At 59.0% G+C, this 57,127-nt stretch carries 51 protein-coding genes and 1 pseudogene; 33 read left to right on the top strand and 19 right to left on the bottom strand.

Annotated elements, in window-relative coordinates; translation table 11 throughout:
- Nucleotides 1-207 precede the first annotated feature (207 nt).
- The 3 genes from P0D71_RS14135 to P0D71_RS14125 form a co-directional block, all read right to left on the bottom strand.
- On the bottom strand, nt 208-732 hold the full coding sequence (locus tag P0D71_RS14135; protein WP_408480593.1) for a universal stress protein: 525 nt from the start codon (nt 730-732) through the stop codon (nt 208-210).
- A 255-nt stretch (nt 733-987) separates the two neighbouring features.
- On the bottom strand, nt 988-1,203 hold the full coding sequence (locus P0D71_RS14130) for a hypothetical protein (RefSeq protein ID WP_408480591.1): 216 nt from the start codon (nt 1,201-1,203) through the stop codon (nt 988-990).
- Between the two features lie 88 nt (nt 1,204-1,291).
- Nucleotides 1,292-1,525, bottom strand: coding sequence for a hypothetical protein (locus P0D71_RS14125; protein ID WP_408480589.1), 234 nt, complete (start codon nt 1,523-1,525; stop codon nt 1,292-1,294).
- Between the two features lie 670 nt (nt 1,526-2,195).
- Between P0D71_RS14125 and P0D71_RS14120 the strand changes: the two genes are divergently transcribed.
- The 4 genes from P0D71_RS14120 to P0D71_RS14105 all read left to right on the top strand — a co-directional run bounded on the left by P0D71_RS14120 (nt 2,196) and on the right by P0D71_RS14105 (nt 6,634).
- A complete protein-coding gene (locus P0D71_RS14120) occupies nt 2,196-3,047 on the top strand; it encodes a sensor histidine kinase (RefSeq protein ID WP_408480588.1) in 852 nt (283 codons plus the stop codon).
- Between the two features lie 289 nt (nt 3,048-3,336).
- Nucleotides 3,337-4,056, top strand: coding sequence for a Crp/Fnr family transcriptional regulator (locus P0D71_RS14115; RefSeq protein WP_408480586.1), 720 nt, complete (start codon nt 3,337-3,339; stop codon nt 4,054-4,056).
- A 661-nt stretch (nt 4,057-4,717) separates the two neighbouring features.
- A complete protein-coding gene (locus tag P0D71_RS14110; RefSeq protein ID WP_408480584.1) occupies nt 4,718-4,858 on the top strand; it encodes a hypothetical protein in 141 nt (46 codons plus the stop codon).
- Between the two features lie 117 nt (nt 4,859-4,975).
- The gene (locus P0D71_RS14105; protein WP_408480583.1) at nt 4,976-6,634 is read left to right on the top strand and encodes an NRAMP family divalent metal transporter; all 1,659 of its coding nucleotides are present in this window, start codon (nt 4,976-4,978) and stop codon (nt 6,632-6,634) included.
- A 112-nt stretch (nt 6,635-6,746) separates the two neighbouring features.
- Here the strand turns inward: P0D71_RS14105 and P0D71_RS14100 are convergent, their stop codons facing one another.
- Nucleotides 6,747-7,055, bottom strand: coding sequence for a DUF4148 domain-containing protein (locus tag P0D71_RS14100; RefSeq protein WP_408480581.1), 309 nt, complete (start codon nt 7,053-7,055; stop codon nt 6,747-6,749).
- 439 nt (nt 7,056-7,494) lie between these two features.
- Here P0D71_RS14100 and groES point away from each other — a divergent pair, with 439 nt between their 5' ends.
- Nucleotides 7,495-7,785 carry a co-chaperone GroES gene (gene groES / locus P0D71_RS14095; protein WP_007178996.1) on the top strand — a complete coding sequence of 97 codons (291 nt, stop codon included), beginning with the start codon at nt 7,495-7,497 and terminating at the stop codon, nt 7,783-7,785.
- Nucleotides 7,786-7,839: 54 nt separating this feature from the next.
- Nucleotides 7,840-9,480 (top strand): chaperonin GroEL, encoded by a 1,641-nt coding sequence (gene groL, locus P0D71_RS14090; protein ID WP_091796573.1) that lies wholly within the window; start codon nt 7,840-7,842, stop codon nt 9,478-9,480.
- A gap of 131 nt (nt 9,481-9,611) precedes the next feature.
- Here groL and cysC (P0D71_RS14085) read toward each other — a convergent pair whose 3' ends face one another.
- Together cysC (P0D71_RS14085) and P0D71_RS14080 are read right to left on the bottom strand one after the other, a co-directional pair.
- Nucleotides 9,612-10,238, bottom strand: a complete 627-nt coding sequence (gene cysC / locus P0D71_RS14085; RefSeq protein ID WP_408480579.1) for an adenylyl-sulfate kinase — start codon at nt 10,236-10,238, stop codon at nt 9,612-9,614.
- A gap of 380 nt (nt 10,239-10,618) precedes the next feature.
- Nucleotides 10,619-11,479, bottom strand: a complete 861-nt coding sequence (locus P0D71_RS14080) for a hydroxymethylpyrimidine/phosphomethylpyrimidine kinase (RefSeq protein WP_408344531.1) — start codon at nt 11,477-11,479, stop codon at nt 10,619-10,621.
- 651 nt (nt 11,480-12,130) lie between these two features.
- Here P0D71_RS14080 and P0D71_RS14075 point away from each other — a divergent pair.
- The 7 genes from P0D71_RS14075 to P0D71_RS14045 all read left to right on the top strand — a co-directional run bounded on the left by P0D71_RS14075 (nt 12,131) and on the right by P0D71_RS14045 (nt 18,346).
- The gene (locus tag P0D71_RS14075) at nt 12,131-13,348 is read left to right on the top strand and encodes an RNA-guided endonuclease InsQ/TnpB family protein (RefSeq protein WP_408480578.1); all 1,218 of its coding nucleotides are present in this window, start codon (nt 12,131-12,133) and stop codon (nt 13,346-13,348) included.
- Between the two features lie 116 nt (nt 13,349-13,464).
- Nucleotides 13,465-13,635, top strand: a complete 171-nt coding sequence (locus tag P0D71_RS14070; RefSeq protein ID WP_006047743.1) for a rubredoxin — start codon at nt 13,465-13,467, stop codon at nt 13,633-13,635.
- 269 nt (nt 13,636-13,904) lie between these two features.
- Nucleotides 13,905-15,317 carry a FimL-related protein gene (locus P0D71_RS14065; protein ID WP_408480576.1) on the top strand — a complete coding sequence of 471 codons (1,413 nt, stop codon included), beginning with the start codon at nt 13,905-13,907 and terminating at the stop codon, nt 15,315-15,317.
- Nucleotides 15,318-15,568: 251 nt separating this feature from the next.
- A complete protein-coding gene (locus P0D71_RS14060) occupies nt 15,569-16,147 on the top strand; it encodes a YqgE/AlgH family protein (RefSeq protein WP_007178990.1) in 579 nt (192 codons plus the stop codon).
- Nucleotides 16,144-16,584 carry a Holliday junction resolvase RuvX gene (gene ruvX, locus P0D71_RS14055; RefSeq protein ID WP_408185910.1) on the top strand — a complete coding sequence of 147 codons (441 nt, stop codon included), beginning with the start codon at nt 16,144-16,146 and terminating at the stop codon, nt 16,582-16,584. Before P0D71_RS14060 ends, ruvX begins: the two co-directional genes overlap by 4 nt.
- Nucleotides 16,571-17,125, top strand: coding sequence for a bifunctional pyr operon transcriptional regulator/uracil phosphoribosyltransferase PyrR (gene pyrR / locus P0D71_RS14050; RefSeq protein ID WP_091796544.1), 555 nt, complete (start codon nt 16,571-16,573; stop codon nt 17,123-17,125). Before ruvX ends, pyrR begins: the two co-directional genes overlap by 14 nt.
- A 195-nt stretch (nt 17,126-17,320) precedes the next feature.
- Nucleotides 17,321-18,346 (top strand): aspartate carbamoyltransferase catalytic subunit, encoded by a 1,026-nt coding sequence (locus P0D71_RS14045; protein ID WP_012431924.1) that lies wholly within the window; start codon nt 17,321-17,323, stop codon nt 18,344-18,346.
- A gap of 142 nt (nt 18,347-18,488) precedes the next feature.
- Here P0D71_RS14045 and P0D71_RS14040 read toward each other — a convergent pair whose 3' ends face one another.
- Nucleotides 18,489-19,622, bottom strand: a complete 1,134-nt coding sequence (locus P0D71_RS14040; protein ID WP_408480575.1) for an RNA-guided endonuclease InsQ/TnpB family protein — start codon at nt 19,620-19,622, stop codon at nt 18,489-18,491.
- 114 nt (nt 19,623-19,736) lie between these two features.
- Between P0D71_RS14040 and P0D71_RS14035 the strand changes: the two genes are divergently transcribed.
- On the top strand, nt 19,737-21,017 hold the full coding sequence (locus P0D71_RS14035; RefSeq protein ID WP_408480573.1) for a dihydroorotase: 1,281 nt from the start codon (nt 19,737-19,739) through the stop codon (nt 21,015-21,017).
- Between the two features lie 61 nt (nt 21,018-21,078).
- Nucleotides 21,079-21,939, top strand: coding sequence for a lysophospholipid acyltransferase family protein (locus P0D71_RS14030; protein ID WP_408480572.1), 861 nt, complete (start codon nt 21,079-21,081; stop codon nt 21,937-21,939).
- 128 nt (nt 21,940-22,067) lie between these two features.
- Here P0D71_RS14030 and P0D71_RS14025 read toward each other — a convergent pair whose 3' ends face one another.
- Entirely contained in the window at nt 22,068-22,946 is an 879-nt protein-coding gene (locus P0D71_RS14025; protein WP_408480570.1) for a symmetrical bis(5'-nucleosyl)-tetraphosphatase, read from the bottom strand.
- A gap of 204 nt (nt 22,947-23,150) precedes the next feature.
- Here P0D71_RS14025 and P0D71_RS14020 point away from each other — a divergent pair, with 204 nt between their 5' ends.
- The 10 genes from P0D71_RS14020 (at nt 23,151) to P0D71_RS13975 (ending at nt 36,097) form a co-directional block, all read left to right on the top strand.
- Nucleotides 23,151-24,062 carry a GDP-mannose 4,6-dehydratase gene (locus tag P0D71_RS14020; RefSeq protein ID WP_408480568.1) on the top strand — a complete coding sequence of 304 codons (912 nt, stop codon included), beginning with the start codon at nt 23,151-23,153 and terminating at the stop codon, nt 24,060-24,062.
- 461 nt (nt 24,063-24,523) lie between these two features.
- Entirely contained in the window at nt 24,524-25,585 is a 1,062-nt protein-coding gene (gene rfbB, locus P0D71_RS14015) for a dTDP-glucose 4,6-dehydratase (RefSeq protein WP_408480566.1), read from the top strand.
- Between the two features lie 10 nt (nt 25,586-25,595).
- Nucleotides 25,596-26,489: a glucose-1-phosphate thymidylyltransferase RfbA gene (gene rfbA, locus P0D71_RS14010; protein ID WP_408480564.1), complete on the top strand. Its 894-nt coding sequence runs from the start codon at nt 25,596-25,598 to the stop codon at nt 26,487-26,489.
- The gene (gene rfbC / locus P0D71_RS14005; protein ID WP_408480562.1) at nt 26,474-27,025 is read left to right on the top strand and encodes a dTDP-4-dehydrorhamnose 3,5-epimerase; all 552 of its coding nucleotides are present in this window, start codon (nt 26,474-26,476) and stop codon (nt 27,023-27,025) included. The genes rfbA and rfbC overlap by 16 nt, the downstream gene beginning before the upstream one ends.
- 7 nt (nt 27,026-27,032) lie before the next feature.
- Nucleotides 27,033-27,917: a dTDP-4-dehydrorhamnose reductase gene (rfbD, locus tag P0D71_RS14000; RefSeq protein WP_408480560.1), complete on the top strand. Its 885-nt coding sequence runs from the start codon at nt 27,033-27,035 to the stop codon at nt 27,915-27,917.
- A gap of 9 nt (nt 27,918-27,926) precedes the next feature.
- Nucleotides 27,927-28,814 carry a glycosyltransferase family 2 protein gene (locus P0D71_RS13995; RefSeq protein WP_408480558.1) on the top strand — a complete coding sequence of 296 codons (888 nt, stop codon included), beginning with the start codon at nt 27,927-27,929 and terminating at the stop codon, nt 28,812-28,814.
- A 70-nt stretch (nt 28,815-28,884) separates the two neighbouring features.
- Nucleotides 28,885-29,667, top strand: coding sequence for an ABC transporter permease (locus P0D71_RS13990; RefSeq protein ID WP_408480556.1), 783 nt, complete (start codon nt 28,885-28,887; stop codon nt 29,665-29,667).
- A gap of 11 nt (nt 29,668-29,678) precedes the next feature.
- Complete coding sequence (locus P0D71_RS13985; RefSeq protein WP_408480742.1) at nt 29,679-30,431, top strand: ABC transporter ATP-binding protein; 753 nt, start codon at nt 29,679-29,681, stop codon at nt 30,429-30,431.
- 156 nt (nt 30,432-30,587) lie between these two features.
- Complete coding sequence (locus P0D71_RS13980) at nt 30,588-34,100, top strand: class I SAM-dependent methyltransferase (RefSeq protein ID WP_408480554.1); 3,513 nt, start codon at nt 30,588-30,590, stop codon at nt 34,098-34,100.
- Between the two features lie 113 nt (nt 34,101-34,213).
- Nucleotides 34,214-36,097, top strand: coding sequence for a glycosyltransferase family 2 protein (locus P0D71_RS13975; protein WP_408480552.1), 1,884 nt, complete (start codon nt 34,214-34,216; stop codon nt 36,095-36,097).
- A gap of 69 nt (nt 36,098-36,166) precedes the next feature.
- Here P0D71_RS13975 and P0D71_RS13970 read toward each other — a convergent pair whose 3' ends face one another.
- Together P0D71_RS13970 and P0D71_RS13965 are read right to left on the bottom strand one after the other, a co-directional pair.
- Nucleotides 36,167-36,580 (bottom strand): GtrA family protein, encoded by a 414-nt coding sequence (locus P0D71_RS13970; protein WP_408480550.1) that lies wholly within the window; start codon nt 36,578-36,580, stop codon nt 36,167-36,169.
- Nucleotides 36,570-37,523, bottom strand: a complete 954-nt coding sequence (locus tag P0D71_RS13965) for a glycosyltransferase family 2 protein (protein ID WP_408480548.1) — start codon at nt 37,521-37,523, stop codon at nt 36,570-36,572. Before P0D71_RS13965 ends, P0D71_RS13970 begins: the two co-directional genes overlap by 11 nt.
- A 382-nt stretch (nt 37,524-37,905) precedes the next feature.
- Between P0D71_RS13965 and P0D71_RS13960 the strand changes: the two genes are divergently transcribed.
- A complete protein-coding gene (locus P0D71_RS13960; protein ID WP_408480546.1) occupies nt 37,906-39,327 on the top strand; it encodes a DUF2142 domain-containing protein in 1,422 nt (473 codons plus the stop codon).
- Nucleotides 39,328-39,441: 114 nt separating this feature from the next.
- Here P0D71_RS13960 and P0D71_RS13955 read toward each other — a convergent pair whose 3' ends face one another.
- From P0D71_RS13955 to P0D71_RS13920, 8 genes and pseudogenes are all read right to left on the bottom strand, one after another.
- Nucleotides 39,442-40,494: a methyltransferase domain-containing protein gene (locus P0D71_RS13955; RefSeq protein ID WP_408480544.1), complete on the bottom strand. Its 1,053-nt coding sequence runs from the start codon at nt 40,492-40,494 to the stop codon at nt 39,442-39,444.
- Nucleotides 40,495-40,586: 92 nt separating this feature from the next.
- Nucleotides 40,587-41,804: a glycosyltransferase gene (locus P0D71_RS13950; protein ID WP_408480542.1), complete on the bottom strand. Its 1,218-nt coding sequence runs from the start codon at nt 41,802-41,804 to the stop codon at nt 40,587-40,589.
- A complete protein-coding gene (locus P0D71_RS13945) occupies nt 41,797-44,640 on the bottom strand; it encodes a rhamnosyltransferase WsaF family glycosyltransferase (RefSeq protein ID WP_408480540.1) in 2,844 nt (947 codons plus the stop codon). The genes P0D71_RS13950 and P0D71_RS13945 overlap by 8 nt, the downstream gene beginning before the upstream one ends.
- A gap of 423 nt (nt 44,641-45,063) precedes the next feature.
- On the bottom strand, nt 45,064-46,038 hold the full coding sequence (locus tag P0D71_RS13940) for a sulfotransferase family protein (protein WP_408480538.1): 975 nt from the start codon (nt 46,036-46,038) through the stop codon (nt 45,064-45,066).
- Between the two features lie 189 nt (nt 46,039-46,227).
- A complete protein-coding gene (locus tag P0D71_RS13935; RefSeq protein WP_408480536.1) occupies nt 46,228-46,449 on the bottom strand; it encodes a sulfotransferase family protein in 222 nt (73 codons plus the stop codon).
- A gap of 105 nt (nt 46,450-46,554) precedes the next feature.
- Nucleotides 46,555-47,001: an adenylyl-sulfate kinase gene (gene cysC, locus P0D71_RS13930; RefSeq protein ID WP_408480534.1), complete on the bottom strand. Its 447-nt coding sequence runs from the start codon at nt 46,999-47,001 to the stop codon at nt 46,555-46,557.
- A gap of 174 nt (nt 47,002-47,175) precedes the next feature.
- Nucleotides 47,176-47,564, bottom strand: a pseudogene (locus P0D71_RS13925) (transposase); the annotation flags it as partial.
- A gap of 447 nt (nt 47,565-48,011) precedes the next feature.
- The gene (locus P0D71_RS13920) at nt 48,012-49,097 is read right to left on the bottom strand and encodes an acyltransferase family protein (RefSeq protein WP_408480532.1); all 1,086 of its coding nucleotides are present in this window, start codon (nt 49,095-49,097) and stop codon (nt 48,012-48,014) included.
- Nucleotides 49,098-49,556: 459 nt separating this feature from the next.
- On the opposite strand from P0D71_RS13920, the gene P0D71_RS13915 reads away from it, so the two are divergent.
- From P0D71_RS13915 to tnpC, 7 genes are read left to right on the top strand one after another with little or no spacing between them, the layout of a single operon-like run.
- Complete coding sequence (locus tag P0D71_RS13915; RefSeq protein ID WP_408480741.1) at nt 49,557-50,399, top strand: glycosyltransferase; 843 nt, start codon at nt 49,557-49,559, stop codon at nt 50,397-50,399.
- A complete protein-coding gene (locus P0D71_RS13910; RefSeq protein ID WP_408480530.1) occupies nt 50,396-51,352 on the top strand; it encodes a UDP-glucose 4-epimerase family protein in 957 nt (318 codons plus the stop codon). Before P0D71_RS13915 ends, P0D71_RS13910 begins: the two co-directional genes overlap by 4 nt.
- A 7-nt stretch (nt 51,353-51,359) precedes the next feature.
- On the top strand, nt 51,360-52,391 hold the full coding sequence (locus P0D71_RS13905) for an MraY family glycosyltransferase (RefSeq protein WP_408303677.1): 1,032 nt from the start codon (nt 51,360-51,362) through the stop codon (nt 52,389-52,391).
- Between the two features lie 5 nt (nt 52,392-52,396).
- Entirely contained in the window at nt 52,397-54,274 is a 1,878-nt protein-coding gene (locus tag P0D71_RS13900) for a polysaccharide biosynthesis protein (protein ID WP_408480528.1), read from the top strand.
- 56 nt (nt 54,275-54,330) lie between these two features.
- A complete protein-coding gene (gene tnpA, locus P0D71_RS13895; RefSeq protein ID WP_408480526.1) occupies nt 54,331-54,765 on the top strand; it encodes an IS66-like element accessory protein TnpA in 435 nt (144 codons plus the stop codon).
- Complete coding sequence (gene tnpB, locus P0D71_RS13890) at nt 54,762-55,106, top strand: IS66 family insertion sequence element accessory protein TnpB (protein WP_408320361.1); 345 nt, start codon at nt 54,762-54,764, stop codon at nt 55,104-55,106. The genes tnpA and tnpB overlap by 4 nt, the downstream gene beginning before the upstream one ends.
- Before the next feature lie 30 nt (nt 55,107-55,136).
- Nucleotides 55,137-56,705, top strand: a complete 1,569-nt coding sequence (tnpC, locus tag P0D71_RS13885) for an IS66 family transposase (RefSeq protein WP_408480524.1) — start codon at nt 55,137-55,139, stop codon at nt 56,703-56,705.
- A gap of 202 nt (nt 56,706-56,907) precedes the next feature.
- Here the strand turns inward: tnpC and P0D71_RS13880 are convergent.
- Nucleotides 56,908-57,127, bottom strand: a 220-nt coding sequence (locus P0D71_RS13880; protein WP_408480522.1) for a hypothetical protein, incomplete at its 5' end; no start/stop codon positions are given.

Raw genomic sequence — 57,127 nt, 5'->3', positions numbered from 1 at the left:
GTTGCAGCCGCAACGGTCAGACCCCGCTCCGACTGCCGCAAAACGCAGACGCTTTTGCCGTTTATGACGATTCGTAGCCCGAAGTGAGCCTTCGCATAGGATTGCCGGCGAGGCGTCCGCACCCGTTGTCGGGGTGCGGAGTACTCACGGGTCGAGACGCAATAGAGGGCCGTGCGGTCCTGGCCTGTCGCGGTGACTGCGCCGCGGCTAGCGGCGCAATTCGTACATCGCCGCGGCGACGTCGGCGTGTCCGCGTTTGGCGGTCGGCGCGACGGCTGTTTGCGCTTGCCGGCTCGGCACCAGCAACACTGGCAGGTGCGCACCGCGCACGACGCGTTCGGCCACGCTGCCGAGAACCATGCGCTTGAATCCCCGCCGCCCGTGCGTGCCTAGCACCAGCAGGTCCGCATTGAATTCGTTGGCCGAGATGCGGATCCGTTCCGCGATGTCTTCGCCGATCGGTGCGACATCGACGATCCTCGGCTCGCCGGCCACGTTCTCATGCTTCATCCGCGCCAGTGCATCCGCGAGCAACCGCTGGCCTTCCTGCATGCAGGCGTCGCGCAAGATGGTCGGATCGTAGCCGGACGCGTCGTATGGCATTAATGGGTTGTCGATCACGTAGAGTGGCTGCAGCTGTGCGCCGTTGTCGCGAGCGAGTTGCAGCGCGCTGGCGAATGCATGTTCGGACGTCTCGCTGCCGTCGATCGCTACCAGAATGCGTTGATACATGTCGGCCTCCAGGAATTCGCCAGAACGGCGAGCCCCGCCGTGGGGTTGGATTGTCCGTGCTCAAAGCGCCGCGGCGTGGACCTTGCCGTCGACGATGGCGCCTTTCTTCCGACAGTTTATTCCGCTGGCCCCGGCCTGCACACCCGCAGCGTAACAGCCGGTCGGAACCCAGCAGAAGTTTGACATCGATCAGCTTTTGCACGAGGCACCGGGCGTTGCGTCGTGCCCACCGAGGTCTGGAAGTGCGGCGGCGCGCTACTTCAGATTGTTGAGCTCGGCACGCGCTAGCGTCTCGACGGATTCCCACGCGAGATCTTCACGTTCGAAGACAGTGTCGAGTTCGATGCGCTCGCTGCCCTTCGATGAGCCCTTCGGAACGATACGTACACTTGCCACCCAGCCATCGGCTATATGATCCTTGACGGTCATGTACGCGTCGTGTGTCGCGCTTGAAATGATTCTTTCTGCCATAGCGCCGTCCGTCTGATTGGATGACAGCCAAACCGGGTGTCGTCCGTGCTGGTTAAGGCTTGCGGTTCACCGATAAGCGTCGGCGTGGCTACATGCCGAATTTATGTTCCGCAATGTATTTGTCGCCATAGGCAAGTGCGGCCGTAAAGCCTTCCTCGCTCGTCGAAAAAATGCCGACCTCGTAGTGCTTGTCCGCTGAAGGAAGCGTGCCTTCCACCGCATGCCGTAGATGAAAATCAAATGTGCCGTCCTGCAGTTCCAGGCATTCGGGAGTGAATGTATGGATGCGGGCTTGATATAACTTCTGAATGTTTTGCCTCATGACCTGCTCCTGCCTTTGGTGCTTTTAAAGCTTTTCGCTTCCAATCGATCCGGTGCTGCTCGGATTCGACGAGAGCCGCGGTCCGCGTGGCGCCCCAGTCCGTTGGAAGTATTTGGCTTTGCCGCCAGACCGCCCATTGTGGGTCTGCACGACCAGATAGCGAATCGCAGTCGGCGTCGTCGTAGATGACATCCGATACGTGACCGATGCTGCGTTCGCGGTTTCACGCACGCCCCTCGAACCAATAAGCTACGCGCCCACGCAGGGAAATGCGGTACGACAACGTACAGACGGCTGTCTATGTTCGAACGCACAATGCATGTTGATCGTCGCAGACACGCCCGTGCAGCCCGACAGGGGCGCACTCGCTGACGATCACGAGGGATCGCCAGGTGTCTTTCCCTTGTAGGGCTCGACCGGATTTCGTGTCAATCGGTCGCTCTTGCCGATCTGACCGCCACCGTACAGACTTACCGAACCGCATTTGCGATGCTGTCTTTTCAACCTGCCCGCCGCCTGGATTCCTGAATCGTGTCAGGCGAGGCAGGCACTAGCGAACCGCGCGGTGCCGGTGCGTTGCAAGCAGCCTTGCTGCTTTCCCTGAACACTCGGCCGACACGCATCTCGCTTTGCTCTTCGTTGCCCAATGGGCCGCGAAATGGGGATCAACATGTCAGCACATCTGGCGTCCACCGAATTGTCTTCGGGTGGTTCCGCATTGAACTGTCTGGTCGTGACCGATGCGATGATGAAGCCCGCTTGCCGTGCTTCTGCCGATGGTTTCCTGACGGGTGCGTACGCGACGGAGCAACCTGTCGAAGCGCCGCCATTGAGCAATGAGATCCTGGCGATGGTGGCGCACGAGTTGCGCGGTCCGTTGACGCCACTGCGGATGGCGAGCGAATTGATCCGCAGCGCCTCGGCCGAGCGTCCGGAGATACTCCGGCTGATCGATATGATCGATCGGCAGGTCAATGGAATCGCGCGGCTCGCACAGGATTTGATGGATGCAACCCGCGTCGATCGGGGCGCGCTCCGGCTCAACAAAGTCGATCTGGAGATTGCCACGCTTCTCGCTGACAGTTGCGAGATCACGGCTGCGGCCGCCACGGCGAAAAATCAGGCTTTTAGCGTGTCGATTCCAGACCGGACCTTGCGCGTTGAGGGTGACCCCGTGCGTTTGACGCAGGCCGTCAGCAACCTCTTGCATAACGCGGTGAAATACACGCCGGCGCGCGGCAATATACGCATGACCGTGCTTGCCGAGGGCAACAATGTAGTGATCAAAATTAGCGACGATGGGTCGGGGATTTCGCCCATTCTGTTGCCGCACATTTTCGAGCTGTTCGCGCAATCGAGCCGAACGATCGCCTTCAGCGCGGGCGGCCTCGGCATTGGTCTTGCGGTTGTGAACGCGATTGCTCAAGCTCACGGCGGGGCGGTTTCGGCAGCGAGTGCAGGTCCGGGGCAAGGCAGTGAGTTCACGCTCAAGCTGCCGATCGCCTGTCAGCCTGTGAACTGAGGTTGGCGCGCGAACGGGGGCGTCATTCTTGGAGTTCGTGCGACGCGCGTCCACGGTCGCGCCGTCACGCGATGTCACGCCAGCGCGCGGGTCTGCGCCGTCATCTCGACGCGACTTATAATCCATTACATATCGGCCAGATTTCGGGGCGCGTGAAGCTTGCCGCCCGTTTTCGTGCTTCGGCACTGTCCGTCAAGGCGTTGGAGCATTCCTCCTTCTATCCATATTTACCGTCAGGAAATCGTCGGCGAAAGCGGCGCGGTTCCGGGCGAGCTGCGGAGAGTGCGAAATGGCCCAAGGTCATCAAGAAAACGAAAATCATCTGCTGGCCGTGCTGCCTGACCTCGAGTGGGAGCGGCTGGCGCCACATCTGGTGCTCGTGGATATGCCGCTTGGCAACGTCGTCTACGAATCGGGCGATCGGCTCAATTACGTCTATTTTCCGACCACCTGTATCGTGTCGCTGCTGTATGTGATGGAGGACGGTGCATCGGCCGAAATCGCGATCGTCGGCAATGAAGGGCTCATCGGCATTGCGCTTTTCATGGGCGGCGAGACCACACCGAGCCGGGCAGTGGTGCAAAGCGCAGGCAAGGCGTATCGCCTCGACGCCCAGATCCTGAAAGATGAATTTCATCGCGCCGGCCCTGTGCAGCGCCTCCTGCTGCGCTATACCCAGGCGTTGATCACGCAGATGGCGCAGACGGCAGTATGCAATCGACACCACTCGATCGATCAGCAGTTGTGCAGGTGGCTTCTGCTCAGCATCGACCGCCTTTCTTCAAACGAACTGAAGATGACGCAGGAACTGATCGCCAATATGCTGGGCGTGCGCCGATCCGGCGTCACCGAGGCCGCGCTGAAATTGCAGGACGCGGGGTTGATTCGCTACAGCCATGGTCATATCGAGGTGCTGGACAGGCCGGGACTCGAAAAACGTGTGTGCGAATGCTACGGCGTGGTGAAGCGCGAATTCGACCGGCTGCTACCCGCTTTGAAAGCGTTGTGAGGACCGCGGTAATTCGTTTTCAGATTACCAGGGGATTTCCCTGGCGACGGCCGCGCTCCGGCCTGGCCAGTGCCTGTCGTTCCTGTCATTTGGAAAGGCTGAGTGGTGGGGGAAATTATATTGGTGATGCTTAGCAAATCATGTTGACTTTGGATTAAGGCGCCGCCTAAAATTCGCCCATCTTCACAAACGGGGCTAGTGCCTTGGACACCTGCAGTAGTCGACCTTCGAATAGTTTCGCTGCCTGACCGGCAGGACGTCCGCGCTCTCTTTTCCCAGCCGCCGTCTTGCCTTCAGGCAGACGGTGCGCGCCGTAGTATCCCTCTCCCGTGCACCTTGATTAGCGCCATGTGGACGCAGCGTTTGCGCGCGTCTACGTGGCACCGCGCCGCGAGCGTTGGCTCGTGGCAGCGTTCGTTCGTGCCTGTTCGATTCAGGCGAGAACCAACGCGTGGATAAGCACGCGTGTCGCAAACACGCGTACCAGATCGCCGATAAGGAGCCGCCATGCCGGACAGTGACAGTTATCCCTTATGCCACTCACCTTTACCTTTGCCTGAGGAAAGCGAGTAGACGTTCGTCGATGCGCGCATAGTGCGCCCGACCTCCATGTCCGCTGGCTTTCCGAGAACCGCGTTGAGCCAACGCCTGGAGAAACATCATGAACTTCGGCCTCCTTCTGTCGAAACTGCCGCACGTTGAAGAGTCGCGCGTCCATTACGACGCCATGCTGGTGCTGCACGTCAATGAACCGCATAGGTTCGCTGCATTCTGGGAACGCCTCAAGGCTCTCGTTTCGTAATCCACTGCGCTATTTCCGCCTTACGCACGCGACTCCGTCGTTCGACGGTACACGCCCATACGTATGGCCGATGCGCGCAATTTCCTTCTAATAATCAGAATCGGGAAAGAAAACAGAATGGCCACTTCAGCTAACGTTTCACCGCCACGCAGCGCCGTGCTCGACTCTGCGCACATTGGCGACATCAAGGGTGCGTTGGGCACCATCGCCCACCACGACACCGCGCCGCGCACCAACTGGTGGGCGCGCTTGCGTACGCTGCTTGCCATTCTCGGCCCCGGCCTTATCGTGATGGTCGGCGACAACGACGCCGGCGCCTTTGGTACTTACACCCAGGCCGGGCAGAACTATGGGACCACCTTGCTGTGGACCATGCTGCTACTGGTGCCAGTCCTCTTCGTCAACCAGGAGATGGTGCTGCGACTCGGCGCCGTCACTGGCGTTGGCCACGCGCGCCTCATCTTCGAGCGATTCGGTAAATTCTGGGGCGCATTCAGCGTTGTCGATCTCTTCATCCTGAACGCGCTCACTATCGTGACCGAGTTCATCGGGATCACCTTCGTGGTCGAATTCTTCGGCGTCTCCAAGGTTCTGGGCGTCTGCATTGCTGCGGCGCTGACCATGGCTGCGGTCAGCACAGGCAATTTCAGGCGCTTCGAACGCTTCGCTCTGGTGCTGTGCCTGCTGAGTCTGTTGCTGGTGCCCGTGCTGGTGTCGGTTCATCCGCCGGCTGCCCAGATGACGCGAGACCTGCTGATTCCCAACTGGCCTGCCCACTCGAAACTGAGCGACGTGATGCTGCTCGTCATCGGCATTGTCGGTACTACCGTTGCGCCGTGGCAGCTGTTTTTCCAGCAAAGCTACATAGTCGACAAACGCATCACCCCGCGTTTCATGAAGTACGAAAAAGCAGACCTGTGGATTGGCATTGCGTTCGTGCTGATCGGTGCGGTGGCGATGATTTCGTTCTGTGCCGCGCTATTTGCCGGGAAGCCCGAGTTTGGCAATTTCACGGACGCGAGCGGCGTCATCGCCGGCCTGGACAAATACGTGGGGCGCACGGCGGCAGTCATCTTCGCCGTGGCGCTGCTCGATGCCTGCATCATCGGCGCGGCGGCGGTATCGCTGTCGACCGCATATGCGATCGGCGACGTGTTCAAGATTCGCCACTCGCTTCACCGCAGCGTGACGGACGCGAAGGGCTTCTACCTGGTGTACTTTGGCATCGTCATGCTGGCCGCGGCGCTCGTTCTGATTCCCGGCAGCCCGCTCGGACTCCTGACAGAAGCCGTGCAAACGCTTGCTGGCGTGTTGCTTCCTAGTGCGACGGTGTTCCTGCTGCTTCTGTGTAACGACAAGGCGGTGCTGGGTCCGTGGGTCAATTCCAGGAAGCTGAACCTGTTCACGGGCGCCGTCATCTGGGTTCTGGTGATGCTGTCGATTATCCTCACCGCTTCAGTCATGTACCCGGATATCTCCGGCCAGACGATCCTTGAGGTGCTCGGTGGGGGCACGCTGCTTGCGATCGCGGGCTATGCCGGCACGACCGGGTTTCGCAAGCTTCGCCAGGTGCCGGCAGATGGTGAAACTCGCGGCGACGTGTCGGGCGATCCGAAGGACGCGCGTGACACGTGGCGCATGCCACCGTTGAACGAGTTGCCGGCGCAGCGGCTGACGTTGTCCAGCCGCATCTGGATGGGTGTGCTGCGCGGCTATCTTATCGTCGCTGTTTGCCTGGTCATCGCTAAAGTCGTGCAGATGACCCTGCTGCGGTGAGCGAACCACTTCGCGTCGGCGAACGTCCGTTAAGCGTCGTGCACGGCAGACGTTTCGCTTCGCGAGGTCGGCCAAGCGCGTCGAGTGAATTAAAGCGCAAATGAACTGGCCGTCAAGCGGGCGGGGCTTGCTGGCATTCCGCCTGGAACCAGCTATCGACCTGGCGCTGTGCCGCTTGCAGATCGTCAGGGTAGTGCGGGTCGAACCACGGTGACGGGTCGTAGCCCGCTTTCCTGAGCGCTGCCAGTTCGCTGCGGTTTCGCTCCTGGGTTGGAGGGGCGTTGTTCTTGAGCGCGGCCAGGTCGCGGCACTGCGATGTACTTAGATGCGCTTCGCTTTGCTGGCTGCTGCCCACCGCGCAGCCAGCGAGCAACAAAGCCAGTGCGGAAAGCGTCAGCCACTTTCCCCGCAGGTTTTCCATGTTGCGTCTCCTTCCATTCAATTGTCACAATGCTGCGGCGTCGAGCGGCCGAAGCGACTGCCGTGCCGGCGGGGAGCTTTGCGTACGTTCTGGTTAGGGCTTTCCCTGGGGAAGCCGCCGTAACGCGCGCTCGAATGCAGTTAGTCAGGGCATTGCGTTGTACTGCTCACGCGATATGGGTGATAACCGATTCGCCCCTAAGTCGCTGTTTTTGCAGAATATCGGTGGTCAAGACGTGGTCCGGATGTGCTTCGGAATGCACGCTCTAGCGAACAGCGTTCAAAGTTAACTGAATCTCCGCACCCTCCCTTCTTGAATTTGTCACCACCCGTCCATATAATTAGCACTCGCTGCACGAGAGTGCTAACAACATCGCCGGTTGGCTCAGCCAGCCGGGTTTTCTCAGCGTTCTTCAGTCTCAATCAAGAGAGGAGTATGTATGAACCTTCGTCCTTTGCATGATCGCGTGATCGTCAAACGTCTGGATCAAGAAACCAAGACTGCGTCGGGCATCGTGATCCCCGAAGCCGCAGCGGAAAAGCCGGATCAAGGCGAAATCCTGGCAGTCGGCCCGGGCAAGCGTGACGATAAGGGTGCCCAGATCGCACTCGACGTGAAGGTTGGTGACCGCGTCCTGTTCGGCAAGTACGCAGGCCAGACCGTCAAGGTCGACGGCAACGAACTGCTCGTGATGCGCGAAGAAGACATCATGGCCGTGGTGCAGAAGTAAGCGCAAGCCGCTACTTTTCCCGGTCATATCCCAAAGAATTCAAGGAGTTAGAAGATGGCAGCTAAAGACGTCGTATTCGGTGATTCCGCCCGTGCCAAGATGGTTGAAGGCGTGAACATCCTCGCGAACGCTGTGAAGGTCACGCTGGGCCCGAAGGGTCGCAACGTTGTGCTGGAACGCAGCTTCGGCGGCCCGACGGTCACCAAGGACGGTGTGTCGGTCGCGAAAGAGATCGAACTGAAAGACAAGCTCCAGAACATGGGCGCACAAATGGTCAAGGAAGTGGCTTCCAAGACCAGCGACAACGCAGGTGACGGCACCACGACCGCAACGGTCCTGGCTCAGTCGATCGTCCGCGAAGGCATGAAGTACGTCGCATCGGGCATGAACCCGATGGACCTGAAGCGCGGTATCGACAAGGCTGTGACGGCCGCAATCGAAGAGCTGCGCAAGATCAGCAAGCCGTGTACGACCAACAAGGAAATCGCACAAGTTGGCGCGATTTCGGCAAACAGCGACTCGTCGATCGGCGATCGTATCGCTGAAGCGATGGACAAGGTCGGCAAGGAAGGCGTGATCACCGTCGAAGACGGCAAGTCGCTGCAAGACGAGCTGGACGTTGTCGAAGGCATGCAATTCGACCGCGGCTACCTGTCGCCGTACTTCATCAACAACCCGGACAAGCAAGTTGCCGTGTTGGAGAACCCGTTCGTGCTGCTGCACGACAAGAAGGTGTCGAACATCCGTGATCTGCTGCCGGTCCTGGAACAAGTCGCGAAGGCTGGCCGTCCGCTGCTGATCATCGCAGAAGACGTCGAAGGCGAAGCACTGGCAACGCTGGTTGTGAACAACATCCGCGGCATCCTGAAGACTGTTGCTGTCAAGGCTCCGGGCTTCGGCGATCGTCGTAAGGCCATGCTGGAAGACATCGCGATCCTGACCGGCGGTCAAGTCATCGCTGAAGAAACCGGCCTGACGCTCGAAAAGGCAACGCTGGCTGAACTGGGCCAGGCGAAGCGCATCGAAGTGGGCAAGGAAAACACCACGATCATCGACGGCGCTGGCGAAGCTGCGAACATCGAAGCACGTGTGAAGCAAGTTCGCACGCAAATCGAAGAAGCAACGTCGGACTACGACCGTGAAAAGCTGCAAGAGCGCGTTGCCAAGCTGGCAGGCGGTGTTGCTGTGATCAAGGTCGGCGCTGCGACCGAAGTCGAAATGAAGGAAAAGAAGGCACGTGTCGAAGACGCACTGCACGCAACGCGCGCAGCTGTGGAAGAAGGCATCGTGGCGGGTGGCGGCGTCGCGCTGATCCGCGCACGTACGGCTATCGCTGGCCTGAAGGGCGCTAACGCCGATCAGGACGCAGGTATCAAGATCGTGCTGCGCGCGATGGAAGAGCCGCTGCGTCAGATCGTCACGAACGGTGGCGAAGAAGCCAGCGTCGTGGTGGCAGCAGTTGCTGCTGGCCAAGGCAACTACGGCTACAACGCAGCAACCGGCGAGTACGTCGACCTGGTCGACGCCGGTGTTGTCGACCCGACGAAGGTGACGCGCACGGCGCTGCAAAACGCAGCTTCCGTCGCAGGTCTCCTGCTGACGACCGACGCAGCTGTTTGCGAACTGCCGAAGGAAGATGCACCGATGGCTGGCGGCATGCCCGGCGGCATGGGCGGCATGGGCATGGACATGTAATTCCGGATTGGGCCTCGTTTCGGGGCCCGGTTGGGAACACATGGGGAAGTGCGCCGCGAGGCGTGCTTCCCAAAAGAAAAAACCCGCACTGCGGGTTTTTTCTTTTGGGGTTGGCGTGACGCGATCTGATATTACGAACACTCGGCCTGACCGGGATCCGCCAGGCCGTTATCGTGCAAGTAGGCTAGTATTTTCGCGACGCTCTCTGCCGGCGTCTCCATCGCCGTGTCTATTTTCAACTCAGGATCGTCCGGGGCCTCGTAGGGCGCCGATATTCCCGTGAATGAAGTGATTTCTCCGGCCCGGGCTTTGGCATAAAGACCTTTGGGGTCGCGGTGAGCACATGCCTCGACAGAGGCGGAAAGATATGTCTCGACGAATTTGCCGGGGCCAACGATGTCGCGCGCCATCGCTCTGTCTTCGCGCATGGGTGAGATAAGAGCCGTGATGACGATGAGACCCGCGTCATTCATCAATTGCGCTACGTGGGCCACTCGTCGAATATTTTCGCGTCGATCTTTTTTGTCGAAGGTAAGGTCGCACGCCAAGCCGTGACGAATATTGTCGCCGTCGAGCACGTAACACGCATGGCCTAGTGATAGAAGTTGCTCCTCGAGTTGGAATGCGATGGTTGACTTTCCCGCCGCCGACAACCCGGTGAGCCAGATCGTGACTGGCTTTTGGCGGAATAATTGCATCCTGTCGCGGGTAGTCACTTTGCCGTGAACGCGTTGTAGAAAACTGTGGGACTGTCCCATGGTTATACCCCTGGATTTCTGTCGCAGCGTGCACTCTGTTGTCGGACCTCTGCGTTTTGCAGACGCCTTTGTAAATGTGCTGCCATGGCATGGAGGCTGTCCCATGCACGGACAGGCAAGAGAAATGGAACCCGCAGGGACATAGTGTTATATGACAGAATTACGAATCGTAAGTCTAGCTGGGCGCTAAGACTGACGTTGTAACGGTAAATTACACAATTGAGCGCGCGTTAACCCTGCGGGAGCAGGCCCGCCAGCGCCGACCGAAAATTTCTGAAAGAAAAAACCTGCTGAGTTGCAGGTTGTTCGTGCGCCGATAAGCTAGGTTGAATAGCCTCCAAAGCGCTTACCGTGTGGGGGCAATACCCTTCGAAGGAAACTCAATGCCGCGCTTCGCCCGGCGCCGCGTCCTTGCCAGCCGCGGGCGGCGTTTCGTCGTCGCTGCTGCGCGCCCAGAAGAAGCGGTCCGGCATATACGCACCCATGCCCGGCCGGAACGCGTTGCGCACGGCCTGGTACAAATACTCCTGCGCCTCGCGCACGGCTTCAGCAGGCTCCTGGCCGTTCGCCAGCAATGCGGCAATCGCCGAGCCCAACGTATCCGTCAGCCCCATGATCCGGTGGCTACCACGGTCCCACATGTCCTGACGCAACTGGCCGTCTTCGCTGAAAAGCGTGTTGACGTGGCGGTGCGTGCCGGTCTCCGTCGACAGAATATATTCGCAGCCTTGCGACAGCAGATGCGAGATGGCGGCGTCGAGGCTCGGCGCCTCCGCGTCGCCGTCCGGCTGGGCGAGCGCGAGCAGCGTGGCCGCGTCGGCGACCAGCAAGGTGGTTTGCGGCGCCAGCAGATCGGCGATTGCTTCGCGCAGTTCGTCGGCGGAGAGGACGTGTTCGTCGTCGAGCGTGAAGTCGGGGGCGAGAATCAGGGGAATATCGTCGTAGTCGGCGACGACTTCGGCAATCGCGCTCACCACTTCCGCGCGAGTGCAGGCGCCCACCTTGAACGCGGCGATTGGCATGTCTTCGAGCAGCATGCGGGCCTGGGTCGCGACCACTTCGGGGTCGAGCCCGGTGACTTCGTCGCAGCTCGCCGAGTCACGCACGGTGTAGCCCGTCAGCACGGAGACGCCGTGGCAGCCCATGCTGGCAAGGGTCATCAGGTCGGCTTGCAGGCCGGAGCCGCCGGTGGGATCGGAAAGGCCGAAGGTGAGGACGATCGGAGGCGTATCGCTGGGCATGAAGATTGACAAAAAAGAGCTGAATTTGGGCGCGGAGGGTGCGCAATCGGCTCAATTATGCGGCCTAAACCGTTGGAAAGGCGCATTTTCCTATTCGTCGGCAGCGAGGGCGTGATTGAGTCGAATTGTGATATGGATTGACACGATTCGGATAGGATGTGGTCGTCGCGTCATATGTTTAGCGGCCCCTGATCCAGTGCGGCACAAATCTTCGCATTCAGGCCGGGTAGGTTTAGTGCGGACTTCGCAACCGTCGCGACGCCTGTAAGGTTGGCGTCTGCTGCTGACGCTAGACGACAATGTGCGCACCGTCACTACTTACGACCCACACAGTAGGGCGGGAACCATGACGCAATGCATCGGCCGAGAGCTTTTCGGAGTTTTCTACTGGACGCTCCTCTCAGGCTTTGCGTCAGCATTGACGCAACCACTTTCTGTGAATAGTTCATCAAGAGAGGTGCGCGAGCTCGACTCACCGTCGAACTCGTACACGTTGCCAAAACGGTGCGGGTGTCGTCAATAGTCTCATGTTGAAAGCGCCATGCCGGTGCTTGGTCTGGCGGACCAGATACACCTGCTTCGTAAAAATTTAATGCTTGCCATGCCCAAGGTCGTTGTGGGTACTCATTGACCAGTAATATAGTCGTGGCTATGAACCGACTCAAAGCCTACAAATACGAACTCATGCCCACTGCCGGGCAGGCGCGTGCTATGTGCGGATTTGCTGGCTCATGCCGGTTCGTGTTTAACAAGGCGCTAATGTTGCAAAAGGAGAACTACGAAGCAGGCAGAAAATTCATCAGTTATGTCGATATGGCGAAGCAACTTACGGCATGGCGCAACGGTGCTGACACGCCGTGGCTCAAGGATGCTCCGACTCATCCATTGCAACACGCCTTAAAAGACCTTGAGCGTGCCTACAAGAATTTCTTCTATAAGCGCGCAGGTTTCCCCCGTTTCAGGAAGAAGGGGCGGTCAGACAGTTTCCGTTATCCGGACTCGAAACAATTCAGAATCGACCAAGCGAATAGCCGCATTTTTCTACCCAAACTTGGCTGGTTACGCTACCGCAATAGTCGGCACGCGCTAGGCACAGCAAAGAATATTACCGTCAGCCAGTCATGCGGCAAGTGGTTTGTGTCGATCCAGACCGAACGCGAGGTTGGACAACCTGTGCCGAAGGCGGCAGGCATGGTTGGTATCGACATGGGCATCGCCCGCTTCGCGACCCTGAGCAACGGCACGTTTTACGCCCCGCTCAACAGCTTCAGGCGGCACGAGCTACGGCTTCGTAAGGCCCAGCGCGCCATGAGCCGCAAGGCAAAGTTCGGCAAGAACTGGAAGAAAGCAAGAGCCCGTGTCCAGCGCATTCATAGCCGTATCGGTGACGCCCGTCGCGACTTCCTGCATAAGACCACGACCACAATCAGCCAAAACCACGCGATGGTTAGCGTCGAGGACCTGCAGGTTCGGAACATGTCCAGATCGGCAGCAGGGAGCGCCGAACGGCCGGGCACACACGTTCGGGCCAAGTCTGGCCTGAACAAGGCCATTCTGGATCAGGGGTGGTTCGAGTTTCGCCGCCAGCTGGACTACAAGCTGGTGTGGAATGGCGGTTTCCTCATCTCCGTGCCGCCGCAGAACACGAGTCGGGCGTGCCCTCGCTGCAACCATGTGTCAAAGGACAACCGCCAGACGCAATCACGGTTTGCGTGCACGTCATGTGGATATGAGAATCACGCCGACGTGGTCGGCGCGATCAACGTTTTAGAGCGCGGACAGCGCTTGTTAGCCTGTGGAGAGACGGCGCAGTCAGGCCGCTCCGTGAATCAGGAACCCACCGAAGCGACTCAGGCAGAAACCGCCTGAGCGCTGTAGGAATCCCTGTCGCTCATGACAGGGAGGATGTCAATGCTAGGCATTGGGGCGGCAACACGGTACCATCGTGGCTCCCGTTTCCACGGACTTTACGACGCGACACAAGAATGGAATATCAAAGCTGGATGTGCCTGATTTGCGGCTGGATTTACGACGAAGAAGCCGGTTTGCCGGACGAAGGCATTGCGCCGGGCACCCGCTGGGAAGACGTTCCCATTAACTGGACCTGTCCGGAGTGCGGTGCGCGCAAGGAAGACTTCGAGATGGTCCAGATCTGAAGTTCGGGGGCGGCCGGCATGTCGGCCTCGGGGGGCGCGCCGCGTGTCTGCGGCGCGGCGTTGGCAGGTGTTTCGCGGCCAGCGCGTCGCGCCGGATCGAACGCGCGAGGCGTGCTCTGAAGTGTGCCCCAATGCGTCGATACGGAACGTCCCTGGGCGCGCCGTGTCGCAACGTTAGTCTGTCATTGTCCTGTCGCCGGTTCACGCGTTAGCCGATCAGTCGGCGCGCGGCGCGAAGCGACGGCCCGTCAGCTTCGTGTCGCCTGCCCATGACCCTTCGATCCGCTGCACCCGTTTCCTTCGACGCTTTGCCGAATCCGCGCGGCGGCGCCGTCCGTCCCGCCGAACTCGCCCTGGCCGAGGCGCTGCTGGCGTTCGAACAGCACAGCGAGAGCACTTCGGCGCTGCTGCGTGCATCACATGCATTGCGTGGAGCCGGCTGGCTCAGCGCGCAGCGCTTCGCCGACGCGCTGGTGCGGCTTTCTCCCCTCGCGGAGGGCGACCCGTCCGACGCGGCAAGCGCGCGGCCCGTCTTCGGCGCGGCTTTACGCGAGTTCCGCGGCGCGCTGGAGCGTCACAATCTGCGCGAGCTGTCCTGTTCGCCCGTTCTGTTCAACCATTACCGGTCACTTTGCACGCACCTGTCCGAGCACACGCCCGGCACCACCGTCGCGTTCGAAGATCTTGTGTTGACCGCTCGGCCGGTGCCGCCCGTCTCGCTTCACGCGCAGTCCGCTGACCAACTGGCGCATCTGCGGGCACGCTATGAGCGCGCGCTCTTGCCGGTGCTGCGCTCGCAGGCGAATACCGGCAGTGCGGCGGCGCTTGCCGTCACCAACGCGGCGCTCGACGAACTGGACGCCGTTTTCAGCGAACTGGCCGGCCCGGATCCCTACGATTTCTGGCGCCTCGCCAAGGCCTGCGCCAAGGCCTTGCGGGTCAGCGGCCGTGCCGCGGCGGAAACCGACGCGCGGCGTTTCTACGCGCGTTGCAATCTCGCGCTGGCCGATCATGCGCGCGGGATCCAGCTTGCGCCACGCTCTCTCGTGCGCGCCACGCTCGCGCTGCTGTGGCGCGATTACGCCTTGTTTGGCGCCGCGGCGGAAGACGCCGATCAGGTCGAGGTGCTGCACGACTATGGCTTGACGGTGGACTGGCACGTCGCGGGCACCCAGGCGTCGGAAATGCTTTGGGAGGCGGGTGCGGTACAGGCGCAGGCGATCAGCGCGACCCGCAGCGCATTGACGCGCGAATTGGGCGTGCTGACCGTCAATGCGAACGCGTACGAAGATTTTCTGCAGACGGCGGACGCCTCGATCGCCGCGCTGACCGAGCATGCCCGTGCGGCCGACCAGCCGGAGAAGGCCGACCCCAGCGAAGCGCTGCAAGCCGGCGACGCCGCCTACCGTCTCGGCTCCGCCGCGTGCGCGCTGGGTCTCGGCCATGTCGCGCTGCTGGCCGACGCGCTGGGGCTCGCGTGGCGGCGTCGCGCGCATGCCGGTGTGTCAACGCCCGCGGTGCGCGCGCATGTGATCGTCGGCGCACCGGCGGCGAGCACGCTCGAGCAGGCCGCGGAGGCGCTGCGTGCCACGCTGCACAAAGTGGCGGCGGGTGTCGCACCGGCTGGCGGCACTGCCGCGCTGGCCGCGTTGACCCGTTCGATCGAACAGGGCGGCGCATGAGCGGCCGCCGTCGCAGGTTCGGCGCGCTGGCCCGTTGGTAAGCGCCCGCACAGGGCCGCCATGGCGCAACCCGGCGGCACGCAACAGCCGTGCCGCAAAACAGCGCGAAGCCGCACCGTGGCGAGCGCCCGCGTGCGTGATAGAGTGCAACTTGATTCGCCGTCGATGGCTCGCGGCACGCTCCATGGCACACATCGCGGTTCCACGCTCAAAGCCCGCCATCCTGCATCGTCTTTGCTAAAATCCGAACTATGTCCAAGAGTACCGATCGCATCAATCTGACCAACCAGTTCCTGATCGCCATGCCGAACATGGCGGATCCGACGTTTTCAGGAACGGTGGTCTACCTTTGCGATCACAGTGAGCGCGGCGCGCTCGGCCTCGTGATCAACCGGCCGACCGATATCGACCTGCAAGCGCTCTTCAGTCGCATCGATCTCAAGCTCGAGATCGAACCCCTTCTCCATGTGCCCGTGTATTTCGGCGGCCCGGTGCAAACCGAGCGCGGCTTCGTGCTGCACGATCCGAAAGACGGCAATGCTTACACCTCGTCCATGTCGGTGCCGGGCGGTCTCGAGATGACCACGTCGAAAGACGTGCTCGAAGCCGTGGCGAGCGGCACGGGTCCCGAACGTTTCCTGCTCACGCTCGGCCATGCCGGCTGGGGAGCGGGGCAGCTCGAAGAAGAAATTTCGAAAAACGGCTGGCTGACGGTCGAAGCCGACCCGAAAATCGTCTTCGACGTGCCCGCCGAAGAGCGTCTCGAAGCCGCATTGGCGCTTCTCGGCATCAACCTGTCCATGCTCTCGGGCGAGGCGGGTCACGCATGAGTCTGCCGGCCGGACGTGAGGCGACGCTGCTTGCGTTCGACTACGGTGAAAAACGCATCGGCGTGGCGGTCGGCAATTCGCTGACGAAGAGCGCGCGGCCGCTCGTGATCGTGCAGAATCGCAGCCGCGAATACCGGTTCGAGGCGGTCGGCAAACTGATCGCCGAATGGAAGCCAGACGCCTTGATTGTCGGCTTGCCGATGCATCCGGACGGCACGCCGCACGAAATGACGCAACTCGCGAAGCGCTTCGGCAATCAGCTGAACGGCCGCTTCAATCTCCCGGTCACGTGGATCGACGAACGCTATTCGTCGGTCGAGGCGAAGGCGGAGATCCGCGCCGGCAACGGCCGCGCCGACATGCTCGACGCCGAAGCCGCGAGCATCATCCTCCAGCAATATCTAGACGGACTTTCCGACGATCATGAGTTCCATTGACGCCGAAGCGCTTTATCGCGCGTTGCTCGACCAGATTCGCGCGGTGTACGGCGACAGGCTCGGCGCCGCACAAGACGGCGCTGAAGGCGCCGTGCTGGCCGGCATCTATAGCGGCGGCGCGTGGCTTGCCGAACGGCTCGCGAGCGACCTGAACCTGCCGAGCTTCGGCGTGGTGAACGTTGCGCTGCATCGCGACGATTACGCGAAGAAGGGCCTGCATTCGCAGGCAAGCCCGACCTCGCTGCCGTTTTCGGTCGACGGCCGCCATATCGTGCTGGTCGACGACGTGCTGTACACCGGCCGCACGATTCGCGCGGCGCTCAACGAGCTGTACGACTACGGCCGCCCAGCGTCGGTCGAACTGGCGGTGCTCGCCGATCGTGGCGGGCGCGAATTGCCGGTGGCGGCGCGCTTTGTCGGCGGCGTGGTGAACGTTCCTGCCGACGCCACGCTCGTGCTGGCCCGCACGGACGGCGGCGAAGCAGGCGGCGCGCCTCATTCGCAACGTTTTACTTTTCACACAGAAGCACGCGTCGATTGAATGCGGCGCGAGGTGCGCGAGCCGCGCATCGAACCCGTGGCCATTGGCGCATGCATCGAGCCATCCCACGCCACGCAAACAGGATTTTTCGAGCCGGTCGTCGCAGCCTCGTGCGCGAAGACCGGTTCGGGATCGTCACACGCAGTCAGCATCGACACCGATCACGTTGAAGCCCGTATTTGAAGCAGGTAAATCATGAACACCGCCACCCAGGCTCCCAAGGATTCCGCCGATAGCGCCACCGAGCGCTTCCGTTATGGCTTCCTGAAGGGCAACCCGCAGCTCACGAAAAACGGCGAGCTCAAACATCTGTTGTCGATCGAGGGCTTGCCGAAGGCGATCGTCAATCACATTCTCGACACCGCCGACCAATTCGTCAGCGTGACCGATCGCGAAGTGAAGAAGGTGCCGCTATTGCGCGGCAAGTCGGTGTTCAACCTGTTCTTCGAGAACTCGACGCGCACCCGCACCACCTTCGAGATCGCCGCGACGCGTTTGTCCGCCGACGTGCTGAATCTGAACATCAACGCGTCGTCGACCAGCAAGGGCGAGTCGCTGCTCGACACGATCAACAACCTCTCGGCAATGCACGCCGACATGTTTGTCGTGCGCCACGCGTCGAGCGGCGCGCCGTATCTGATCGCCCAGCATTGCGCGCCGCACGTGCACGTGATCAATGCCGGCGACGGCCGTCATGCGCACCCCACGCAGGGGCTGCTCGACATGTACACGATCCGCCACTACAAGAAGGATTTCACGAAGCTGCGCGTGGCGATCGTCGGCGACATTCTGCACTCGCGGGTCGCGCGTTCAGACATTCACGCGCTGACCACGCTCGGCGTGCCGGAAGTGCGCGCAATCGGTCCGCGCACGCTGCTGCCGGGCGGCCTCGAACAGATGGGCGTGCGCGTGTTTCACAACCTCGACGAAGGCCTGAAGGACGTCGACGTGATCATCATGCTGCGTCTGCAGAACGAGCGCATGAGCGGCGCATTGCTGCCGTCGGCGCAGGAATATTTCAAGAGCTGGGGCTTGACGCCCGAGCGTCTCGCGCTCGCCGCGCCCGACGCGATCGTGATGCATCCGGGCCCGATGAATCGCGGCGTCGAAATCGATTCGCAAGTGGCCGACGGCCCGCAATCGGTGATTCTGAACCAGGTGACCTTCGGCATTGCGGTGCGCATGGCGGTGATGGGGATCGTCGCGGGCAATCACGATTGATCTCGCCGCGGCAAACAAGCCGTTCGCGGCAAGCACTCGACAAATCAGGCACAACTTGGCTGAACATAAGGCAGCGCTTGACTGCTCCCCTCTCTAAACAGGGAGGGGATTCCCACTTCACAGACGGCAACCCAACTTCATCTCACAGAGACATGGGACTTACGCCTTCTCCATGGGCTGACACCGCCAGTCCGGCGGCCAAAACATTGCGCGCAGCGTTGATGTCGCGATCATGGATGCTGCTGCATTCCGGGCAGGTCCACGCGCGGACATTCAACGGCATTTTGAGCACTACATGTCCGCAATCACTGCATCGTTTGCTTGACGGGTACCACCTGTCGATGCCGATCAACGTGCGTCCGTACCATTGTGCTTTGTATTCTAGTTGCCGGGTGAACTCAGACCAGCTAGCGTCACTGATCGACTTTGCAAGGCAACGATTCTTCTTCATGTTGCTGACGGCAAGGCTTTCGACGGCGATCACTTGGTTTTCGTTTATCAGCCGGCTCGAAAGTTTGTGCAGGAAGTCTCTTCGGGAATCTGCTGTCCTCGCATGGATTCGTGCAACTTTAAGCTTCGCCTTCATGCGATTGGCGGAGCCCGTTTGCTTCTTCGCTAGACTCCGTTGCAGCTTGGCGAGCTTGGCCTCGTTCTTCCGGAACGTGTTAGGGGCCGCGATCTTCTCGCCGGTAGAAAGGATTGCGAAGTGCGTGAGACCAAAGTCGATGCCAACTTTGCCGGATACCTCTGGCTTCGCGGTTACTGCGTCATCGCACAGCATCGAGACATGGTATCTGCCTGATTGGTCTCTCGAAACCGTGACGGTCGTCACCTTTGCACCTTTCGGGATAGTACGTGACCATCGAATTGCAAGCGGCGCATCCATCTTTGCGAGGTTCAATGACTCACCATCCCACTTGAAAGCGCTCGTCGTGTACTCGGCAGATTGCGCACCGTCCTTGCGCTTGAAATTCGGATACTTCGCGCGTTTGGCGAAGAAGTTCGTAAATGCCGTTTGCAAGTGGCGCAAGGCCTGTTGCACCGGGACCGAACTGACTTCACTCAGCCATGCGTGCTCAGGTGTTTTTTTGAGCGCCGTTAGCACTGCGGAAGTTTCGTGATAACCGACTCGTTCCTGACGCTGATACCACGCATCCGTACGCAACCGAAGCATGTGGTTGTAGGCAAAACGCGCGCACCCAAACGTCTTGGCAAGAATCACTTTCTGCTCGGGTGTCGGGTAGAACCGGAATCGGTACGCACGCTTAATGTTCATGCTTCACACAGTATCATATGTTTGTGTGAGATAAATAATCGGGATACGCAGGCTTGCGGCTGCGTTTCTCTCACTCCTTGCCCGTGAGGGGCAGGGTTTCCCGGAGCAAATTTGATGACGATTCATATTCAAGGCGGCACGCTGATCGATCCGGCAGCGGGCACCGAACAGCAGCAGGACATTTTTATCGCAGCGGGCAAGATCGTCGCCATCGGCAACGCGCCCGCGGACTTCAACGCGGCGAAGACGATCGACGCCCACGGCCTCTGTGTCGTGCCGGGTCTGGTCGATCTGTCCGCGCGTTTGCGCGAACCAGGCTACGAACACAAGGCGACGCTCGAATCCGAAATGGCCGCGGCGCTCGCCGGCGGCGTGACGAGCCTCGTCTGTCCGCCAGACACCGATCCGACGCTCGATGAACCGGGCCTCGTCGAGATGCTCAAGTTCCGGGCGCGCAATCTGAACCAGGCGCACGTCTATCCGCTCGGCGCGCTCACGGTCGGCCTGAAGGGCCAGGTGATCACCGAGATGGTCGAGCTGACGGAGGCGGGCTGCATCGGCTTTTCGCAGGCCGACGTGCCAGTGGTCGATACGCAGGTACTGATGCGCGCGCTGCAATACGCGAAGACCTACGGCTACACCGTGTGGCTGCGTCCGGTGGACGCGTATCTCGGCAAGGGTGGCGTGGCCGCGAGCGGCGCGCTGGCGTCGCGATTGGGGCTGTCGGGCGTGCCGGTGTCGGCGGAAACCATCGCTCTGCACACCATCTTCGAGCTGGTGCGTGTGACGGGCGCGCGGGTGCATCTGTCGCACGTCTCGTCGGCGGCGGGCATTGCGCTGATGCGTGCCGCGAAGGCGGAGGGCTTGCCGGTCTCGTGCGATGTCACCGTGAATCACGTGCATCTGATCGATCTCGATATCGGTTACTTCGACGCGCAGTTCCGGCTCGATCCGCCGCTGCGCCAACAGCGCGATCGCGAAGCGATCCGCGCGGGTCTGGTCGACGGCACGATCGACGCGATCTGCTCCGACCACACGCCGGTCGACGACGACGAAAAGCTGCTGCCGTTCGCCGAAGCGACGCCCGGGGCGACCGGCCTGGAGCTGTTCCTGTCGCTGACGGTGAAGTGGGCCGACGAAGCGGGCGTGCCGCTCGCCAAAGCGCTGAACCGCATCACCACGGCGCCGGCCGACGTGCTCAAGCTGGAAGCGGCGGGGCGTATCGCCGTGGGCGGCGCGGCCGATCTCTGCGTGTTCGATCGCAACGCGCATTGGCGCGTCGAGCCGCGTGCGTTGAAGAGCCAGGGGCACAACACGCCGTTCCTCGGCTACGAGTTGCCGGCGCGCGTGCGTGCGACCATCGTGTCCGGTCACGTCGCATTCGAACAGCGCTAATGTCCGCAGCATCGGGCCGTTCAGCGGCCCCCTCATTGGCACGTTAAGGAACGCCCCGACCATGAAGCTCGCGTTACGCAAGGCCCGCCTCGTCGCTCATCTGCTGCACGGCATGTGGATCGTGGCGACGCGCTTTCCCAAAGCCGGCGCCGACGCGCGGCACGCGCTCAATCGCAAATGGTCGCTGAAGATGTTGCGCCTGTGCGGCATGCGGCTCGTGGTGCATAACGACAGCGAGCGGCTCGACCGCGGCGCGTTGGTGGTCGCCAACCACATTTCGTGGATCGACATTTACGTGATCAACGCGTGGCGTCCCACGCCGTTTGTCTCGAAGGCCGAAATCCGGCAATGGCCGGTGGTCGGCTGGCTCGCGCAGCAGCTGGACACGGTGTTCATTCAGCGCGAGAAGCGTAGCGACGCGAAGCGGATCATGCACGAACTGTCCGACCGTCTCGGTGCAGGCGAATTGATGTGCGTGTTTCCCGAGGGCACCACGTCCAATGGACTCGCGGTGCTGCCGTTTCACGCGAACATGTTTCAGGCTGCCGTGTCGGCGTCCGTGCCGGTGCAGCCGCTGTGCATCATGTATGAGGACGCGCAGGGCCGGCAGTCCACCGCGCCGGCCTATATCGACGATCTGTCGCTCGCCGATTCGTTGAATCTGCTGCTGCGTGGCGGACCATTGACCGCGCATGTCTACGTGGGCGCGCCGCTCGCGCCGGGGGCGGACCGTCGCACGCTGGCGGCGGAGGCGGAAGGCGTGATCGCGCAGGCGTTGCGGCAGATGCAAAGCGGCGCCGCGCTGAGCGGTGCGGTGATCGTGGAGCGGGCCGCCACACCCGCCTCCACGGGAACGCCGATCGAAGTGGCCGACCAGGCGAATCAGGTTACTGAGGTCGATCAATCAGGGCGTTCGGCCTAACGGCGTTGGGCCGGGTCGCTGCGCTTATGTCGCGCCCTTGGTTGGCGCGCTCAATTGCCCCTCCTGGTTGTCTTCCTCACTTGTCCGCGCGTAATTGTGGCGCTTAGTGACCGCGCTTCGTGACTGCCTTAGTTGCCGCCACCCGGCGCACGACAATTACCGCAATCGACCTGCGTCAGCGTGCGTTCCGCGGGATTCCGCGCGAGTCGCACGGCAGACAGTTTTTCACCCCACACGCAGCCTGAGTCGAGTCCGATCAGGTTGTCGCGCAAGGTCAAGCCGAGCGCGGCCCAATGACCGAACACGACCGTCACGTCGGCAGTCTCGCGCGACGGCACATCGAACCACGGCATGCAACCGGGCGGCGCCGCGTTCAGGCCGCCGCTGCTGCTGAAATCCATCGTGCCTTCGGCGTTGCAGAAGCGCAGTCGCGTCAACGCGCTGCACGTCAGGCGCAGCCGCTCGATACCCTTCAGTCCCGGCTTCCACCGGTTCGGCTCATTGCCGTACAAGCCGGCGAGCGTCTCCTTCCAGTTCGGCGCGCGCAGGGCGCGCTGCAATTCGTCGGCGAGTTCGAGCGTCATGGTCGCATCCCACTGCGGCAGAACGCCGGCATGGACCATCAGCATGCCGTTGTCGAAGTGGGCGAGCGGACGGTGCCGGACCCATTCGAGCAGGTCGGCGGCATCCGGCGCGGCGAGAATCTCGTCGATCGTGTCGCCTTTCTTCGACTTGCGAATCCCCGCTGACACCGACAGCAGGTGCAGATCGTGATTGCCCAGCACCGGCACCGCGCGCTCGCCCAGCGCGATCACGTCGCGCAGCGTGGCGAGCGATTCTGCGCCGCGGTTGATCAGGTCGCCCGCGAACCACAGCGGCGTGCCGGCCGGCGGCGCGGCCTTGGCGAGCAGTTGCTGGAACGGCGTGCGGCAACCTTGCAGATCCCCGAACGCGAGCGGGACCGGGTGCTGGGCGGAGGAAGCGGAAGACGGAGTGGCGGGTGTCATCGAGGAAGTAAGTGCGGTTTGATACATGCTGTTACGCACGAGGCGTGCCGCGTTGGGCAGTGCAGCATGCTAGCGTGACATAATAGCCCGTTTGAAGTGCCCGTATCGCGTCAGGCGGCGCAAGACGCCGCCGGCAAGCGCCCCGGCGAGCGGCGCGCGCGATATTGCAGCACAACACGATGACCCTCGTGAACGGAGAACAGCATGTCGTCTTTTCATGCGCAGCAACCTATCCGTACGCTCGTAACCGGCGCGAGCGGCTTCACTGGCCGCTATCTGGTCGATAACCTGCTCGGCCGAGGCCACACTGTGATCGAAACGGTCGCCGGGCGCAACGAGCCGGAAACGCCCACTCGCGTGAGGCTCGACATTACGTCGCCGGACGCGTGCAGGCGTGCGATCGAAATCGCGCGCCCCGACTACATCGTCCATCTGGCTGCGATCAGCTTCGTGGGCCATAACGATCCGCTCGACTTTTACCGCGTCAACGTGCTGGGCACCCTGAATCTGCTGGAGGCGTGCGCCGCCGTGGGTCACACGCCGCGCAAGCTGTTGATTGCGAGCAGCGCGAACGTCTACGGCAATGTGACGAGCGACGCGATCGACGAGAGTTTTCCGGTCACGCCGGTCAATCACTACGCCGCCAGCAAGGCGGCGATGGAAACGATGGTGCGGACCTGGTTCGACCGGCTGCCGATCCTGATCGTGCGGCCGTTCAACTACACCGGCCGCGGCCAGGCATCGAACTTCCTCGTGCCGAAGATCGTCGAGCACTTTGCGCGCCGTGAACCGGCGATTGAACTCGGCAATATCGATGTTGCGCGCGATTTCTCCGACGTGCGCTACGTGGCGAGCGCCTATGAAGCGCTGCTCGACTCCGAGGCCGCCGCCGAGACGGTCAATGTCTGCACCGGCACACCCTTCACCTTGCGTGAAATTCTTACGGCGGCCAGCGATTTGACAGGCCACGAACTCAAGATTCAGATCAATCCCGCCTTCGTTCGGCAAACCGACGTGAAAATACTGGCCGGATCGCCCGCCAAACTGCGCACGCTCGTGCCAAAAGTCGAGGCGATTCCATTCATGGACACGCTGCGCTGGATGCTCGCGGCTTAGCCGGCGCATTTACAACGCTTCGCGTTTTTGCGGCGTAGTGACGCGCGACCTTCGTTCGCGTATAAACAGTCATAGAGCATCGCGCGCCAGAGCTGATTTGTTCAGACCTGTACAGTGTTTCACTCCCGTATTCCCCGGCGCATCGCGCTGATTCAGGCCGCTAGCCATTCCATGTGTACGATGGTTCGTCATCCTTGCTGCTGCTGGCCGCGACGTTCTCCGTCAGAACGACGGATGAATTATTCGAACAAAACGAAATTTGTCAAGCTGTTTCAAGTTGTTAGGGTTCTAGTTTTTACCCCGGGCGGCTTTATAATCAGGGCTTCCTAAGATTGGCGCCCGATCGCCTGCAGGCTGAAATGCGGCAGCTATGGGCGTTGACAAGAATCGAAAACCATAACGCGGGGAGCGCAGATCGGCGAACGGATTCCGATCTGCACCCACCTCTGGAAGGGAATTTCATGATCCTGGTAACGGGCGGTGCCGGCTTTATCGGCGCCAATTTTGTGCTCGATTGGCTCAATGCGTCGGACGAAGCGGTGCTGAATGTAGACAAGCTGACCTATGCTGGCAATCTGGGTACGCTGAAGTCGCAACAAGGCAATCCGAAGCACATCTTCGTGCGCGCGGATATCTGCGACCGCCGCGCGCTCGACGCACTGTTCGCCGAGCACAAGCCGCGGGCCGTGCTGCACTTTGCGGCCGAAAGCCATGTGGATCGTTCGATCCACGGCCCGGCGGATTTTGTGCAAACGAACATGGTCGGCACCTTCACGCTGCTCGAGGCGACGCGCAACTACTGGAACGCGCTCGGCGAGGCCGACAAGGCCGCTTTCCGCTTCCTGCATGTGTCGACCGACGAAGTGTTCGGCTCGCTGTCCGCTACCGATCCGCAATTCTCCGAAACCACGCCGTACGCTCCGAACAGCCCTTATTCGGCGACCAAGGCGGGTTCGGACCATCTGGTGCGCGCGTATCACCATACGTATGGCCTGCCGGTGCTCACCACGAACTGCTCGAACAACTACGGCCCGTACCAGTTCCCCGAGAAGCTGATTCCGCTGATGATCGCCAACGCACTCGCAGGCAAGGCGCTGCCGGTATATGGCGACGGCCAGAACGTGCGCGACTGGCTGTATGTGGGCGACCACTGCAGCGCGATCCGCGAAGTGCTCACGCGCGGCACGCCGGGCGAGACGTACAACGTGGGCGGCTGGAACGAGAAGAAGAACCTCGAAGTGGTTCACACGCTGTGCGACCTGCTCGACCAGTTGCGTCCGAAGGCGGGCGCTTCGTACCGCGACCAGATCACCTATGTGAAGGATCGTCCGGGCCACGACCGCCGTTATGCGATCGACGCGCGCAAGCTCGAACGCGAGCTTGGCTGGAAGCCGGCGGAGACGTTCGAGACGGGTCTGGCGAAAACGGTGCAGTGGTATCTGGACAACCAGGCGTGGTCGGACGAAGTCGCCTCGGGCGAATACCGCAAGTGGGTAGAGACCAACTACGCGCAACGCGCGTAAGGGCACGGCAATGGCGCGCAAAGGCATTATTCTCGCGGGCGGTTCAGGCACGCGCCTGTATCCGATCACGCACGTCGTATCCAAGCAGTTGCTGCCGGTGTACGACAAACCGATGATCTACTACCCGCTGTCCACGCTGATGGTGGCGGGCATCCGGGACGTGCTGATCATTTCGACGCCGCAGGACACGCCGCGCTTCGAGGCGATGCTCGGCGACGGCAGCCAGTGGGGAATGAACATCCAGTACGCGGTGCAGCCTTCGCCGGACGGGCTCGCGCAGGCGTTTATCATCGGCCGGGAGTTCGTGGGTAATGAACCGTCGGCGCTGATTCTCGGCGACAACATCTTTTACGGTCATGATCTGGCCAAGCAACTGGAGCACGCCGACCAGCAGGACCAGGGCGCGACCGTGTTCGCTTATCACGTTCACGATCCTGAGCGTTACGGCGTGGTGGAGTTCGACAAGCAGTTTCGTGCGGTGTCGATTGAAGAGAAGCCGGTTAAGCCGCGCTCCAACTACGCGGTGACGGGTCTGTACTTCTACGACAAGCAGGTGTGCGATATCGCCGCTGACATCAAGCCTTCGCCGCGTGGCGAGCTTGAAATCACAGACGTCAATTCCCGTTATCTGGCGGATGCCGCGCTCAACGTCGAGATCATGGGCCGCGGTTACGCCTGGCTCGATACGGGCACGCACGATTCGTTAATCGAAGCGGCGACCTTTATCGCTACGCTACAGAAGCGGCAAGGTCTGGTGGTCGCATGTCCGGAGGAAATTGCGTACCGGAAGCAGTGGATCGATGCCGAGCAACTGCTGACACTGGCCAAACCGCTCGCCAAGAATGCCTACGGGCAATATCTGCAAAATATTCTTACGGATCAAGTGGCATGGCCATCCAAGTAATCGCGACCGCGCTGCCTGAAGTCAAGATCATCGAGCCGAAAGTGTTCGGCGATGCGCGTGGCTATTTCTACGAAAGCTTCAACGCCGTGGAGTTCGCGGAGCACGTGGAGAAGGGCGTCACGTTCGTGCAGGACAACCACTCGCGTTCGGCAAAGGGCGTGCTGCGTGGTCTTCACTATCAGATTCAGCATGCGCAGGGCAAGCTCGTGCGCGTGGTCGAAGGTGAAGTATTCGATGTCGCTGTCGATATCCGCAAGAGTTCACCGAATTTCGGCAAGTGGGTGGGGGTGAATTTGTCGCAAGAAAACCACCGTCAGTTGTGGGTGCCGCCGGGTTTCGCGCACGGCTTCGTCGTGCTGTCGGAGTCGGCGCAGTTCCTCTATAAGACCACGGATTACTGGTTCCCTGAGCACGAGCGCAGCCTTCTCTGGCGCGACCCGGTCATCGGCATCGAGTGGCCGACTGATTTCGAGCCGTTGCTGGCTGCGAAGGATGCGGCAGGCAAGCCATTGACCCAAGCCGAAGTTTTCGCCTGAGGTCTGGATGAGCAAGCAATCCACCATCCTTGTGACTGGCGTCAACGGTCAGGTAGGTTTCGAGTTGACGCGTACCTTGCAGGGGCTGGGCCGCGTCGTGACATTGGACCGTCAGTCTCTCGACCTGTCAGACTTCGATAATATTCGTTCCGTTGTGAGGGAGCTGAGACCTTCGCTTATTGTCAATCCCGCGGCTTATACCGCAGTGGACAAGGCGGAATCAGAGATTGATGCGGCTATGCGCCTGAACGCGGGCGCGCCTCGCATATTGGCGGAGGAAGCTGCGAAAAGCGGTGCGACACTGATTCATTTTTCGACCGACTACGTGTTTGACGGTACAAAAGACGCTCCGTACGTCGAAGAAGATGCAGCCAATCCGCAAAATGTTTACGGCGAGAGCAAGCTGGCCGGCGAAAAGGCTATTGTGGCAAGCGGCTGCGCACATTTGATTTTGCGCACAAGTTGGGTCTATGGCCGGCGAGGCAAGAATTTTTTGCTGACCATGTTGAAGCTGGGCGCTGAGCGGCCGGAATTGCGAGTCGTAGCTGATCAGATCGGGGCGCCGACCTGGTCCAATACCATCGCGACGACCACCGCTCACATAGTAGCGCAGGGTCTTGCTAGCAACAGCGCGAACTGGTGGGCAGAGCGTTCGGGTATTTATCACCTTACTTCTGCTGGCCAAACATCGTGGCACGGATTTGCGCAGGCGATCTTTGATATCGCGATGGGCGACGAAGGCCCCAAGCTGTCGCCGATTGCCTCGATCGACTACCCGGTTCCGGCGAAGCGCCCACGGAATTCACGGATGTCGTCGCAAAAGCTGACTGATACGTTTGGTCTCCAAATGCCAGTCTGGGAAGACGCATTGCGCCTGTGCATGGCCGATTGATCGATCAACATGGCAGAGTGCGGCATTGTTATCGTATTCTATCGGCCCGATACCCATTGCGTGCGCCGGGCGAATCGCGTTGCCAGAGCGGCTCGCTGCGTCGTCGTCGACAATACTGCCGGTGTGCGGAGCGGTGCAGACTTGGGACTCGTTGACGAGATAGTTTATGTCGCCAATGGGGTGAACCACGGTATCGCGACCGCAATTAATCAGGGCGTTGAGTTGCTGATGAGCGCGGGTTGCAAGTGTGCGCTTATCTTCGATCAGGATAGCGAACCTTCCACGCAATTGCTTGAGGGGTTGCCGCGGCTGCTTGACGAGGAGCTGAGCCGCAACTCGCGCGTTGCCTTGATTGGCCCGGCTTATGAGGACGCTCGTCTGGGCGGAGTGGCGCCCTTCGTGCGGTTTGGCTATTTGACACTGCGGCGGGTTGCGCCGGTCGGCACGCGTCCGATCGATGTTGATTTCCTGATCAGCTCGGGGTCGTGCATCAATCTGAACGTGTGGCGAGAGATTGGCCCAATGGATGATGCGTTGTTCATCGATCTGGTTGATCTGGAGTGGTGTGTCAGAGCGCGCGCGAAAGGCTTCACGGTACTGGGTGCGCCTGAATTCCGGCTTGCTCATGAATTGGGTGGTGAGCCAGTTCGAGTATTCGGACGACGGTATCCGAGTCATAGCCCACTGCGACACTACTATCTCTTCCGTAACGCGGTTGCGTTGATCAAGCGCGGTTATGTTCCGTGGACGTGGAAGTCCACGGAGCTTGTCAAGTTTCCTGTTCGCCTGATTGTCTATGGGTTGTTCCTGCGACCACGTCTTGCGCACTTGCGCATGGCATTTCACGGCATCCGACACGGTCTGATGGGGCGCCTAGGGCCTCTGGAGAAACAATGACACGACACAATGCGACGCAATACACCGTTACCTCCCTCTTTTAATACGAAGACGAATCTAGAAGCCCGCAATGTTTAACCTGATAATTGTCGATTTGAAACAAAGCGTCGCATCATGGCGCCTTTGGACGCTACTCGGCTGGCTGGAAGTCCGGCAGCGCTATGCACGCTCGAGAGTTGGGCCATTTTGGCTGACTATCAGCATGGGCGTGATGATTGGTTCCATTGGTGTCGTCTACGGCTCGCTCTTCGGCCAGAAGATGAGCGACTACCTGCCGTTTCTGTCTATCAGCCTTGTGATGTGGGGTACGTTCTCGCAGATCGTTATCGAGGGCAGCACCGCATACATCAATAGCGGGCAATATATCCGGCAAGCGTCAACGCCGAAGCTGATCTATATCCTGCAAGTGGTTTGGCGCAATCTTGTGATTCTTGCGCACAATTTTTTAATCGTTCTTGTGCTGCTCATTGTATTCGGGGTGAAAAGCTGGATCACGTTGCCGATCTTCATTCCAGCCCTGATTCTGTATCTGATCAACGCGCTTTGGATTGCGATGGTGACCGCTTTGCTCTCCGCGCGGTTTCGTGATTTGCCACAGATCGTTGCAGCAGTCATGCAGATCGCGTTCTACATCACGCCGATCATCTATCGGCCAGACTCACTGCGTCGTTTCTCTTTCATTGTCGAGTTCAATCCGCTAGCGCATCTTGTCGAACTGGTGCGCGCTCCCCTGATCGGGCAGTTTCCGAGCCCTTTGACATGGATCGTGGCGATTTCGATGGCAATACTTGGCTGGCTCTTTGCTCTCGCATTGACCGGCCGTTTCTTGAAGCGCATTCCGTACTGGGTCTAATAGGGCAAATCATGGCGTATATCGAACTTAAGGGCGCGACGCTCGACTTGCCCATCTATGACGTGCAGGGACGTTCGCTGAAAAAGAAAGTGTTGCGCATGGGGCGCCGGAACACGATTGCAGAAAGCAACGACGGCGTGATCGTCGTTCGTGCGCTCGATAGCGTGGACCTGCGGCTCGAAAGTGGCGACCGCATTGGGCTAATCGGCCACAATGGCGCCGGCAAATCTACGTTGCTACGCATGATGGCTGGCATCTATGCGCCTACGAATGGGACGGTGACGAGCAACGGCAAAGTTGTGCCGCTGCTCGACATCAGCCTCGGAATGGACGAGAACTCGACGGGCATGCAGAACATCCGCTTGCGCGGCCTGCTGCTTGGCATGTCCGATGCGGAAATTCGCGCGAAGCAGGAGGCGATCGCGGAATTCTGCGAGCTTGGCGATTACCTTGACCTGCCGTTGCGAACCTATTCGAGCGGCATGAGGGTGCGACTGGCTTTCGCCGTGTCGACCGCAGTCGACGCAGAGATTCTTCTACTGGACGAAGTGATGGGGGTGGGTGACGCGTCGTTCATGCACAAAGCAGAAGGGCGCCTGGCTGATCTGCACGGCCGCGCTGAAATCGTCGTGCTGGCAATGCATTCGAATCCCGAAATCAGGAAGGTTTGCAACAAGGCGTTGTGGATGGAGCGCGGTCGCGTACGCGCCTTCGGGCCGGTAGAGGAAGTCGTCGCTGCTTATGAGCAACAGACGGCTGGCTGACCAGTTCCACATTCGGATGGGCTAGGTTTCGCAACCGTTTCTTAGGGTTTAATCGCAATGATGTCAGGGAATGCAAAATTTGATAGTCAGCCGGATGCAGAGTCGCTTGGCGCTGTCGTGTCTCCTGCGTCGCTCTGGTGGCCACATCGAATTGTCATGTCCGCATGGCTGGAGCATGGGCCGTTTGCATTCTGGCTGATGAGTACTTTGCGTCCGTCAACGCTGGTAGAGCTGGGTACGCACAATGGTTTCTCCTATATGGCGTGGTGCCAGGCGGTCGAACGTCTTGGGTTGCCCACACGCTGTTTTGCCGTTGATAGTTGGCTAGGCGACGCACAAGCTGGATTCTACGGCGACGAAGTCTACCTGGAACTGAGTCAATACAACGACAGAAACTACGGGCATTTCTCCAGACTTATCAAATCGACGTTCTACGCGGCGTTGGCGCATTTTCCGGATGGATCGATAGATCTGCTGCACATTGACGGACAACATGACTACGAGAGCGTGCGGCATGACTTCGAAACCTGGTTGCCGAAGATGTCGCGTCGCGGGATTGTTCTTCTTCACGACAGTAATGTTCGTGAGCAGGATTTCGGCGTATGGCGGCTTTGGGATGATCTAAGCGTCAAGTATCCGGCATTCGAGTTCCTTCACGGGCATGGTCTCGGCGTGCTGGCGGTTGGTGACGATATTCCCGACGCTCTTCGAACGCTGTGTGAAGCACGCGGTGTTGATGCTGCAAAGATTCGGCAGGCATACGGGCGTCTGGGCAGGGCGATCACACTTCAGCAATCGTTGGACGATGCGCTTGGCAAGTTGGAGCGAAAAACGCTCGCCTTGGATGAGGCGCGAAGGACTCTCGTTGGAAAGGACAGCGAACTTTTTTCCAAGAACAACGAACTCTTGACTGAACGCAGTCAGCTTGCGGCGGCGGAGGCAAGGGTGCGTGACAGCGAGATGGAGCAGAAAAGGGTGCAAGCGCAACTCGCCGATCTCAAAGAAGAACTCGATGAACAGACTGTTTCACTGCGTGAAGCGGCCGAGCGGCTGCAGCGAGCTAACAGTGAAGTCGCTGCCTTGCGTGGCTCGACATCCTGGCGGCTCACCGCGCCAGTGCGGGTGGTAGCCACATCTTTGCCTGGTCCACGTGCTGCTGTGTCCACAGCCAGAAATCTTGCAGCTATTGTTAGAGACTCAGTGAAGTCGCAAGGGTGGACCACAACGTTGCGCAAGATTGCTGCGGCGCCCCGGCGCCACGGGCTGCGTACATTGCTGCGCGGTGGCGCGGCAGGCGGGCTGCTGTTGCCAGTATTCAAGTTGCCACCAGCCGCACCTGCGCTTGATCGGCTGGGACTGCGCGTCCTTATTATCGCGGAGACGAGTATCCCACAGTGTCTCAAGTATCGTGTGACCCAGAAGCAGCAGATGATCCAGGATCTGGGGATCGACTGCAGCGTAGTCAGTTGGAACGATATTCAAAGCTGCCGGGACCTGTTGCAGACACATTCCGTCGCATTCTTCTATCGCGTACCCGGATTTCCGGAACCGCTCAGCGTGATCGCGGAGGCAAAAGCACGCGGCTTGGTGACGTTCTGGGAGGTGGATGACATCATCTTCGATGCTGAGAAGTACATCCGCAATTCCAATCTGAGAGATTTGAATTCCGAGGCAAAAAAGGGCGTGCTGTCCGGTGTGCCTCTGTATCGCGCAGCCATGCTGGCCTGCGACTTTGGCATTGCGTCGACTACGGGAATCGCCGACGCAATGCTCGACGCAGGCGTGGCAAAGGCGTTTGTGGTCGAGAATGCGCTCGATGAAGAGACAGTGCGTGTCGCCAGACGCATCAATGGGGAATCTAGACAGAGCGATGGGCTCGTCCGTATTGCATACGGATCGGGCACGAAAACGCACGACGCCGATTTCCGCGTTGCAGCGCCAGCTATCAAGCGCGTCTTGCAGGCAAGGCCTGACGTTCGATTCCGGGTACTAGGAGAACTGAATCTGCCGCCTGATTTCGCTGAGGTAAGCGGACAGATTGAGCGTTTGCCCCTGTCCAACTACCCGACATATCTCAAGCGTCTGTCGGAATGCGATATCAGTATCGCGCCACTCGAAGATAGCGTGTTCAACGATGCGAAGTCGAACATCAAGTACCTCGAGGCTTCTATCGTTCGGCTACCGTCCTTGTGTTCGCCAAGGGCCGCTTTCAGAACGGCGATCCGGCACGGCGACACCGGTTATCTTCCCGATAGTCTGGGCGAGTGGGAGGAAGTGCTGCTTGCAATGATCGACGACGTCGGATTGCGTGAAGCAGTCGCTCAACGGGCTTACGATCACGTTTCCATAGATTATGCGCCGCACACTATTGCGAACACGCAAGTCGCCCCGATACTTGCACCGTATCAGCGCGAAACGACGAAGGTGCGCGTGCTGGGGGTGAACATCTACTTCGAGCCGAGGAGCTTTGGCGGTGCCACCGTCATCGCGGAGGAGATGGCAAGGCGCTTGAATCAAGGCGACGACATCGACTACTTTATGTTCACTTCGTTGCCAACGAGCGATGTGCCCGCCTACAAACTGGTTCGATATGAATCAACGGCAGCCAGCGCTTTTGCGATGGGGTTGCCGCATGAAAATGATCCGTCGTTCGGATTCGAGAATCCGCATTCTCTTAGCGCGTTCTCGGAAGTCGTCCACGCTGTGCGTCCTGGTGTAGTTCATTTGCACAGCATTCAAGGTATCGGCGCTCAAATCGCGGAAATTTGCCAGAACGAAGGCATTCCGTTCGTTGTGACGCTGCACGATGCATGGTGGATCTGTGGGCGCCATTTCATGATCACAGGCGAGAACCGGTATTGCAATCAGCGGAAGATCGATACTAACGTGTGCGCGTCGTGCGTTAGCGACGCAGGCCTCAATACCTATCGGCAGATGCGGTTGCACGAGATTTTGTCGTCTGCTGCGTTGTTGATCGCCCCCAGCGAATTCTCTAGGCAGTTGTACGCGGAAAATGGTTTCGATCCCGCAAAAATTGTGGTCAACAAGAACGGAATTCGTCCGCCTAGCGAGCGTATACAGCGCGAATCCCTGAGGAGCCGGCCTTTGCGTTTCGGCTACGTAGGGGGCGAGATTCCGATCAAGGGAGCAGAAGTCATCAAGAAAGCTTTCAAGAGTCTTCGATACTCCAACTACGAACTGCGTGTGGTTGACAACGTGCTTAATCTCGGAAGACATTCCATCGATACCCACACGTGGAATGTTCCCGGTACGCTGAAAATCGTTCCGTCGTACACGCAGGCAACCATCGACAATTTCTTCAACGATATCGATGTTTTGTTGTTCCCCACACAGTGCAAGGAAAGCTTCGGACTTTCGGTGCGCGAGGCGCTGATTCGGGATGTGTGGGTGATTTCCACCGATGCTGGCGGTGCGGTCGAAGATATCTTCCCCGGTGAGAATGGCGACATCATCCCGTTGGACGATGATGGGACAAAGCTCGCCGAGGCGATTGGTGCGTTGTTGGCCGATCCCACCCGGCTCGACGATTTTCGCAATCCGTACGCCGGACAGATTCGCCTGTTCGACGAGCAAGCGCAAGAATTGGGCGGCTTGCTGATGAGCGTTGCGATTCGTCCGTCTGAGCCTGCGTTGGCTGTTGAGTCGTGACGGATGCTTATGGGTCGCGAGAGACTATTTGGGTTTGAGTTGTGCAGGCGTGAAAGGAGCCTGGCGCCTACGCATCGCGTCGGTTTGGCAATGCTAAGCCATTTGGAATCCAGATGATCACCAAGCGAAAGTATCCCTTGGGCGCCATTACTGACGTGTTTAGTGGTGCGGCAGCCCGAATCGCGTCCAATGGCGGAGTGGGGCGCTCTTTGCGCGCTGTCGGCAGGCTCATTCGCCGTGAAGGTTGGCGTGGCGCTCTGCGGAAGATTGCCCGCGTTTCGGCGAGACAATCCGGCTATCAACGATGGGTGGTCGCATACGATTCACCTCAAACAGCTGATCTCGGGCAATTGCAGGCAGAGGTGGCAGGCTTGATGCGCAAACCGCTCATTTCCATCGTTGTGCCGGTCTATAACACACCGGCGCAGTTTCTGGCCGATATGATTCAATCGGTGCTTGATCAGGTATATCCAGATTGGGAGCTTTGTATCGCGGACGACGCGTCGTCGGAACTCCATGTTCGGGAGATGCTTGTCGAGTACGCGAGGAAGGATCCCCGGATACGCGTTGTTTTCAGGGCAGAGAACGGACATATCTGCGAAGCGAGCAATAGCGCGGTTGAGCTTGCCACGGGCGAATATATTGCATTACTGGATCACGATGACGTGCTGCCGAAGCATGCGCTCGCGATGGTTGTGAAATATATCAATGCGCATCCTGAAGGGCGTATCTTCTACAGCGACGAAGACAAAATATCGGCGGCTGGGCAAAGAAGTTCGCCTTATTTCAAAGGGGATTGGGATCCGGAGCTCATCACTCAGCAAAATTTCTTTTCCCATCTCGGTGTATTTGAAACACAGGTCGTTCGTGGTATAGGCGGATTTCGCAAAGGACTAGAGGGCAGTCAGGACCACGATCTCGTGCTGAGAAGTGTTCGCGCGGTGGGCAATGAGGCGGTGGTGCACATTCCGCATGTGCTGTACCACTGGAGAACGATCGAGGGCAGTACTGCCGTCAGCGTTGACGAAAAGCCTTATGCGGTTCGTGCGAGTGTCACCGCGATAGCCGATCATTTGGCCGCCCAGCGCATCAATGCCGAAGTCGTCGCTCCTTCAAAGGAGTTTCCGTTTGTCCGGATCGACTACGGAATGCCTCGGTTTGAACCTGGGGTGCATATTGTCATTAGTTCGAGTGGCAATACCAGGGCCTTGGGCGTGTGTCTGAAGAGCGTTTTCGCAAACACCCGTTATGCCAATTACCGGATTTCGATCGTTGCGCTCGGCACAAAAACGGACGCCGACTGGATTCTCGCGATGCTGCCTGCCGACGCGCAGCGTATGCTGGTATGCAACGCGCGGGATACCGTTGAAGCGGCCGAAATAATCAACGACCTAGTGACCAGAATCGACTGTGAGTGCGTCTGTCTTCTCGATGAAAACGTTGAGATTAAGACCGGCCAGTGGTTGGATGTCTTGTTGAGCCACGCGATGCGGGAGACAACAGGATTGGCTGGGCCGCTGTTGTGCAAGCCTGACGGAACGGTCTGCGCGGCCGGCATGGTCATGATGTCGAGCGGAACCGCTGCGCCCGCCCAAGCCGGAATTGACTCGCGTGATATCGGGTACTTTGGACGAGCCGTATTGACGCACGTGGTGTCTGCTCTGCCAAATGTTTGTGTAGTCGCTCGACGGGAAGTCTTATTGAGTGTGGGAGGGGTGGGCGCGGGAGGGGCCGGTTCGCTGCGCCCGGAAGTAGGGCTCTCATTGCGCGTGGCGGCCGCAGGTCTGCGTAACATACTCGCCCCCACGGTAAGAGTCGTGTTCAGCGGAAGCGTTGGGAACACGGAATCGGCATTGCCGGAGGGCGGTCGGCGTTCTGCTGCGGCCAGCAACGCCGTTCTATCTGAGGATCGCAGCTACAACCCCAATCTTGCGCTGTCGGCCGCCAGCGCGACGTTCGAGTTGTCATTCCCGCCACGTATAGACCGGTTTGGATGACAGGGGGCACAGCAAAGACCACCGTTAGCTATGTCGCTCGCGGTCTTTACGTGTTCGGCCCGCAAGTCTCTAAGCCTTGTCCGCGGGTTTGTGCCGGAAAACCCATATTCTTGCTGTAGTGAAATTCACAACCATTCCCGTTATCGAACCCGCGGCGACCCCTAGCAGTGGCGTAAGCGCACTGGCCGGAACGAGCTTCATGGCGACGACATACATGCCATAGTTGCACGCGCCGCCCAGCATCATGGCTAGCAGATACTCAATCCACTCCCGCCAAACCGACTGGCTGGTTGCATGCCTGAAGGTGTAGCGGCGATTGATCTGCCAGGTTGCAAATACGGCGCAGAGAAAGGAGATGGCCCTCCCTACATACGCTCCGATTCCCGCCTTGAGCGCAAGGTAAAGAATGCCAGCGTCTACAACAAAGCCAACAGCACCGGCGATAGTAAAGCGCAATATTTGACCTCTCATATTAGCATTCATGTTGAGTGCCTTTTAATAGAGGTATCGAAAGGTAAGCTAGCCGCTTCATTTCATTACGGCCGCGTGTCACCGTGTCCAGGAGGATTCCACAGGTAAGCAGGATGCCGCCAAACAGCGTCAATCCACTGCAGAAGATAACGGTCGGAATGCGAGGCACCAACCCCGTTTCGATATAGGTTTGAAAGACAGGGAGGGCGAGCCCGATTGACAGAGTCATGCAGATTGCAAAAGCTGCGAAGAAGAATGCGAACGGCTTTTCTGACTTAAATAGCTTCAGAATCGTTATAAGAATTCGGAACCCGTCTCGATAGGTGTTGAGCTTGCTCTCAGATCCTTCGGGGCGTGATTTGTAGGTCGTCTCAATCTCCGCCGTCGGCATTCGCATGCCCAAGGCATGGACAGCCAATTCCGTCTCGATTTCAAAGCCTGCCGAGTGCGCGGGGAAGCTCTTTGCATAACGACGGGAGAAGACCCTGTAGCCCGACAGCATGTCCTTAAACGTTCTTCCAAAGATCGATGCTGCGCATTGGGTCAGCAACACGTTACCGAACCGATGGCCAAGCCGGTACGCCGTCTGTTCGTCGCTCAGGCGTGAGCCGACCACCATGTCGAGCCCGTTCTCGAGCAAATAGCTGACGAGCATCGGGGCGGCCGCTGCGTCGTAGGTCGCATCGCCGTCGACCATGACAAAAACGTCAGCATCGACATCGGCGAACATTCTTCTCACCACGTTACCTTTGCCCTGTAACGGCACCGCAATGACTCGCGCCCCCGCTGCACGAGCCGCTTCTGCTGTTCCGTCAGTCGAATTGTTGTCGAGGGCAATGATCTCGGCATTCGGTAAGCTCTGCTGAAAATCAGTAATCACGATGGAAATCGTTCTAACCTCGTTGTAGCATGGGATGGCGACGGCTATGTGGGGAGAGGCAATTTTCTCAGACATGGGGTGGTTTGAAGTTCGTGAAAGTTTGTGAGACTGTCAAAAAGCATGGAACACCATGTGGCGACTGGAGCGACGACTATTGTATCCGGAAGGATTTGCATCTCTAGAATGTGCGTGTCGAATTTATTGCTTCTCGTTGCTTACATGCGCGTGGGGCGTTGCGACGGTGAAAGCCAGTGCATTGCACACACACTCGCACGGTGCATATCGTGGGTTGTACAATTCGCTCGGCCGATGGTTCTATTCGTGTGGACATTTCTCGAATCTGTTGCCACTACGTCACAAACGCTCCAAATTCAGCAATACATGCGATTGCATGTGCGTCCTAATCACACACTCCGGCGCCGGACGGCGATAACCCGATAGGGGAGACTGAGCAAATATGCCGGTACTAAATCAGCTTGTGCGAATCATCGAAGGTCAGCGTCTCCATTTGCTATATCTTTGCTTCGCGTTACCGCTGGGCTTCTTCCTAATTGTTGCAACACCTCCGTTCCAGACGCCGGATGCAGTCAATCACTTCTATCGTGTAATCCAGATTTCTGAAGGCCATCTGCTAGGCGAAAAACTCGGCGCGACGTCTGGTGGACCCATTGATGGCGGTGCCATAGCATTCTCCCGGCTGTTCGACCCTATCGCAGCTCACCCTGAAGTGAAGGTTACCGCGGCCATGCTCGCTGTCGCCAACGGCCAGCGCTGGACAAACGAGATTCGGATCGCCGAATTTCCAAATACCGCTATTTACCCGGCGTACGCTTATCTGCCACAGGCATTAGGCGTGAAGATTGGGCAAATGTTTCGGATGACGGTGCGAAACACGCTCATGGTGGTTTGTGCCCTTGGCTTGGCCATGAGTATAGCGCTGACGTGCTGGGCACTGGCCATCGGTAGGAGGACTCGTCCACTTATATTTGCAACCGCGCTTTTACCTTCCACGTTGATGATCTTCTCGTCGGTCAGCCAAGAAGTATCCGTATTCCCGGTCTGCTTCTTGCTGATCGCTTACCTTGAGCGGTTTCTCAGCGAGCGATGGAAACTGGACGCGCGCAAACTCGTGATAGCTGGCTTGGCGCTGATATTGTGCATATCGGCGCGACCACCCTATGCGGGTCTTTTACTTATTATCTTCTGTCCGGCCCTCCGTGTCGGCCGCGACGGGCAGAGTTATGGATTATGGCAGCGCGCCGTCTGGTGTGCTGCGGTCGGCCTGGTGGCCATCGTCGCTACTACGATATTTGGCAATGCGGCATGGGCTCCTGTGCCACCACCGCGGTCAGTGGCGGGGCAAGTGGCATTCCTGTTGCATGCTCCACTCAATATTCCCAGCATTGCCATTGCCACATTTCGTCAAAATGCAACACTTTACTATCAGAGCTTTGTCGGCATTCTTGGCTGGCTTGACGCATACATGAGCCCGGGGTATTACAGGGCAGCTGCCGTCATGCTGATGTTTGCCCTCGTATCGACTGTATTGCAGCCGAGTTTGCCAGAGGGAAAACGGGCCGCAGACCGGGCAACTATCGCGGTGTCGATTCTGACGTGTGTCGGTATGATCTTCGGTTCGCTTTATCTGACATGGACTCCCGTCGGGCAGCAGGTCGTGGAGGGCGTACAGGGACGCTATTTTCTGGCATTGTTCCCATTGTTCGGCTTGGCGCTTCCGAACCTCATCGCTAGGGGGCGGGATACAGTACGTGCATTCCGCATCGTTGAGCAGGCGTGCCTGTTAGGTGTGAGCGTGTTCCCAGCGTATACGTTTGTGGACCTCGTTCGCGCGATTATCGTGCGGTATTATCTCCACTAGACAATTGGTGACCACAACGGCTCACTGTGGCGCGGACGGAAAGCCGCCAAGGGGAACAGCGGGTGGCGTCGATAGCATCGGCGTACGAAGCGGACGAGCTGTTCCCAAGTCTGGTTATCGACTGGCACGTCGGTTAAACCTTGTCTTCATTTTTCTCAGCGGCTCCGTCACTCGCCACGAATTCGAATGATGTATCGAGTCAATCGCCTCAAGCGCAGTTTGCAAGCGGCTTTCGGTCAGTTCGAGTTTCTGTTGTAAGCGATGGGTATCGGCTTTTGCAAGCGCAAGCGCATCTGTTACAACCGACAGTTCGTCGGTGAGTGTGCGAATGTCTGAATGTTGCGAAGAGTGAGCAACATCGGCGTTACGCGCCTCAGCCATGCGCCGCCAGCTTTCCACGATACGCTTTTTATCTTCACAGACTCGAAGCGATACGAAGAACTCTATGGTGTTGGGCTCCGTGTCGAAGAATTGCTCGCAACTCAGCGAGATAAGCCCCGCTTCGCCAAGTTGCGCCAGCAAGGTTGCGAACGAGTGTGGCGTAAAGACCCAGCAATGCGCGTCACAATATGCTCCGGTCTGCAGAGTGTCGCGAGCAAGGTTTAGTGTACCTATTACATCGGCAGTCGGGGTAACATTACTGGCACTCACTTCTCCTCGCCACGCAGCCATTGGATCGACTGCAGCGGCATTCAGAAGATAGTCGAGAATAAAGTAAGGTTGCGGAACACGGGCGTGGACCAGGTATGCGGCCAAAACTTCCGCAAGCTGTGTTTCCCTTCGCAAAAAGTCGAAGGTGAAGCGGCGATCCGGTACGGCGAGCCGGATCTCGCCAGAGGGTGACAAAACAGAATGTAGTTCGTTAAGCCAAGCTATCAGATCCGGCACGTGCTCCACAACGTGGGAGGCAATGACGAAGTCGATCTCTCGATTCAAAGACTCCTTCAATGTCTTTGAGCCCCAAATCACGTCAGTCTCGACGATTTTAGCTGGATCGACGTATGCATTGCCGTGGTAATGTCGCCTGAGCGTGTCCGCATCAGTATAGTCGACATACAACACCGCCGCATCAGCCTTTGTTAGGACTGGATTGCAGAGAGCTCCAATCTCGACGCCGACAGCCGTTTGAAGATTCAAACCGTCAATCAACTTATCTCTGCGATCCATGAACGTCTCCATTTTTGTAGGGTCTCTCTCGACCGCGTAGCAAACTATGAAAAGTACCCTGAAGATAATCCTATGCTGATTCCGTGGCAGCCCTATGCCGCTTCAAGCGTACGGGTCTCTGTTCCGGATACAACCCTCTCGCCGAAGAGAGCCGCCTCAATCACATCACTCTGTTGATCCCAGCCATACTTCTGCCTGGCGTAGTTGAATCCTGCAATTGCCATCTTCGCGTACTCACTCCTGTTGCGCAGCAGCGTCAACGCTTGCGACAGCTTGGATTCCCATTCATGAGAGCTCGCAAGAAATCCAGTTTCACCGTCGATAATTGAATTTTTGAACGTGAAAGTAGGCGTGGCTATAGATATGGTGCCGGTAATCGCGGCCTCAAAGAATTTGAGTTCAGACTTGCAGTTCGTGAACGTGTTGTCGATTAGCGGTGCAATATTGATCTCGGTCTGAGCGATCAGATGTTGCAAGTTCAAGAAATCTTGCAGTGGGTACTGGTCGATGCGATCCCGATAGCGCTCAAGCGACGGTCCCGGTTCCAGAAATCCGACAATGACCAGGCGAATGTCGTCGTACTGCTCAAGAAGTCGGGTCACCGCCGGCGATACCACCGCGAAGTCACGGCGATGCGTAGGTGTGCCGCTAAAGTAGCCGATATGGTACGGGGCCTGGGATGCGAAGTCCGTGACTTCCTTTCGCGCGAAGAGTTGTTCTGATACCTCTTGCTGTTCGCGGTTGAGAAAATTCGGTACCACGCCGACCGTGGCATGCGGGGCGAACGCCTTTATCTGCGTGGCCAGGAATTCGTTGGTCGTAATCGCGCCGTCGCATGCGCGCAGTAACGCGCCATTTCGCGAGCAGTAGGCGAAAAAGTTGTCGAGCAACGGTTCAAAGTTAACGTCCTGATCCAATGTGTCGAGCACGAGGTGAACATAGTCCGCGTTGAACACGAGATCGTCTACATCGTACAGAACCCGCACGCCGCGGTTTTTTGCACGGGCCACCAATTGGGCGATAGCAGGTGTGTACTTGGTGCGGCAGAACACGAGCGCATCGACCCGGTCAATCACTTCGTGCATGCGTTTGATGTCCTCGTTATGGAACCAAGACGCGGAAACGCTTTTTCCTACGTTGAGAGCCTGCACCATGTTGAACACTCTATACCGAAAAGTGCTGGTGTCTGGTTTCTCATAAAAATACGCGACGCGCGTCGGCGCGCTGTTCAGCATGGAAAAGCGCTGATCAAACTCGAGGTTCCACGGATCGCTGTATTCGATTCGGTTGACGAGCGCAGACTCAAACATGATGTATCTCCGAGGCTGTATTCGGGTAGAGGTGGTGCAAGCACTGACGCAGCGATTCCGACCAGCTTGCACCAATTCTGTTTTGCGCGAAGTTCGTTCCTCGTTTCACGGGATCGTTTGCCAACGCGACTGCTTTGACAATTTCCTGCTTTAGACTCTCAACGCTAAGGTCCGCGGACAGGATATTGGCGGAATACTGTTCAAGCGATGTTTTGAGTCCGCTGCGATTCGTCACAACGACAGCGCCAGTGGCTGCCAGATCCAAGGGCGGGTAGCTTGGATGCGGCGTATCCATCAGACATAATCCAACATTCATGGTCCGAACGAGCTCGATATATTCGTGCCATGGCAGGTTTTGATGGAGGTGTGGCCGGACGCCATGAGGCAGCACAATGTCGTGCATATCTTTGCCAACAAAATGGAACTCCCATTGTTCCGCGGGAAGTGAACCATCTTCAAGGCACGCGCTGATGGCCTCGAGGCCTCTCCAATACAGATTTCGTGCGTTGTGGGGGCGAGCGTAAAAGAAAAACCGCCGTACGCCTTTTGTGACTTTGGGCGGATTTTGACCACTAAACAGAGTCGGGAATGCGGGCTCGAACCATACGCCATTTCGGGCTACGGTCGCCAGTGCAGCAGGGCCCGTCGTCAGGTGTTCGAACAGCAGCTTCGTGTTGACCACGGTCCGAATGTCCGGATCGCTAATCGTTTCAATGCAGCGAAGTCTCTCATCGCCATGTGCGTAGAACATTCGCTCATCTTCTTGCAACAGATAGATGATTCGCTCAGGACTGGCAATCTGACGCACCGATCGCGTTGTCCACCATGACGTCGTGACAAATATTTCGTCGGACCCTACCGGCACCTCGCGCCCTTGAGTTGTACCCGAAAAGATGAAATCGATGTTGTCTTGCCAATGAATATTGTTCAACCGCAGGATGTCGCCGAACGCATTTGGGTCAGCCGGCTCTGTGCGCGTAACCAAGCGCAACCGCGCGCCAATATGTTTCGCGAGCGAGGCCGCAAACACAATCGCGGTGCCGACGCCACCGAATAAACTTCCAGGGCCAATGCTGTCGGTGACCATTGTAATGCGCAGCGGGTCACCGGCTACGAAATACGTGCGTAGAGGACCGGTCGAGGCAAAGTGATTGGAGAGCAAATCACGGACATCAGTAGCATGTTCAGCGCCGAACGCATCAACTTGGTGCTCGCGAGGTGCAATGTCTGTTTGCGTGCCAACGGCGGCAAGGCCATGCAGTGGCGTTCGAACCGGCTGAATAGCGCGATTTTGTGCCCGTCCCTGCGTTTCGTAATGGACGAGGGGGTTGCCTCGTGCAGCCCGCACATCTGGGTTATGGCTCAGATACCAATCGGCGTCGAACCTGGGGCTTGGATTTCTACGATCGGTCCCGACCAACGCATAATGCAGCGCTGCCGGCAGACCAGAGGCCGCGGCATCGGGATATTCGGCGACGTACCAGCCTGCATCGAACAGATCAGATCGATCAATGATGGCCGTGTCTTCCAACCGGTGTTTCCGCTCAACAAGTTTCGCGCGAAGTTGACCTCTCAACGACCACGTGACGATCTTGGCAACGCGGGTCGCATTACGATGAAATTTCGGATGCGACGTGAGATAGTTTCGCGCCGGGCGCGAGAGACGCCAAAACACGCTCGATTCGAGCGCCATGCGTTGCGCGTGCTCATGAGCAACCGCCCGCTCGAGCGCGGGGCCGACTGCTAAAGCGGCATCGAGGCGACTTTGCATGGCCAAAATCTCGCGTGCATGATGTTCGTGCGCCGCTTCGATAGCTTGTGCGTGGCGTTTTCTTTCCACGGCAAGCGTCGTTTCTAGTTTGGCTGCGCGTGTCGCGGCCGTTCGCTCCTTGACTTCCGCTTGCACGATGAGGGCCGCCATTTGCCGCTCGATAGTTCTTTCTTCTTCGGTATTTGCGTTGGCCGAAGCTTTCGCATTTTCAAGTTCTGCTTTGGCTAGAGCCTGCGCGTCACTCAGGGAATGTGCATGTGCTTGAGCTTGGGCGGTGAAATATTCAATATTTCCCATTTCACGCTGTTCAACTTCCCAGCGCTCGCCTAGCATGGCAAATCGGTTTCGAATCGTCCCAACGTCGGAGTCGTTGAGCTCGCAAAGCCGGATAACGGCATCGCTGACATTGGTGCCGACGGCAAGGACGCCAAGCCCATGCCCATGCAGAAACTCGAACGAAGGGAATTGCGGCTCGAGTTCCGCCCACAGTTTCCATACGCCGAAGTCACCGTGCCGCTCGTTGGTGTCGTGAAACAGGACAACCGCCCGATCACTAAGTTTGCGCTTCCATGTCCCGAAGTCGTGCTTGACCGCTTCATAGGTGTGCAGTCCGTCAATGTGGAGAAGATCGATTGACCCATCGACGAAATGCGGTGCTGCCTCATCGAACGTGCAGCGCATCAGGGTCGAAAACGCGGCGAACCTCGCGCGATGGTACTGCTCCAAATTCGCAAAGATATCGTCTCCATACAGTCCCGCGTGCGGATCTCCCGCCCACGTGTCGATTGCGTAGCAGCGCGTATTGAGTTCTAGGCGTTGAGCCGCTCCGCAGAAAGCTGCATACGAAACCCCTGTATGCGTGCCGAGCTCCACCAACACCCTCGGCTGAACGGCACTGACGATCCAGTGTGCAAACGGAATGTGCCCGCTCCACGCGCTATGCGCGTCGATCCGATCCGTTTTCCAGAATAGAGGGGCGAGTTGAGCGTCGTTCAGCTTGTCGATAGCCGAATCGTGGAAGTCTGCCGGTTTGGCCGTGCCGACGAGCAAATTTGCCGTATTCATGCGGTTCTGACGATGGTTTTGCAAAGGGAAGCGAAGATTATATCGGGGGATTACGACAATTTACTTTCTGTTACAGTATGAAGCGATCGGAGCACCATTCGTCTAGGCGGGGGTGGGGGCAGGCATTTATCCGCAGGTAGCGGCTTAGACGCTCGTGGGAATCGTCGCTCAGTCACATCACGATGGAGCAGGCAAATATCTGAAATAAATTTAGAGGGAGCTCGAAAGATTGGAGGTTGTTAGCGAATATCTGTCCCCGTTTTCGCGTATCGAGCAGCGTCGCGCACGGTTGACTGCGAGGGGGCGAACGGGTGGTGCAGCGCCTGCCGCCGCGGCGTCGGTACGCCATAGGAGGGCAGCGAAGTGAAGGGGGTGTCCGGGGACGGCCAACTCCCCTCCATGATGTGCGAGTCTGTCTGAAAATCACGCTTTGCGCGCTGATAAGCTCTTGCGCAGTGCCCTGAGAGGCGCTGTCACGCGCCAGGATGTCGACTCGCGAGTTTGCTTGATTATTTCTGCGCAGCGCGATAGCTCCGTTCCCTGCGCAGCGAGGGTTTGTTCGAGAGAATGGATAATTTCCTGCTGAGAACGATGTTCGCCGGAAAGGTGTTCGAGCTGCGCATGAGTTGCATTCAGGTCATGCAGTGCATTCTCCAGTTCCCGGATTCGTCGGTTTCGATCTTCCAAGGCGTTATTCAGGCTCTCAAGCTGCCGGCTTCGTTCTGCCAAGGCATTTTCCAAACCTTCAAGCTGCTGGTTGCGATTGACAAGCGCGGAGTCCAATTCTTCGATCTTGCGGTTGCGGTCCGCCAGGGCACGCTCCGCGTCCCCAAGCTGACCGCTGCGTTCGGTCAACGCGTCGTCGAGCCGTCGAATCTGAGCGCCGGATTCCGCGTGTGTCCTGTGGAACTGCTGGACCTGCAGATCAACTTGCCACTCAAATCGGAGCAAAGGCGCGATATCGTCGAGATATCGTTGAGCGCTCGCAATCGAAACATCAAGCGCGGGAGTGCTTCGGTCATCATCGCGACAGGCGCTCTCTGCTGCCGCAAATAGTTCCTTGACTTGCCGTGGAGCCGAGCGAATCAGATTTAGATCCTGCGACGCGTATCGTGTATGTCGAAGCTCGTTGTCGAGAAATTCCTGTTCAAACTCTGCCACGCTTTTCGGGTTCAACGGGAGGGCTAGCTTTGCCGAGATGCGGGTGAGCTCTTCGACCGGAGAATCTAGGAGCTTGTCGTAGTCAACAAGCACGCGCTCGCTGTCGCGGGTCATCGTCAGTGCCGGCAGCATGTGCGCAAGCCAGAGCAAATAAGTCTTGGCTTCGGGGAACTGATTTCGCCTCGCTAGTGATTGAGCAACGCTGATCGGATTTCTGATGGCGATGACATACACCACACGCATACCGAGGCAAGCAAACACGGGTTGCCAAAACGGCAGTAGCCGTGCTATACGCGGATCCTTGAGCGCAAACGTTTTTGCAGTGCACTTTTCGCGTAGTATCGCGAGAGCTTTTGTTTGCAACTGATCGAGTTGTTGTGGACTGATTGTGTCAAGTTCGACTGGCGCCAGTGCATGCCAATCCGTTCATGCCGCAGCCATGATTTCCATATTGATTGCAACGATATCCAGGTCTTCAAAGAAACCTTTGTCGTTGACCCCGGCTACCGCGGGCATGAGGCGCGAGCCAAAGTCGGCCCCCATGGTCTCCATGGCGCGGGTAATGGCGCTGGTGCCGCTCCGGTGCATTCCAAGGACGACAACCAGCGTCGTGTCGCGCGCTTCTTCAGAAATAGATCTTCTTTCCATTTAATTTAATAACGTCGCGAGCGATATTCCGCTCGAAAAAATCGATAATTGTCTGGACGCATTCGTCTACGCTCAGCGCTTGTGTTTCGAGCGAAATATCCGGGTTCAGCAGTATTTCATGGAGGCCGCGACCCCGGTAAAACCGGGAATGTCCCCGCTGCGGGCTCGTTTGTATGAGCCTCTGGCGTCTCGTGCCTCGAATATCTTGAGTGAGATATCCACAAAGACTTCGATGAACCTCCGCCGAAGAATTTGGCGAGAAACGTCACGGTGTTTCTGTTCGGGTGAAATTGTGACGATAATAGTGACAAACCCTTGCTGCAGAAATAGATTCGCTACATGTTCGATCCGGCGCAAGTTATCGGTCCGGTCGGCTGCATTGTATCCAAGGTTAGAGTTTAACCCTGTTCGTAGTTCATCGCCTTCCAGAACAACGGCATAGATGTTTCGTTCGCGTAGGCTGGTGAGCAGTGCGCGACCTATCGTAGACTTGCCCGAGCCGGAGCGGCCATTGAGCCGAAATGTGCAACCATGCGAAAAGCTTGCGGTCACGACGCGCAGCCCCGTAATGAAAAGTCAGTGCTGGAGGAGGCGCTAGTGGTCATTTTGGTAGTTTACCGTTTTCAGGGGGGGGCGCAAAGTTTTTGTAATATTTCATTACATACTCGGCTCGTCATTGACTTGCTTCGGGCGCCAGTTGATAGCCGGGGGGGGCTATGTGATTCGTCAAGCATTAGGGGTGGATTTTGGTTGGTAGAGGGTGCCGTCCGGCAGCATGGTGAACAGCACGTCGCAGCGTCGTCGGGCAAGAGCGATGAGCGCCTGATTGTGGCGTTAGCCTGCTGGACCTTGCGCGCGTAGTAGTCCCTCGAGATTGGGTCACGCAGGGCACCGAAGGCAGAGAGGAACAGCGCTCTCTTGAGCCCCTTGTCACCCCGCCGGGACGGATTTTCGCTGCGGATGGACGAGCCCGAGTGTCGGGTGACCGCGGCAAGGCCGGCGTAGGCAGCTAGATGCGCGGCTGAGGCGAACGCTTTTTGCGCGACTTCAGCGAGGAGTCTCGCGGCGGTCCTGACGCCGACTCGCGGCATGCGGGTCAGGACCGGCCAAAGAGGGCGTGGTGCACAGGGCGTTCAACTTCGCCTGGCCACATCCTCAATGGTGGAGGGGTGAAGATAGTAACGGGGGCGCAAGCGAATACGCGGTCGGCGAACGAATCAATAAAGAGGCAAGGACGACCGATCCTCGCGAACGGCTGCCACGTTGCTCGATCTGTCTGATCGGCGTATGAAATAGACGCCTTGCGTTCTCAGGATATGCTGGCCTTGTTGTGGCCCGGCCCGATACGGACGGCCCGGCGGATCGCCGTGGCCATGAGATGCGCTTTTAGTTGTCGCGGGACTCGAAACGGGCGACCCTTTGACCGGATGGCCCTTGCGCAAAAGAACCGTCCACGCGCATTACTGATTGGGCGTCCCGCAACCAACCGTCGGCCCCTTGGCTAATGGAGCGCAGGCACCATCGCGCGGCGTCTTCGGTTGCAATCACAAACGCTTCCGGAACTACTGCATATACGTCGCTTTGCGGTCTTCTACTTTAACGTCTTGCCTTTTTCGCATTAAAAGGTCGGGGACTTTATGACCCAACGCAATACATGGCTTTTCAACCAGGAACCACGATATAATCGCAAGAAACAAAGCGCATGCAAATGTCATCACTTGGTTTCCATGTATTCCAGATCCTGGAAAAAGGTTGGCGAAGGTATTTTGTAATGGCCACCCGAACACATAGACTCCGTAGGAAAAGTCTCCTGGAAGGCGAATGGATTTCACAGCGTCCAGAGACATCACCCACAATGCACCGATAAAAAAAGCCGGTAAGAACGCAAACTCGAATGCAGGACCGTGCCTGACCGCGAGGGCGAGAATTCCCAACCCGATACACATCCGCGCATCGATTCGTACGTGGCTCTTGTAAAGCGCAAGCAGCGAACCGAATGCAAAAAATGCCGGGAGTTGCCCGCCCTTGTTGACGTTGGGCAAACCTATCGTCGTGATGTATTCCGGCCAGATCAGACTGACGAGAATAACCGTCAAGAGAACCGCTGTGGCGGACCGCCGGAAACGAAACAGCCCACACATGCCGGCGCCCATGAGTGTGGCATAAAGCATCAGTTCATACTTGATCGTCCAGATCGAACCGTTTGCCTGCGGAAATAACGCGTGGTCAAACAAGCCTGGCAGCCTGTAGTCGATATAGGGGTGCGTAAGCACCTGCATCAACTCGCCGCGGTGATGGAAATACTCAGATGCCGGCATCGATGTCAGCGCTGGCCCCATAATCACGATCGTTGCGATAGCGCTGACTATTAAAAGCGGGAATATGCGGAAAATGCGCGCCGACGCGAATCGGATTGCACTGGGTTTCGTAAGCCAGCTATTGGTAACCAGAATGCCGCTTAGAAAGAAGAAGAACTTGACTGCCAATGAGCCGGAGTAGTCGAACCCAAGAATGCCACGAAGGGGCTCTTCAACACCGGGTTCGGGAACCAGTGCATAGGAGTGCCCCCAAATTACTGCGGCCGCGGCGATCAGGCGAAGCAGGTCGGCGTTGTTATTCCCGCGGCGAAGCAATTGGTCAAGCATCATGGTCCGTACATCCTCGGTTGCCGACCGCACGTCACGCAGACAGGTCGCCAGGTACGTAGCGAGGCAGGCCCGCATTCTCAATAAAGCACGAATATACCAGACGCCCGAGTGCCTCTGACCTCCTTGGCGACCCAAAGTCTTGACCTGGCGGTCGCCCATACGCGGGCGCTGTTCGGCATCGGGTTGCACGATGCAAAAAAAATGCGCACGGCGTCCATGCATGGGAGGCGTCAAACGGGGGCGGTAAAAGTCAGCTAAAAGAAACTTCGTTTTTGTAGAATTCGAGCACGTGCGTTGAGGTTGGCGCGCGAAAAATGTCTCAATGCGGTTCGGATGTCTGCTTTCACCAGTAACAATAAGCAAAGCTCGTTGCCGAATTGACCGGATTTGAGCACACTGCCTGTTTGTTGCCCAAAACGTAAAGATGTCATCCCTAAGGCACGCTGTTTCCCAGACCACATGAATCCAAGCGCGTCGCGTCCTGAAATTGAAGGCTTGTCCATCTCCGTCGTTGTTTATCGTCCAGACCGTGCGCAATTGGCGAGCACGCTCGCCAGTCTTTCAGTCGCTTGCGAAATCCTGCACGCAAGCCGGCCCGGCCTTCCCGTCGAACTCTGCCTGGTTGATAACGGCGGCTTGCCGGACGTAAGCGCCGCGCTTGAAGCATTGCGCAACCGGCGGGTGGCCTGCACGATCCTGAGCGGACACGGCAATGTCGGCTACGGTCGAGGTCATAATTTGGCGATCGATCGCAGCGCGAGCCGCTACCATCTTGTCCTGAATCCCGACATCGACCAGGATCCGCAAGCGTTGAGAGAGGCGCTCGATTTTCTCGACTCGCACGCCGACGCGGGTCTGCTCGCGCCGTGGATTGGCGACGAACACGGCCGGCAGCAATTTCTTTGCCGGCGTTACCCGGCGCTTTTCGATTTGTTGCTGCGCGGTTTTTTGCCTGCACCGCTGCGTGGCTTGTTCGCGCGTCGTCTCGCCAGATACGAGATGCGCGATCAGATCAACGACTGCGACATCGCTTGGGATCCGCCTATTGTCAGCGGCTGCTTCATGCTGTTTCGCACGCACGTGCTGAAACAGTTGAAGGGCTTCGACGCCCGCTATTTTCTCTATTTCGAGGACTACGATTTAAGCCTTCGAGCTCATGACGTGACGCGCGTCGTCTATGTACCTGCCGTACGCGCGCTGCACCATGGCGGGGGAGCGGCACGCAAAGGTTCGGCTCACATTCGAATGTTCATGTTGTCCGCATATAAGTTCTTCAATCGTTTTGGCTGGAAATGGCTATGAGCCGCGTGCTGGTGACGGGCGCCAACGGATTCGTCGGCGAAGCGCTGTGCCGCGTGCTGATGCGTTCGGACCATATGGTCTGCGGACTAGTACGGCAGGCGGGGCAACTCCAGCAGGGCGTTACAGAGTGGGTGGAGACCGAGGCGGATTTCGCCGGCATCGACGCCAACTGGCCCGCTGAGCTTCCGGTCGACTGTGTCGTTCATCTGGCGGCACGCGTGCATGTGATGCGCGACACCGCGGCCGATCCCGACGCCGCGTTTTACGCCACCAACGTCGAGGGCGCGTTACGCGTGGCGAAGGCCGCGCGGCGTCATGGCGCGCGCCGCTTTGTATTCGCCAGTAGCGTCAAGGCGCTGGCCGAAGGCGACGCAGGTCGCCCATTACGCGAAGACGACCCGCCGACGCCGCAGGATGCCTACGGGCGCTCGAAGCTTGCCGCCGAACTGGCACTGACGCGCTTCGGCGAGGAAAGTGGCCTGGAGGTGGTGATCGTGCGCTTCCCGCTGGTTTATGGTCCGCGGGTCCGCGCCAACTTCCTGTGGCTGATGGACGCCATCTGGAAGGGCGTGCCGCTGCCGCTCGGCGCGATCGACGCGCGCCGCAGCCTGGTCTACCTCGACAACCTGGCTGACGCCTTGATGCATTGCGCGACCGACCCCCGCGCCGCGGGTCAGGTGTTCCACGTGGCCGATAGCGACACCCTCACCGTGACGGAACTCGCGCGTTCCCTAGGGCGGCATCTGCAGAAACCTGCCCGCTTGTTGCCGGTGCCCGCGAGCTGGTTGCACTTCGCCGGCCGCGTGAGCGGCCGCACGGCGCAGGTGGACCGTCTGGTGGGTTCCTTGCGGCTGGATACGGCGCGCATTCACGCGGTATTGGACTGGCAGGCCCCCCATTCCACCGATGAAGGGCTGGCCGCGACAGCCCGCTGGTACCGATCCACGCATTGAGGCGCGCATGCTGATGTCCCTTTCCACGTTGCCGAACTGGACGACCGTGATCCTGATTGCGTTCGGCTGCGCCTGCGTCTGCGCGGCGATCCTGTGGACGCTGCTCAGAACCGGCCTCGCCTGGCGTCTTGCCACCGACATTCCCAACGACCGCTCGCTGCACACCCGGCCTACGCCGCGCGTCGGCGGCTGGGGCATCGTTCCGGTAGTGGTCGTGGCGACGCTGATGGTCGCGCCGCACCTCTGGCTTGCCGCGCTATGCGCCGCTTTGCTGGCCGCCGTCTCGCAAGTCGACGACCGGCGCGGACTGCCCGCCCGGGTCAGGTTCGCGGCACACCTCGCCGCCGTGGCCGTCTTCGTCTGGGCGCACCCGGCGGCCGCGCCGCTCTGGCTGCTGGCAGGCCTGTCATTTTTACTGCTATGGCTCGTCAACCTTTACAATTTCATGGACGGCGCGGACGGCCTGGCGGGTGGCATGACGCTGTTCGGCTTCGCGGGCTACGCGGTCGGCGCCGCGATCGCCGTCCATCCCTCGCCGGAACTGAGCCTCGCTTCGGCCGCCGCGGCGGGGGCCGCCGCGGGGTTTCTGATCTTCAACTTTCATCCCGCAAAAATATTCCTCGGCGATGCCGGATCGATTCCGCTCGGCTTTCTGGCTGGCGCTTTCGGCTATTGGGGCTGGAGCGAGGGCGTCTGGCCGATCTGGTTTCCGGCGCTGGTGTTTGCGCCGTTTATCGGCGACGCGTCGGTCACGCTCCTGCGACGGCTTTTGCGCGGCGAGAAAATCTGGCAGGCACACCGCGAACACTACTACCAGCGCATGGTCCAGTACGGGCTCGGGCATTCGAAGACCGCCCTGCTGTGGTACGCGGTAATGGCGGCTGGTATAGTACTTGCTGTAAGTCTGCTTGGCTGGCCTTTAGCCGTTCAATGGTGTAGCGTTGCCGCTTGGGTGATCGTGCTGGTATTGATTGGTATCGGAGTCGATTCACGCTGGCGTCGATTCCGGATAGCAGATTCCGAACAACCTGAGGTGTGACGCCGATGTTTCGACACAAAGCCTCATGGCTATCATTTAGCGCCTTCGCCTTCGACCTGTGCGCGGTCGCGGGCGCTTGGCTCGCGGCATATCTTATCCGTTTCAATGGCTACGTTCCGACCGAATTCTGGTCCGGCGCTGTCCGAACCCTGGTTTGGGCCCTCCCCGTTTACGGAGTGATGTTCCGCATCTTCGGACTGTACCGGGGCATGTGGGTCTTTGCGAGCTTGCCGGACCTGATGCGCATCGCGAAGGCCGTGCTGACCGGAGCATTCACAATGATGATGGTGGCCGTCATGGCGCAGCCGTATCCAATCATTCCGCGCTCCGTGCTCTCCGTTTCTCCGCTTCTGCTGTTCCTCGCCATGGGCGGTTCGCGCGCGCTCTATCGCGCGTCGAAAGAGTTCTATCTCTATGGCGGCCTTGTCGGACAGGGCAAACCCGTCGTCGTGCTCGGCGCGGGCAACGCCGGCGCGAACTTAGCCCGCGAACTGTCGCGTTCGAGCGAATGGCGCCTCGTGGGCCTGCTCGATGACGACCCGGCCAAGCAGGGCCGTGAAATTTACGGCTATAAGGTATGGGGGCCCATTAGCGACCTGCAGCACTGGGCCACGGATATGAAGGTCGAGCACGCGATCATCGCGATACCTTCGGCGTCGGTGGATGCGCAGCGGCGTGTGGCAACGCTGTGCGTGCGGGCCGGCGTGCGCGCCATGGTGCTGCCCGCGTTGACCACGCTAACGCAAGGCGAAGCGTTCCTGTCGCGGGTTCGCCAGATCGATCTCGAAGATCTGCTAGGGCGCGAACCGGTGCGGATCGACATGCCGCACGTGGAGGCGCTGTTGAGCGGTCGCGTGGTGATGGTGACCGGCGCGGGCGGCTCGATTGGCTCGGAGTTGTGCCGCCAGATTTTGCGCTTTGAACCCGCGCAGTTGATCGCGTTCGATCTGTCCGAATACGCGATGTACCGTCTCACGGAAGAGTTGCATGAGCGTTTTCCGAAGCTCTCCGTGGTTCCCGTGATCGGCGACGCCAAAGATTCCTTGCTGCTGGACCAGGTGCTGTCGCGCTACACGCCGCACATTCTCTTTCACGCGGCGGCGTACAAGCACGTGCCGCTGATGGAGGAGCTGAATGCTTGGCAGGCGGTGCGCAACAACGTGCTGGGCACTTACCGTGTCGCACGCGCAGCGATACGCCACGACGTGAAGCACTTCGTGCTGATTTCCACGGACAAGGCAGTGAACCCCACCAATGTAATGGGCGCGAGCAAGCGTCTCGCCGAAATGGCTTGCCAGGCGTTGCAACAGGCCAGCACGCGCACGCAGTTCGAAACCGTGCGCTTCGGTAATGTGCTCGGTAGTGCGGGCAGCGTGATTCCCAAGTTTCAACAGCAGATCGCGAAGGGTGGGCCGGTCACTGTTACCCATCCGGAGATCACGCGCTTTTTCATGACGATCCCGGAAGCGTCGCAACTCGTGCTGCAAGCTTCGAGCATGGGGCATGGCGGCGAGATCTTCATTCTCGATATGGGCGAGCCGGTCAAGATCGTCGATCTGGCGCGCGACCTGATCAGGTTGTATGGCTTCAGCGAGGAACATATCCGCATTGTCTTTACGGGGCTGCGCCCTGGCGAGAAGCTCTACGAAGAGCTGCTCGCCGACGATGAGGCAACCACGCGCACACCGCATCCGAAGCTGCGCATCGCGCAGGCGCGCGAGGCGCCCGATAATCTTCTCGACGAACTGCTTCCATGGCTGATGCAACATCGTGTGCCGGGCGACCAGGAAGTGCGCCGCGATCTGCGGCGCTGGGTGCCGGAGTATCAGCCGGCTGCCGCGCCAGCGTTGCATAGCGTGGCGCCGGCAACGCGCGCGTCTTGAAGGTAAGCGGCTCGTCCCCACCGTCGTAGGTGGTTGCTGCGATACACAGCAAAGTGATGTCCATCATTTCCGATTTGATGGACACCACTTTGTCAGAGTCTCCAGAGAAGAAGCATGGAAGTCGAGCAGGCCGTCCGAATTACCCACGGGAGCTTCGGGATCGGCTGGCGGCAGCAGCGTGTGAGCCGGGCGTCTCGGTCGCGAGACTGGCCCGTGAGAATGGCATCAACGCGAACATGTTGTACACCTGGCGGCGGCGATATCTTGCCGAGCAGCAAGCTCCGTCTACCAGCCTCCTCCCGGTCGTACTGCTGAGTGACGCGCTGACGCAGGTCGTTGCGTCATCTTCGGCGGTTCCTCAAGCGCCAGATATGAAGCCGGCGTCTCCTGGGGGCACGATCGAGATCCGCATCGGCCGTGCGGTGGTTAAGGTAGACGGCCTGGTCGACGCTGACATGCTGCGTACCGTGCTGGGTAGTCTGCGATCATGATGTCTCTGCCGGTTGGTACGCGCATCTGGATCGCTGCAGGCGTGACCGATATGCGATGTGGGTTCCAGGGACTGGCCGCAAAGGTACAAACGGCGCTTGAAGAGAATCCGCTGGGAGGCAACGTCTACATCTTCCGGGGCCGCCGGGGCGACCTCGTAAAAATCCTCTGGGCAACGGAGGACGGAATCTGGCTTCTCGCGAAGCGGCTTGAGCGGGGCCGTTTTATCTGGCCCCAGGCCGACGGCGGGAAGGTCCATCTGAGTTCAGCACAACTGTCGATGCTTCTCGAGGGCATCGATTGGCGACAGCCCCGTCGTACCGCCGCGTTATCGATGTTGTAAACCGCGCCGCGGACTCGTAAACTACGGCGTATGTCGAACGGCGCCGATCTTCCAGACGATGTCGAATTGTTGAAGGCCTTGCTGGTCGAGGCCCGTAGTCTGCTTGCTGAACGCGATGTCGAGATCGAGCAGCTTAAGGCACAGATCGACAAACTTCGGCGCATGCAGTTCGGCCGCAAGTCCGAGCAGTTGCAGCGGCAGATCGAGACCCTCGAGACCCAACTCGAGGATCTGGCCGCCGGACGCGGCGTTGCAGACGTGGAGCGTGCGCAAGCTCGAGGCGCAAACGCTTCCTCCTCCAATGCAACGACGGACGAAGCGGCTTCGAGGCAAGCACTGGCTGCGCACCTCGCGCGTGAGGATCATGTGCGCGAGCCCGAATCGAGTTGCCCGGACTGCGGTCAACAGATGCAGCTGCTCGGTGAGGACGTGTCTGAGCAACTCGCCCGGGTCGTAGCGGCGTTCAAGGTCGTTCGCACGATCCGGCGCAAATTCGTTTGCCCATGCTGCAGCACCATCAGGCAGCCGCCGATGCCCGGCCTTCCGATCGAGCGGAGCATCGCCCATCCAAGCTTGCTGGCGGATATCCTCGTTTCGAAATACGCAGACCACCAGCCGTTGTATCGGCAATCGGCGATTGCGGCGCGCGACGGCGTGACGCTCGACCGGGCCAGCATGGGTCGCTGGGTCGGTCAATGCGAAGCGTTGTGCGCGCCGCTGATTGAGGCGCTGCGCCGCTATACGGTGTCGGCCGCCAAGCTGCATGCGGACGACACGCCGATCCCGGTGCTCTCACCGGGCAACAGGAAGACCCGCACCGGTCGGCTATGGGTCTATGTGCGCGACGATCGTCGCTCGGGGTCGACGCAACCCGCTGCGGTATGGTTCGCATACTCGCCGAACAGACAGGGCATCCACCCTCAGACTCATCTCGCCGGCTTCAGGGGGACCCTGCAAGCGGACGCTTACGCGGGCTTCGATGAGCTGTTCCTGGGTGGCTCCGTACTGGAAGCGGCATGTCATGCTCACGCGAGGAGAAAGTTCTACGACATCCACGTGCGCACGCCGTCCGACACGACGCAAAAAGCACTTGAATACATTGGCGCGCTATACGACATCGAGGCCTCCATTCGCGGCAAACCTGCGGCCGAACGGCTACGAATACGGCAGGAGAAAGCCAGGCCACTGCTTCAAATCTATGAAGTGTGGCTCAAGGCCAAGCTCGAAACGTTGTCGTCGAAGTCCGACACTGCCAAGGCGATCAACTACTCGCTTAACCAGTGGCGCGCTCTGACGCTATATTGCGAAGACGGCACGCTCGAGATCGACAATAATATCGCGGAAAACGCGTTGCGTTGTGTAAGCCTGGGGCGGAAGAATTTCCTGTTTGCCGGTTCCGACAGCGGCGGTGAACGGGCCGCCGCAATGTACGCGCTGATCGGGACTTGCGCACTGAACGACATCGATCCGCGCGCCTATCTGGACTATGTGCTCACTCACATCGCTGACCATAAAATCAATCGCGTCGACGAGCTTCTGCCGTGGCGCGTGGCCGACAAGCTGCACACGCCAGCCAGTTCGCCGACACCTGCTACCTGACAGTCCAAGTCCAGATCACCATCATGCCTCACGTGCACGCGCGTGGACGAACGGCCCACGTGAGCCGCTTACTCTTGAAGTCAGACTCGGCGTGCAGATAGCAGGTTGAAAACAAGGCGCCTCCGGGCGCCTTTCGCTTTTTCTATCTACTTCATTTCTGGTATCGCCTACGCTTTATGAACCAGACCATTCGAAAGGAGAACTACGCGAGCATCTGCCTTAAGTTTTGGGCCGCTGCACGTTGGTTGACGTCCGACTTTCGCTGGCAACTGCGGCGGTGGCCGATCCATATCTCTGGTGGTGCATCTAGGAACAGCAACGCCGGACGAAGGCCCAGGAAGAACACCTGCGGCATCCGCTGTATCTTATTCTTCGAGGCAGAGGTTGCCGTGCCGTGTAGAGACATCCAAAACGAAATAACG

Origin of the sequence: Paraburkholderia sp. RL17-383-BIF-A (assembly GCF_046028015.1) — a bacterium.
Lineage (GTDB): Bacteria > Pseudomonadota > Gammaproteobacteria > Burkholderiales > Burkholderiaceae > Paraburkholderia.
This window is presented reverse-complemented; position numbering and strand designations above follow the sequence as displayed.

What these genes read in the sequence shown, in the direction of transcription:
- P0D71_RS14135 (WP_408480593.1), bottom strand. Translation starts at nt 732, where the DNA reads ATGTATCAACGCATTCTGGTAGCGATCGACGGCAGCGAGACGTCCGAA.
- P0D71_RS14130 (WP_408480591.1), bottom strand. Translation starts at nt 1,203, where the DNA reads ATGGCAGAAAGAATCATTTCAAGCGCGACACACGACGCGTACATGACC.
- P0D71_RS14125 (WP_408480589.1), bottom strand. Translation starts at nt 1,525, where the DNA reads ATGAGGCAAAACATTCAGAAGTTATATCAAGCCCGCATCCATACATTC.
- P0D71_RS14120 (WP_408480588.1), top strand. Translation starts at nt 2,196, where the DNA reads ATGTCAGCACATCTGGCGTCCACCGAATTGTCTTCGGGTGGTTCCGCA.
- P0D71_RS14115 (WP_408480586.1), top strand. Translation starts at nt 3,337, where the DNA reads ATGGCCCAAGGTCATCAAGAAAACGAAAATCATCTGCTGGCCGTGCTG.
- P0D71_RS14110 (WP_408480584.1), top strand. Translation starts at nt 4,718, where the DNA reads ATGAACTTCGGCCTCCTTCTGTCGAAACTGCCGCACGTTGAAGAGTCG.
- P0D71_RS14105 (WP_408480583.1), top strand. Translation starts at nt 4,976, where the DNA reads ATGGCCACTTCAGCTAACGTTTCACCGCCACGCAGCGCCGTGCTCGAC.
- P0D71_RS14100 (WP_408480581.1), bottom strand. Translation starts at nt 7,055, where the DNA reads ATGGAAAACCTGCGGGGAAAGTGGCTGACGCTTTCCGCACTGGCTTTG.
- groES (WP_007178996.1), top strand. Translation starts at nt 7,495, where the DNA reads ATGAACCTTCGTCCTTTGCATGATCGCGTGATCGTCAAACGTCTGGAT.
- groL (WP_091796573.1), top strand. Translation starts at nt 7,840, where the DNA reads ATGGCAGCTAAAGACGTCGTATTCGGTGATTCCGCCCGTGCCAAGATG.
- cysC (WP_408480579.1), bottom strand. Translation starts at nt 10,238, where the DNA reads ATGGGACAGTCCCACAGTTTTCTACAACGCGTTCACGGCAAAGTGACT.
- P0D71_RS14080 (WP_408344531.1), bottom strand. Translation starts at nt 11,479, where the DNA reads ATGCCCAGCGATACGCCTCCGATCGTCCTCACCTTCGGCCTTTCCGAT.
- P0D71_RS14075 (WP_408480578.1), top strand. Translation starts at nt 12,131, where the DNA reads ATGAACCGACTCAAAGCCTACAAATACGAACTCATGCCCACTGCCGGG.
- P0D71_RS14070 (WP_006047743.1), top strand. Translation starts at nt 13,465, where the DNA reads ATGGAATATCAAAGCTGGATGTGCCTGATTTGCGGCTGGATTTACGAC.
- P0D71_RS14065 (WP_408480576.1), top strand. Translation starts at nt 13,905, where the DNA reads ATGACCCTTCGATCCGCTGCACCCGTTTCCTTCGACGCTTTGCCGAAT.
- P0D71_RS14060 (WP_007178990.1), top strand. Translation starts at nt 15,569, where the DNA reads ATGTCCAAGAGTACCGATCGCATCAATCTGACCAACCAGTTCCTGATC.
- ruvX (WP_408185910.1), top strand. Translation starts at nt 16,144, where the DNA reads ATGAGTCTGCCGGCCGGACGTGAGGCGACGCTGCTTGCGTTCGACTAC.
- pyrR (WP_091796544.1), top strand. Translation starts at nt 16,571, where the DNA reads ATGAGTTCCATTGACGCCGAAGCGCTTTATCGCGCGTTGCTCGACCAG.
- P0D71_RS14045 (WP_012431924.1), top strand. Translation starts at nt 17,321, where the DNA reads ATGAACACCGCCACCCAGGCTCCCAAGGATTCCGCCGATAGCGCCACC.
- P0D71_RS14040 (WP_408480575.1), bottom strand. Translation starts at nt 19,622, where the DNA reads ATGAACATTAAGCGTGCGTACCGATTCCGGTTCTACCCGACACCCGAG.
- P0D71_RS14035 (WP_408480573.1), top strand. Translation starts at nt 19,737, where the DNA reads ATGACGATTCATATTCAAGGCGGCACGCTGATCGATCCGGCAGCGGGC.
- P0D71_RS14030 (WP_408480572.1), top strand. Translation starts at nt 21,079, where the DNA reads ATGAAGCTCGCGTTACGCAAGGCCCGCCTCGTCGCTCATCTGCTGCAC.
- P0D71_RS14025 (WP_408480570.1), bottom strand. Translation starts at nt 22,946, where the DNA reads ATGACACCCGCCACTCCGTCTTCCGCTTCCTCCGCCCAGCACCCGGTC.
- P0D71_RS14020 (WP_408480568.1), top strand. Translation starts at nt 23,151, where the DNA reads ATGTCGTCTTTTCATGCGCAGCAACCTATCCGTACGCTCGTAACCGGC.
- rfbB (WP_408480566.1), top strand. Translation starts at nt 24,524, where the DNA reads ATGATCCTGGTAACGGGCGGTGCCGGCTTTATCGGCGCCAATTTTGTG.
- rfbA (WP_408480564.1), top strand. Translation starts at nt 25,596, where the DNA reads ATGGCGCGCAAAGGCATTATTCTCGCGGGCGGTTCAGGCACGCGCCTG.
- rfbC (WP_408480562.1), top strand. Translation starts at nt 26,474, where the DNA reads ATGGCCATCCAAGTAATCGCGACCGCGCTGCCTGAAGTCAAGATCATC.
- rfbD (WP_408480560.1), top strand. Translation starts at nt 27,033, where the DNA reads ATGAGCAAGCAATCCACCATCCTTGTGACTGGCGTCAACGGTCAGGTA.
- P0D71_RS13995 (WP_408480558.1), top strand. Translation starts at nt 27,927, where the DNA reads ATGGCAGAGTGCGGCATTGTTATCGTATTCTATCGGCCCGATACCCAT.
- P0D71_RS13990 (WP_408480556.1), top strand. Translation starts at nt 28,885, where the DNA reads ATGTTTAACCTGATAATTGTCGATTTGAAACAAAGCGTCGCATCATGG.
- P0D71_RS13985 (WP_408480742.1), top strand. Translation starts at nt 29,679, where the DNA reads ATGGCGTATATCGAACTTAAGGGCGCGACGCTCGACTTGCCCATCTAT.
- P0D71_RS13980 (WP_408480554.1), top strand. Translation starts at nt 30,588, where the DNA reads ATGTCCGCATGGCTGGAGCATGGGCCGTTTGCATTCTGGCTGATGAGT.
- P0D71_RS13975 (WP_408480552.1), top strand. Translation starts at nt 34,214, where the DNA reads ATGATCACCAAGCGAAAGTATCCCTTGGGCGCCATTACTGACGTGTTT.
- P0D71_RS13970 (WP_408480550.1), bottom strand. Translation starts at nt 36,580, where the DNA reads ATGAATGCTAATATGAGAGGTCAAATATTGCGCTTTACTATCGCCGGT.
- P0D71_RS13965 (WP_408480548.1), bottom strand. Translation starts at nt 37,523, where the DNA reads ATGTCTGAGAAAATTGCCTCTCCCCACATAGCCGTCGCCATCCCATGC.
- P0D71_RS13960 (WP_408480546.1), top strand. Translation starts at nt 37,906, where the DNA reads ATGCCGGTACTAAATCAGCTTGTGCGAATCATCGAAGGTCAGCGTCTC.
- P0D71_RS13955 (WP_408480544.1), bottom strand. Translation starts at nt 40,494, where the DNA reads ATGGATCGCAGAGATAAGTTGATTGACGGTTTGAATCTTCAAACGGCT.
- P0D71_RS13950 (WP_408480542.1), bottom strand. Translation starts at nt 41,804, where the DNA reads ATGTTTGAGTCTGCGCTCGTCAACCGAATCGAATACAGCGATCCGTGG.
- P0D71_RS13945 (WP_408480540.1), bottom strand. Translation starts at nt 44,640, where the DNA reads ATGAATACGGCAAATTTGCTCGTCGGCACGGCCAAACCGGCAGACTTC.
- P0D71_RS13935 (WP_408480536.1), bottom strand. Translation starts at nt 46,449, where the DNA reads ATGGAAAGAAGATCTATTTCTGAAGAAGCGCGCGACACGACGCTGGTT.
- P0D71_RS13920 (WP_408480532.1), bottom strand. Translation starts at nt 49,097, where the DNA reads ATGATGCTTGACCAATTGCTTCGCCGCGGGAATAACAACGCCGACCTG.
- P0D71_RS13915 (WP_408480741.1), top strand. Translation starts at nt 49,557, where the DNA reads ATGAATCCAAGCGCGTCGCGTCCTGAAATTGAAGGCTTGTCCATCTCC.
- P0D71_RS13910 (WP_408480530.1), top strand. Translation starts at nt 50,396, where the DNA reads ATGAGCCGCGTGCTGGTGACGGGCGCCAACGGATTCGTCGGCGAAGCG.
- P0D71_RS13905 (WP_408303677.1), top strand. Translation starts at nt 51,360, where the DNA reads ATGCTGATGTCCCTTTCCACGTTGCCGAACTGGACGACCGTGATCCTG.
- P0D71_RS13900 (WP_408480528.1), top strand. Translation starts at nt 52,397, where the DNA reads ATGTTTCGACACAAAGCCTCATGGCTATCATTTAGCGCCTTCGCCTTC.
- tnpA (WP_408480526.1), top strand. Translation starts at nt 54,331, where the DNA reads ATGTCCATCATTTCCGATTTGATGGACACCACTTTGTCAGAGTCTCCA.
- tnpB (WP_408320361.1), top strand. Translation starts at nt 54,762, where the DNA reads ATGATGTCTCTGCCGGTTGGTACGCGCATCTGGATCGCTGCAGGCGTG.
- tnpC (WP_408480524.1), top strand. Translation starts at nt 55,137, where the DNA reads ATGTCGAACGGCGCCGATCTTCCAGACGATGTCGAATTGTTGAAGGCC.